The sequence below is a fragment of the Paenibacillus cucumis (ex Kampfer et al. 2016) genome (assembly GCF_019748695.1).
GTDB lineage: Bacteria > Bacillota > Bacilli > Paenibacillales > Paenibacillaceae > Paenibacillus > Paenibacillus polysaccharolyticus.
On record NZ_JACLIC010000016.1, the window covers coordinates 1 to 57671 of the forward strand.

General features: G+C 46.2%; 49 protein-coding genes and 1 riboswitch (1 of these 50 running past the window's edge). Of the genes, 34 read left to right on the plus strand and 15 right to left on the minus strand.

Going from position 1 to position 57671, the window contains the following annotated elements; translation table 11 throughout:
• Nucleotides 1–166: 166 nt before the first annotated feature.
• Nucleotides 167–898: a ZIP family metal transporter gene (locus tag H7T88_RS09870; RefSeq protein WP_221788294.1), complete on the minus strand. Its 732-nt coding sequence runs from the start codon at nucleotides 896–898 to the stop codon at nucleotides 167–169.
• A gap of 257 nt (nucleotides 899–1155) precedes the next feature.
• Between H7T88_RS09870 and trxB the strand changes: the two genes are divergently transcribed.
• Together trxB and H7T88_RS09880 are read left to right on the plus strand one after the other, a co-directional pair.
• A complete protein-coding gene (gene trxB / locus H7T88_RS09875) occupies nucleotides 1156–2097 on the plus strand; it encodes a thioredoxin-disulfide reductase (RefSeq protein ID WP_090924450.1) in 942 nt (313 codons plus the stop codon).
• 90 nt (nucleotides 2098–2187) lie between these two features.
• Entirely contained in the window at nucleotides 2188–2418 is a 231-nt protein-coding gene (locus H7T88_RS09880) for a glutaredoxin family protein (protein WP_221788295.1), read from the plus strand.
• Nucleotides 2419–2712: 294 nt separating this feature from the next.
• On the opposite strand, the gene H7T88_RS09885 is transcribed toward H7T88_RS09880, so the two are convergent.
• Both H7T88_RS09885 and H7T88_RS09890 read right to left on the minus strand, forming a co-directional pair.
• Entirely contained in the window at nucleotides 2713–2901 is a 189-nt protein-coding gene (locus H7T88_RS09885; protein WP_260510823.1) for a hypothetical protein, read from the minus strand.
• A gap of 161 nt (nucleotides 2902–3062) precedes the next feature.
• On the minus strand, nucleotides 3063–4226 hold the full coding sequence (locus tag H7T88_RS09890; RefSeq protein WP_154960168.1) for an ROK family transcriptional regulator: 1164 nt from the start codon (nucleotides 4224–4226) through the stop codon (nucleotides 3063–3065).
• 213 nt (nucleotides 4227–4439) lie between these two features.
• Between H7T88_RS09890 and xylA the strand changes: the two genes are divergently transcribed.
• From xylA to H7T88_RS09935, 9 genes are all read left to right on the plus strand, one after another.
• Nucleotides 4440–5756: a xylose isomerase gene (gene xylA / locus H7T88_RS09895; RefSeq protein WP_090924454.1), complete on the plus strand. Its 1317-nt coding sequence runs from the start codon at nucleotides 4440–4442 to the stop codon at nucleotides 5754–5756.
• Nucleotides 5757–6366: 610 nt separating this feature from the next.
• Nucleotides 6367–7860, plus strand: coding sequence for a xylulokinase (gene xylB / locus H7T88_RS09900; RefSeq protein WP_154891737.1), 1494 nt, complete (start codon nucleotides 6367–6369; stop codon nucleotides 7858–7860).
• A gap of 223 nt (nucleotides 7861–8083) precedes the next feature.
• The gene (locus H7T88_RS09905; protein WP_260510815.1) at nucleotides 8084–8833 is read left to right on the plus strand and encodes a glycosyltransferase; all 750 of its coding nucleotides are present in this window, start codon (nucleotides 8084–8086) and stop codon (nucleotides 8831–8833) included.
• A 22-nt stretch (nucleotides 8834–8855) separates the two neighbouring features.
• Nucleotides 8856–10958: a glycosyltransferase gene (locus H7T88_RS09910; protein WP_312027601.1), complete on the plus strand. Its 2103-nt coding sequence runs from the start codon at nucleotides 8856–8858 to the stop codon at nucleotides 10956–10958.
• Between the two features lie 940 nt (nucleotides 10959–11898).
• A complete protein-coding gene (locus H7T88_RS09915; RefSeq protein ID WP_221788296.1) occupies nucleotides 11899–12537 on the plus strand; it encodes a bifunctional 4-hydroxy-2-oxoglutarate aldolase/2-dehydro-3-deoxy-phosphogluconate aldolase in 639 nt (212 codons plus the stop codon).
• Between the two features lie 211 nt (nucleotides 12538–12748).
• The gene (locus H7T88_RS09920) at nucleotides 12749–13711 is read left to right on the plus strand and encodes an alpha/beta hydrolase (protein WP_253491369.1); all 963 of its coding nucleotides are present in this window, start codon (nucleotides 12749–12751) and stop codon (nucleotides 13709–13711) included.
• A gap of 192 nt (nucleotides 13712–13903) precedes the next feature.
• Nucleotides 13904–16306: a YcdB/YcdC domain-containing protein gene (locus H7T88_RS09925; protein ID WP_221788297.1), complete on the plus strand. Its 2403-nt coding sequence runs from the start codon at nucleotides 13904–13906 to the stop codon at nucleotides 16304–16306.
• A 320-nt stretch (nucleotides 16307–16626) separates the two neighbouring features.
• Nucleotides 16627–17754 carry a transglutaminase domain-containing protein gene (locus tag H7T88_RS09930; RefSeq protein ID WP_090924460.1) on the plus strand — a complete coding sequence of 376 codons (1128 nt, stop codon included), beginning with the start codon at nucleotides 16627–16629 and terminating at the stop codon, nucleotides 17752–17754.
• A gap of 210 nt (nucleotides 17755–17964) precedes the next feature.
• Complete coding sequence (locus H7T88_RS09935; protein WP_221788298.1) at nucleotides 17965–22509, plus strand: collagen binding domain-containing protein; 4545 nt, start codon at nucleotides 17965–17967, stop codon at nucleotides 22507–22509.
• 157 nt (nucleotides 22510–22666) lie between these two features.
• Here the strand turns inward: H7T88_RS09935 and H7T88_RS09940 are convergent, their stop codons facing one another.
• The 3 genes from H7T88_RS09940 to H7T88_RS09955 all read right to left on the minus strand — a co-directional run bounded on the left by H7T88_RS09940 (nucleotide 22667) and on the right by H7T88_RS09955 (nucleotide 26571).
• A complete protein-coding gene (locus H7T88_RS09940; protein WP_154891732.1) occupies nucleotides 22667–23296 on the minus strand; it encodes a class D sortase in 630 nt (209 codons plus the stop codon).
• A 138-nt stretch (nucleotides 23297–23434) separates the two neighbouring features.
• Nucleotides 23435–24925, minus strand: coding sequence for an amino acid permease (locus H7T88_RS09945; protein WP_154891731.1), 1491 nt, complete (start codon nucleotides 24923–24925; stop codon nucleotides 23435–23437).
• 112 nt (nucleotides 24926–25037) lie between these two features.
• A riboswitch (Lysine riboswitch) is annotated at nucleotides 25038–25256 on the minus strand.
• A 172-nt stretch (nucleotides 25257–25428) separates the two neighbouring features.
• Nucleotides 25429–26571, minus strand: a complete 1143-nt coding sequence (locus H7T88_RS09955) for a virulence factor (RefSeq protein WP_154985122.1) — start codon at nucleotides 26569–26571, stop codon at nucleotides 25429–25431.
• A gap of 253 nt (nucleotides 26572–26824) precedes the next feature.
• On the opposite strand from H7T88_RS09955, the gene H7T88_RS09960 reads away from it, so the two are divergent.
• On the plus strand, nucleotides 26825–27241 hold the full coding sequence (locus tag H7T88_RS09960; protein WP_154960162.1) for a hypothetical protein: 417 nt from the start codon (nucleotides 26825–26827) through the stop codon (nucleotides 27239–27241).
• An 82-nt stretch (nucleotides 27242–27323) separates the two neighbouring features.
• Here H7T88_RS09960 and H7T88_RS09965 read toward each other — a convergent pair whose 3' ends face one another.
• The gene (locus H7T88_RS09965; protein ID WP_154891727.1) at nucleotides 27324–28022 is read right to left on the minus strand and encodes a response regulator transcription factor; all 699 of its coding nucleotides are present in this window, start codon (nucleotides 28020–28022) and stop codon (nucleotides 27324–27326) included.
• A 339-nt stretch (nucleotides 28023–28361) separates the two neighbouring features.
• Here H7T88_RS09965 and H7T88_RS09970 point away from each other — a divergent pair, with 339 nt between their 5' ends.
• The 6 genes from H7T88_RS09970 (at nucleotide 28362) to H7T88_RS09995 (ending at nucleotide 37282) form a co-directional block, all read left to right on the plus strand.
• Complete coding sequence (locus H7T88_RS09970) at nucleotides 28362–31211, plus strand: PAS domain-containing sensor histidine kinase (RefSeq protein WP_221788299.1); 2850 nt, start codon at nucleotides 28362–28364, stop codon at nucleotides 31209–31211.
• Between the two features lie 382 nt (nucleotides 31212–31593).
• A complete protein-coding gene (locus tag H7T88_RS09975; RefSeq protein WP_090924468.1) occupies nucleotides 31594–32940 on the plus strand; it encodes a cytochrome ubiquinol oxidase subunit I in 1347 nt (448 codons plus the stop codon).
• The gene (locus H7T88_RS09980) at nucleotides 32937–33971 is read left to right on the plus strand and encodes a cytochrome d ubiquinol oxidase subunit II (RefSeq protein WP_090924469.1); all 1035 of its coding nucleotides are present in this window, start codon (nucleotides 32937–32939) and stop codon (nucleotides 33969–33971) included. Before H7T88_RS09975 ends, H7T88_RS09980 begins: the two co-directional genes overlap by 4 nt.
• 7 nt (nucleotides 33972–33978) lie before the next feature.
• A complete protein-coding gene (locus H7T88_RS09985; RefSeq protein ID WP_221788333.1) occupies nucleotides 33979–34251 on the plus strand; it encodes a hypothetical protein in 273 nt (90 codons plus the stop codon).
• A gap of 92 nt (nucleotides 34252–34343) precedes the next feature.
• Complete coding sequence (locus tag H7T88_RS09990) at nucleotides 34344–35399, plus strand: MBL fold metallo-hydrolase (RefSeq protein WP_221788300.1); 1056 nt, start codon at nucleotides 34344–34346, stop codon at nucleotides 35397–35399.
• A 257-nt stretch (nucleotides 35400–35656) separates the two neighbouring features.
• A complete protein-coding gene (locus H7T88_RS09995; RefSeq protein ID WP_090924472.1) occupies nucleotides 35657–37282 on the plus strand; it encodes an ABC-F family ATP-binding cassette domain-containing protein in 1626 nt (541 codons plus the stop codon).
• Nucleotides 37283–37389: 107 nt separating this feature from the next.
• On the opposite strand, the gene H7T88_RS10000 is transcribed toward H7T88_RS09995, so the two are convergent.
• Nucleotides 37390–37578, minus strand: coding sequence for a hypothetical protein (locus tag H7T88_RS10000; protein WP_090924473.1), 189 nt, complete (start codon nucleotides 37576–37578; stop codon nucleotides 37390–37392).
• 245 nt (nucleotides 37579–37823) lie between these two features.
• On the opposite strand from H7T88_RS10000, the gene H7T88_RS10005 reads away from it, so the two are divergent.
• On the plus strand, nucleotides 37824–38753 hold the full coding sequence (locus H7T88_RS10005) for a cation diffusion facilitator family transporter (RefSeq protein WP_312027602.1): 930 nt from the start codon (nucleotides 37824–37826) through the stop codon (nucleotides 38751–38753).
• A gap of 105 nt (nucleotides 38754–38858) precedes the next feature.
• On the opposite strand, the gene H7T88_RS10010 is transcribed toward H7T88_RS10005, so the two are convergent.
• Nucleotides 38859–39353 (minus strand): hypothetical protein, encoded by a 495-nt coding sequence (locus H7T88_RS10010; protein ID WP_090924475.1) that lies wholly within the window; start codon nucleotides 39351–39353, stop codon nucleotides 38859–38861.
• 375 nt (nucleotides 39354–39728) lie between these two features.
• Nucleotides 39729–39893 (minus strand): DUF1328 domain-containing protein, encoded by a 165-nt coding sequence (locus H7T88_RS10015; RefSeq protein ID WP_090924476.1) that lies wholly within the window; start codon nucleotides 39891–39893, stop codon nucleotides 39729–39731.
• A gap of 222 nt (nucleotides 39894–40115) precedes the next feature.
• Between H7T88_RS10015 and H7T88_RS10020 the strand changes: the two genes are divergently transcribed.
• The 11 genes from H7T88_RS10020 to H7T88_RS10070 all read left to right on the plus strand — a co-directional run bounded on the left by H7T88_RS10020 (nucleotide 40116) and on the right by H7T88_RS10070 (nucleotide 52383).
• Nucleotides 40116–40625 (plus strand): DUF948 domain-containing protein, encoded by a 510-nt coding sequence (locus H7T88_RS10020; RefSeq protein ID WP_090924477.1) that lies wholly within the window; start codon nucleotides 40116–40118, stop codon nucleotides 40623–40625.
• A gap of 68 nt (nucleotides 40626–40693) precedes the next feature.
• On the plus strand, nucleotides 40694–41230 hold the full coding sequence (locus H7T88_RS10025) for a hypothetical protein (protein ID WP_221788303.1): 537 nt from the start codon (nucleotides 40694–40696) through the stop codon (nucleotides 41228–41230).
• A 93-nt stretch (nucleotides 41231–41323) separates the two neighbouring features.
• On the plus strand, nucleotides 41324–41668 hold the full coding sequence (locus tag H7T88_RS10030; RefSeq protein ID WP_090924479.1) for a YflT domain-containing protein: 345 nt from the start codon (nucleotides 41324–41326) through the stop codon (nucleotides 41666–41668).
• 363 nt (nucleotides 41669–42031) lie between these two features.
• Nucleotides 42032–43201: a PP2C family protein-serine/threonine phosphatase gene (locus H7T88_RS10035; protein ID WP_221788305.1), complete on the plus strand. Its 1170-nt coding sequence runs from the start codon at nucleotides 42032–42034 to the stop codon at nucleotides 43199–43201.
• Nucleotides 43198–46923, plus strand: a complete 3726-nt coding sequence (locus tag H7T88_RS10040) for a response regulator (RefSeq protein WP_221788307.1) — start codon at nucleotides 43198–43200, stop codon at nucleotides 46921–46923. The genes H7T88_RS10035 and H7T88_RS10040 overlap by 4 nt, the downstream gene beginning before the upstream one ends.
• 69 nt (nucleotides 46924–46992) lie before the next feature.
• Entirely contained in the window at nucleotides 46993–47865 is an 873-nt protein-coding gene (locus tag H7T88_RS10045) for a CheR family methyltransferase (protein ID WP_090924482.1), read from the plus strand.
• Nucleotides 47866–47881: 16 nt separating this feature from the next.
• Nucleotides 47882–49558: a response regulator gene (locus H7T88_RS10050; RefSeq protein WP_221788308.1), complete on the plus strand. Its 1677-nt coding sequence runs from the start codon at nucleotides 47882–47884 to the stop codon at nucleotides 49556–49558.
• 87 nt (nucleotides 49559–49645) lie between these two features.
• Entirely contained in the window at nucleotides 49646–49984 is a 339-nt protein-coding gene (locus H7T88_RS10055) for an STAS domain-containing protein (RefSeq protein WP_090924484.1), read from the plus strand.
• An 18-nt stretch (nucleotides 49985–50002) separates the two neighbouring features.
• A complete protein-coding gene (rsbW, locus tag H7T88_RS10060; RefSeq protein ID WP_090924485.1) occupies nucleotides 50003–50455 on the plus strand; it encodes an anti-sigma B factor RsbW in 453 nt (150 codons plus the stop codon).
• Nucleotides 50452–51225: a sigma-70 family RNA polymerase sigma factor gene (locus H7T88_RS10065; protein WP_090924486.1), complete on the plus strand. Its 774-nt coding sequence runs from the start codon at nucleotides 50452–50454 to the stop codon at nucleotides 51223–51225. The genes rsbW and H7T88_RS10065 overlap by 4 nt, the downstream gene beginning before the upstream one ends.
• Nucleotides 51226–51363: 138 nt before the next feature.
• Nucleotides 51364–52383 (plus strand): magnesium transporter CorA family protein, encoded by a 1020-nt coding sequence (locus H7T88_RS10070; protein ID WP_244159470.1) that lies wholly within the window; start codon nucleotides 51364–51366, stop codon nucleotides 52381–52383.
• Nucleotides 52384–52406: 23 nt separating this feature from the next.
• Here H7T88_RS10070 and H7T88_RS10075 read toward each other — a convergent pair whose 3' ends face one another.
• The 4 genes from H7T88_RS10075 to H7T88_RS10090 form a co-directional block, all read right to left on the minus strand.
• Nucleotides 52407–52772 (minus strand): DUF5665 domain-containing protein, encoded by a 366-nt coding sequence (locus H7T88_RS10075; RefSeq protein WP_139168946.1) that lies wholly within the window; start codon nucleotides 52770–52772, stop codon nucleotides 52407–52409.
• A gap of 83 nt (nucleotides 52773–52855) precedes the next feature.
• Nucleotides 52856–53263: a YtxH domain-containing protein gene (locus H7T88_RS10080; RefSeq protein ID WP_090924487.1), complete on the minus strand. Its 408-nt coding sequence runs from the start codon at nucleotides 53261–53263 to the stop codon at nucleotides 52856–52858.
• A 64-nt stretch (nucleotides 53264–53327) separates the two neighbouring features.
• Entirely contained in the window at nucleotides 53328–53585 is a 258-nt protein-coding gene (locus tag H7T88_RS10085; RefSeq protein WP_090924488.1) for a GlsB/YeaQ/YmgE family stress response membrane protein, read from the minus strand.
• Nucleotides 53586–53716: 131 nt separating this feature from the next.
• Complete coding sequence (locus H7T88_RS10090; protein ID WP_221788309.1) at nucleotides 53717–54418, minus strand: phosphatase PAP2 family protein; 702 nt, start codon at nucleotides 54416–54418, stop codon at nucleotides 53717–53719.
• A gap of 179 nt (nucleotides 54419–54597) precedes the next feature.
• On the opposite strand from H7T88_RS10090, the gene H7T88_RS10095 reads away from it, so the two are divergent.
• Together H7T88_RS10095 and H7T88_RS10100 are read left to right on the plus strand one after the other, a co-directional pair.
• Complete coding sequence (locus H7T88_RS10095; protein ID WP_221788310.1) at nucleotides 54598–55602, plus strand: asparaginase; 1005 nt, start codon at nucleotides 54598–54600, stop codon at nucleotides 55600–55602.
• A gap of 150 nt (nucleotides 55603–55752) precedes the next feature.
• Complete coding sequence (locus H7T88_RS10100) at nucleotides 55753–56490, plus strand: pirin family protein (protein WP_221788311.1); 738 nt, start codon at nucleotides 55753–55755, stop codon at nucleotides 56488–56490.
• A 104-nt stretch (nucleotides 56491–56594) separates the two neighbouring features.
• Here the strand turns inward: H7T88_RS10100 and H7T88_RS10105 are convergent, their stop codons facing one another.
• Nucleotides 56595–56816, minus strand: a complete 222-nt coding sequence (locus tag H7T88_RS10105) for a DUF1128 domain-containing protein (protein ID WP_123065974.1) — start codon at nucleotides 56814–56816, stop codon at nucleotides 56595–56597.
• Between the two features lie 110 nt (nucleotides 56817–56926).
• On the opposite strand from H7T88_RS10105, the gene yyaC reads away from it, so the two are divergent.
• The gene (gene yyaC, locus H7T88_RS10110) at nucleotides 56927–57568 is read left to right on the plus strand and encodes a spore protease YyaC (RefSeq protein ID WP_260510817.1); all 642 of its coding nucleotides are present in this window, start codon (nucleotides 56927–56929) and stop codon (nucleotides 57566–57568) included.
• Nucleotides 57569–57646: 78 nt separating this feature from the next.
• Nucleotides 57647–57671: the start of an alpha/beta fold hydrolase gene (locus tag H7T88_RS10115; protein ID WP_090924492.1), read on the plus strand. It continues 767 nt past the right edge of the window; only the first 25 of its 792 coding nucleotides appear in the window; it begins with the start codon at nucleotides 57647–57649; the stop codon falls past the right edge of the window.

Genomic DNA, 57671 nt, shown 5'->3' on the forward strand with positions numbered 1-57671 from the left:
GGAACTGTCGCACTTGGCTTGACAATCCGTCATAAAAAGAAAATATAAATTGCCTTACAGATGATTTCAGCAATTTCAGTAATTTCATGGAATCTTCATTTGTGGCTAAAAAAAGAACCCGACTTCAGCATCCGCTGTGGTCCGGGTTCTTTTGCCTTTGACCCATCTAGAACAGTTCGGTTAGTCCAATCATCGTAATCAGACCAAACAGGAAGGAGATCGTAGCTGCGCGTGCATTGCCGTCACCATGACTCTCAGGGATGAGCTCTTTATAAACGATGAACATCATTGCACCTGCTGCGAACGCGAGACCGTAAGGCACCAGTCCGGCAACAAGACTACTGAGTGTATATCCGATCATGGCCGTTATAATCTCTACAGCCCCAGTTAATGTTGCAATGCCAAGTGCTTTAAAGCGGCCGATGTTCTGATTGACGAGAAAGAGAGCGACCAGAAAGCCTTCCGGTGCATTTTGCAAACCGATAGAAAAGGCAATCAGGTTCCCTAAGTTTTCATCCGTACTTGCATAACTTACACCGACAGACAAGCCTTCCGGCAAGTTATGCATTGTGATGGCTGCGATAATCATGAAAGCTTTGCCTTCAATTTTGAAAGGCATCTTTTCGGGGTTTTCCAGATCTACGTGCGGAATACGCATCTCCAGCACCAGTAGAACCAGACTGCCGAGCATAATGCCAAAAGCAAGAACAAATAAATTAGATTGTCCCAGTGCTTCGGGAATGAGATTGTACACCGAGGCTGAAGTCATAATACCCGCTGCGTAAGCGAGCAGAATGTCGCGCAGAAGATGTGATATTTTACGCATAAATAAGATCGGTACGGCCCCAAGTCCGGTAGACATGGCCGAAATAATACTGCCGAGTAGAGCGTCGTTCATGCTTCCATTTTCCCTCCTGATGAAGACTTCTTCATAATCGCTGCCGAGCATTGACACCGTACATAAAAGAGATCATAATGAACAACAGATTAGAATGATTATAAATTAGAATTCCGTTTCTGCATAGGTGAATCGTCATATTCGTAGGCAGCTCTTATGGACATGATGTGGGCTATCCGTTCTAGTGTATGCAAAGGCTCGTGCTTTTGATGCCGGAGAACCTGATCTTTTTGCAGAACCTGGGGGAGGAACTATACATGTATAAATCAATTATTATCGGAACAGGCCCAGCAGGGCTGACAGCAGCAATCTATCTTGCACGTGCCAACTTGAACCCACTCGTTATTGAAGGACCGCAACCGGGTGGACAGCTGACAACAACGACAGAAGTGGAAAACTTCCCGGGTTTCCCTGATGGCATTATGGGCCCTGAACTGATGGACAACATGCGTAAACAAGCGGAGCGTTTTGGCGCAGAATTCCGTACGGGCTGGGTAAACAACATCGACATGAGCGAGCGTCCTTTCAAAATTCAAGTCGAAGGTATGGGCGAACTCGTATCCGAGACGTTGATTCTGTCTACAGGCGCATCTGCTAAATATTTGGGTATCCCAGGAGAAGAAACAAACGTGGGCCGCGGTGTCAGCACATGTGCGACATGTGACGGATTCTTCTTCCGTAATAAAGAAATTATCGTTATTGGCGGTGGCGATTCCGCACTGGAAGAAGCAAGCTTCCTGTCCCGTTTCGGTTCCAAAGTAACACTGGTGCACCGTCGTGAAGAACTGCGTGGCTCCAAAATCATGCAAGATCGTGCACGCAGCAATGAGAAAGTAGAAATGGCACTGAACCGCACGCCACTTGAAGTGATTGCTGGCGACAACGGCGTAACTGGCCTCAAAGTGCTTAACAACGCAACTGGTGAAGAAGAAGTGATTCCGGCAAGCGGCGTATTTGTAGCGATCGGTCACACACCAAACACAGGTTTCTTGGGTGGTCAGATTACTACAGACGAGCATGGTTACATTTTGACAACTCCAGGTACTTCTGAGACAAACATTCCAGGCGTATTCGCATGTGGTGACGTTCAAGATACACGTTACAAACAAGCCATTACCGCTGCAGGTAGCGGATGTATGGCTGCAATGGACACCGAGAAATTCATTGAAAGCCTGGAGCACAGCGCAGTAGCGTTGTAATTCGGAAAGCCCGATGTTTAAACAGTGCTTCATTTAGCTTATAAATAATTAACCATATATAACAAATAATAATTCTGAGGTGAACTAAACATGGAAAACGTAATTGTATACACATCCACCAACTGCCCGAACTGCAAATCCGTCAAGGCTTTCCTGGCTGATAAAGGTATTGCTTACGAAGAGCGCAACATCGAAACAAGCGACGAGTTCGCACAACAAGTATGGGATATGGGCGTACGTGCAGTTCCTTTGACTGTAATCGGTGAACACCGCATTCTGGGTATGAATAAAACACAATTTGCTAAAGCATTGGACGCTTAATTCATGCTTGGCTAGCTATGGTTGCTGGCTATGTAGTTTAACAGAATTGAAGCTATTCCGGTTCGCGCGAGCCGTTTGAATATAGAAGTAAGATTGGGAAGGGACCGTACCGTATAAGGTACGGTCTTTTTTTTAATTTTTCTGATGTTGGAAGAAATGGGAGGAAAACAAAAAGAAGACGCGTAAGACAACGTCTGGACTTGAGGACATTGCGCATAAGCGTCTCCTTTTTAGTCGGAGCAACATCATTTGCCTTTGAGTATAGGAGTACATTCAAGCGTAAAGAATTCTCCGCTAGAAAAAAATACTCATGCATGTCTGAAATACGACATACACCAGTAAGCCTGACAGCATGTACATGAGACCAGCCTTCTTTTTGCTCTGAAAAAAACGAAGTATGCCCAGGCTGAACAGGGGCGCAAGCACAATCAGGAACAGGAGTACGGTGACAAATACTGGCGCCGAGATATCTGATGTATCCACGTAGGTCACGAGTTTCACTCCGTTTCATTATCGGATAACACGGCAACGAGAACGCTGCCATGACAAAAATCACATAATCTCATTATACCTCTGGATTTCTTTAACAAAAAGGGAGGAAATGGGGCGAAATCTTGTCAATTTTAATGATTTTTAGCTAAATATTAAACAGAGACCCTTACATTACCTAAAAATTGGGATATTGCAGAATAAGCAGCCCCTATTCGAGTTGAACGGCTACCAAGTGCAGCCCATTCCACTTGCAGACTTCGACGGTGATAAGGCAGGGTACGTTCCTCGACCACCTGTTTGAGGGCTGATTCAATCCAAGGTTTAGCTTCCGAAAGCGGCCCGCCAATAATAATACGCTCCGGGTTGAAGCTATTTACGATGTTGGTAATGCCAACGCCCAGCTTGCGTCCGATGATATTGTATAAGGCGATCACGTCCTGATGTCCGTTCTGGGCGTGTTCAATCAGTTCTTTGGTCGTATGTGCAGGCAGGTGCTGCTGATCCGGGTGTTCGTATACTTTTTCCGAAGCATATAACTCCCAGCATCCCCGATTACCGCAAGAACAAGGCAGACCCTCTGCTTCAATGGACATATGTCCAGTCTCACCCGCGTAACCCCACGCACCCTTATATAATTCACCATCAACCATAATGCCTGAACCAATCCCGATCCCTGCACTGATATAGATCAGATGACGCACACCAACACCTGCACCAAAGTTTAATTCGCCCCGTGCTCCCGCGTTGGCCTCATTATCAATGGTGACAGGCAGGTTGAAGCTTTCTTCCATCATGGATCGCAAGGGCACCATCTCCCACTTCAAGTTGGGCGCAAACAGTACGGTTCCTTGCTCATCCACCATCCCTGGAACACCGATGCCTATGCCAATTACTCCATGCGGAGAGGGGGGAGCCTGCTTTATCAGGTGACTAGCGGCCAGCTTTAATTGTTCAAATACAGACGTTGCATCGTGCTGCTCCAGGTCGATGGCATATTCAGCAACGATATGTCCTTCAAGGTCGGTGAGTACTCCCTTCAAACGCGTTACGCTCAGTTCCAGACCTACAGCATATCCAGCCGTACCTCTGAAAAGCAGCATTAGCGGTTTACGTCCACCGCTAGATTCTCCTGGCCCAATCTCCTGCACCAACTCATCGCTGATCAGATCCGCTACCAGATTGGAAACCGTTGCTTTGTTGAGACCGGTCACTTCGGACAATTTCGCCCGGGAAAGGGGGGCATGACGGCGAATCGTATCCAGTACGATCGACTTGTTTATTTTTTTGACCAGCATCTGGTCTCCGGTAATTTTCATATCGATAAGACACTCCTATTCTTTGTAACAAAGGATTTCATGTATATCCGCTAAGAAGCTATTCGACTATTATAGCGTAAACGAAGCGGGAAAAAACAATTTTATTTTTACTTTGTTTAACCAATAGACAAAGTAAAATGGATGTGTTAGGATAACGGTGTAAACGATTTCTTAAACAAACTCTTTTAAAACTTTTGAGGAGGCATTTATCACATGGCCTATTTTGAATCCGTTAATAAGATTGCATTCGAAGGTAAAGATTCCAAGAATCCATTTGCTTTTAAACATTATAATCCGCAAGAAGTTGTTGCTGGCAAGACGATGGAAGAACACTTCCGTTTCGGTATGGCTTACTGGCACACATTAACTGCAGGCGGTAGTGACCCGTTCGGCGCTGAAACAGCAGTACGTTCATGGGATAGCTACTCCGGTCTGGATAAAGCGAAAGTTCGTGTGGAAGCGGCTTTTGAATTTATGGAAAAAATGAATCTGCCATACTACTGTTTCCACGATGTAGACGTGGCTCCAGAAGGCGCATCACTGCGTGAATTCTACAGCAACATCGACACCATCGTTGATTTGCTGGAAGAGCACATGAAAGCAAGCGGCAAAAAGCTGCTGTGGAACACAGCTAACATGTTCTCCAACCCACGTTTCATGTTTGGTGCAGCATCCACTTGCAACGCAGACGTATATGCTCACGCAGCAGCGCAGATCAAAAAAGGTCTGGAAGTAGGTAAACGTCTCGGTGCAGAAAACTATGTTTTCTGGGGTGGCCGTGAAGGTTACGACACATTGCTGAACACGGACATGCAACTGGAGCAAGACAACATTGCTCGTATGTTCCATATGGCTGTTGACTATGCAAAAGAAATCGGCTTCGACGCTCAGTTCCTGATTGAGCCTAAACCTAAAGAGCCAACAAAACACCAATACGACTTCGACGCAGCAACTTCCATTGCGTTCTTGCAAAAATATGATCTCGACAAACAGTTCAAACTGAACCTTGAAGCGAACCATGCAACGCTGGCTGGTCACACATTTGATCATGAAATCCGCGTAGCGCGTATCAACGGCATGCTCGGTTCCCTGGATGCGAACCAAGGCGATCTGCTGATTGGCTGGGATACGGACGAGTTCCCGGTTGATATGTATGATGCTACTCTGACCATGTACGAAGTGTTGAAAAACGGCGGTTTGGGCAAAGGTGGCGTAAACTTCGACGCGAAAGTTCGTCGTGGCTCCTTCGAACCTGAGGATCTGTTCCTGGCTCACATCGCAGGTATGGATACGTATGCGAAAGGTCTGAAAGTCGCTTCCAAGCTGATCGAAGACCGTGTATTCGATGAATTCATCGAGCAACGTTACAGCAGCTTCAACGAAGGCATCGGTGCAGAGGTTGTTGCAGGTAAAGCAACACTTGCTTCCCTCGCGGAGTATGCTTTGAACAACGAAAACCCACGCAAAAACCAATCCGGACGTCAGGAATTACTGAGAGCAAAGCTTAACCAATACATCCTGGCTGACTAGGGTGGGTCTGAAAACGCTGAAGGAAGCAGATTTTGCCGAATTTTCGTTCCAAACCAGGAAAGTTTTCCGCAGGCGTGCCGGGGCACGTCAAGGGAAAGTGACGCAGTATGGAGCGAAAAGGGGTAAAAGATGCACTTCAGTGGGTTTCAAGACACGCCCCGATAACAGTCTTAGAGGAAGAGTAGATTCCTGCCCAAGCGTACTGCCTATGGCTAGATCATTGCCGTAGATAAAGCAGGAATCATACCTCTTCTTACTCGGTGCAAAAGTATGTTGCACCCTGGACGTTGAATAAGCGTGACATTCAAACCGTCCCCGCTTTCCTCTGGGAAGGCGGGGACGGTTTGTTGTCATTGTTGGCCCCCGAGTTGCCCCAAACGAGTACGTTTGTACCGTTTGAAAGCAACGTTACAAGGGGCATGCAGAAACGGAGTGAGCAGAAAGGACTCGGAGAAACGAAGTGTTCGCATTTACAACCGGATTTCACCCTTGAAAAGGGGAAGTGAAGAAATCCGGGGGTAAGGGGCGATCGGAGGGTTTTCTGCACACGGAGTGGCTCAGCATGCCGCACCTAAGGTTTCAATCCTGTATAAACGAAAGGAGTATACTTATGAGTTATGTAATTGGCGTCGATCTCGGAACGAGCGCGGTCAAGACCGTTTTGGTCAATCGTGAAGGTAAAGTGGCATTTGAAGCATCGGAGGCTTATCCGCTGTACCAGCCTAAAGCTGGATATAGTGAACAAAATCCAGAGGATTGGGTGGAGCAGACAATTGTGTCGCTTCGCAAATTGCTGGAAGTATCTGGCGTGCAGCCTTCCGAGATTGAAGGATTAAGCTTCTCCGGGCAGATGCACGGGCTGGTGCTGGTGGATGCAGAAGGTAAACCACTGCGCAATGCCATCCTGTGGAACGATACCCGAACGACAGCACAGTGCCGCCGGATTGAGAAGGTTCTTGATAGCAAGTTACTCAGCATTGCCCGGAACCGTGCATTGGAAGGATTTACGTTACCTAAAATCTTGTGGGTGCAGGAAAATGAACCTGAATTGCTGGAACAAGCGTCTTTGTTTCTGTTGCCAAAAGACTACGTCCGTTACCGCCTGACTGGCGATTACGCGATGGATTATTCCGATGCAGCGGGTACGTTGCTGCTGGATGTGGCAGGCAAACAATGGAGCACGGAGATCGCATCCGCATTTAATCTGCCGATGACGCTTTGCCCGCGCCTAGTTGAATCATTCGACGAAGTCGGCACCTTGTTGCCTGAGATTGCAGAGCAAACAGGCTTGGCGCCAGCAACCAAAGTATTTGCTGGCGGTGCCGATAATGCCTGCGGTGCAATTGGTGCAGGCATATTGAGTGAAGGACAGACGATGTGCAGCATCGGTACGTCCGGAGTTGTTCTCTCGTACGAAGAACGAAAGGATCTCGATTTCGAAGGGAAAGTGCACTTTTTTAACCATGGTGAGAAAGATGCCTTCTATATTATGGGTGTGACGCTGGCAGCAGGATACAGTCTCTCCTGGTTTAAAGACACCTTCGCAGCGGACAAATCATTTGATGCTCTTCTACAGGGAATTGACCAGATTCCGGCAGGAAGCAACGGATTGTTGTTCACGCCATATATCGTAGGGGAGCGCACACCTCACCCGGATGCCAACATTCGAGGCAGCTTTATCGGCATGGATGCCGGGCATAAACTGGAGCATTTTGGACGTGCTGTAATGGAAGGCATCACCTTCTCGTTACGTGAGTCGATTGATATTTTGCGTGGTGCAGGTAAGACGGTCAATGAGGTGATCTCCATTGGAGGCGGAGCGAAGAACGAAGCTTGGCTGCAGATGCAAGCGGACATTTTCAATGCAACGATTGTGAAGCTGGAGAGTGAGCAAGGTCCGGCGATGGGGGCAGCTATGCTGGCGGCTTATGGCAGTGGCTGGTTCCCGACAATGCAAGAGTGTGCGGCGGCGTTTATTCGTCCAGCGAAATCTTACGTACCAAACCCGGAGACGGTAGCGGTATATGACGGTTTGTTTGCCCTTTATCAAGAGGTGTACGGACAGACACGCGGCTTGAATGATCGTTTGGCGGCATATCGTTAAATCGAAGGTTTCATAAATAGTCCGTATTCAAAAATAAACTGAATAGAAATATCCTGTTCCAAAAGCATTCGCGCAAGCGAGTGCTTTTTTTGTGTTAGGTGTGAAGTAAATCCCGAGGTGGCTATGCCGGAACACTTTGCCCTGCATAACCGGATTCCAGCTTAGCATAGATTGGATATAGAGGGTTTGCGTCTAAAAGAACCGGAAGCATGGGGGTGTGGGGTTGGAAGAACAGGAGCAACACAAACGGGAACAGGGCAAGGAACAACCAGTTAGGAACAGGCCGCATATCACCTTATCCATGATTGTATGCAACGAGGAGAAGCGATATCTTAGGCGGGCACTTATGACACATCGTGCATGGATTGATCGGGCTGTCATTATTGATGATGGAAGCACGGATGGGACGGCTGCTATGTGTAGGGAGCTTTTACACGGTATCCCTCTAGTACTAGTGCAGAATCCGGTCTCGCGTTTTTCCGATGAGGTGAGTCTGCGAAAACAACAATGGGAGGAGACCCTTTCAACTAACCCGGAATGGATTCTTAATTTAGATGCAGACGAGGTTTTAACGCCGGATTTTGGTGTTTTGAGGGATGACCTCTTAAGTGGATTGGAAGAAGCGATTTACTTCCGTTTATATGATATGTGGAGTGAGACTGCGTACCGGGAAGATGTGTACTGGCAGGCTCATATGTATTATCGACCTTTTCTAGTCAAGTATCGTCCCGGGATGGTCTATGAATGGAAGGAAACACCGCAGCATTGCGGACGATTCCCGTTGAGCATTCAGCATCTGCCCTATGCCTGTCATCCCCCGCGAGTAAAGCATTATGGCTGGGCAAGAGAAGAAGACCGCGTTCGCAAATATGAGAGATACCAAACACTGGACCCCGAAGCAAGGTATGGCTGGAAAGAGCAATATGAATCGATATTGGATGCAGAGCCTCGGCTTATTCCATGGTCTGATTAAGGGAAGGGAGTGAGCTTCATTGGTGAAAGACCCGCTAGAACGTAAAAACAGTAACAAAAGTGTCCAAGGTGAAACACAAGCCGATACCATACCCTCCAAATCTCAGAAGGAGAACCAACATCAACAGCCACAGCCACAGGAAAAGGAAAAGGAAAAGGATGAGGATGAGGACATCTCGCAAAGTACCCGTGAGCGTATCCTGATTGCTAGCCCTGTACGGCAGACAGCTGCCATTCTGAATGAATTTCTGAATTCCCTGCAGAGCCTTGAGCGAAAGACGGTGCGTACAGACTATTTGTTTGTAGATGATAATGAGGAGGAAGCCTCCTCCCAAATGCTGAACGATTTTGTACTTCGACATAACGGTAAGGTGATCCATGCTCGCGATATGAATGGTACGGAGAGTGGGGACGCGGACGACCCAGGAAACTACAACAAAGATGAAGGTGGGCATTACTGGAGAAACGAACAGGTATGGCGAGTGGCCAGGCTGAAAAATAACATTTTACAGTACGCACGTGAACATCAATATGATGGCGTGTTTCTGATCGATTCTGATCTGGTGTTGCACCCTCGAACGCTGGAACAATTGGTATCGAACCAAAACGAGATTGTATCCAATATTTTTTGGACCAGCTGGCAACCGGGAACAAAGGAAATGCCGCAGGTATGGCTTCAGGATGAATATGCACTCTATCGGCGGGGGGGTTCAGTTCTCGAGGCAACAGAGGCGCAGGATGAGGACGCACAGGCGAGCGCCTTTCTAAACCAGCTACGTATTCCGGGTTGTTATGAGGTGGGCGGATTAGGCGCTTGTACTCTAATTCGGCGATCTGTACTTGAAGCGGGAGTGAATTTTGACCGTATCCCGAATGTTTCTTTTTGGGGAGAGGATCGTCATTTCTGCATTCGTGCTCAGGCGTATGGGTTTCAACTGTTTGTGGATACCCACTACCCAGCCTATCATATCTATCGTTTGTCCGATTTACCGGGGGCGGCGGCCTATAACCGCAGAATTAAACGAGGCGAAGAGGGAATTCGAATTAGCTTATGTATGATTGTAAAAAATGAAGAAACTTCCCTCGCCAGATGCCTGGATTCCGTAAAAGGAATTGTCGATGAGATCGTCATTGTGGACACAGGTTCCACGGATCGTACAAGGCAAATTGCGGCTCAGTACACCGACTGTATTTTCGATTTTGAGTGGGTGGATGACTTTGCGGCGGCACGTAATTTCGCCTTCGACCAAGCTTCCTGTGAATATATTATGTGGCTGGATGCGGATGATGTGTTTGAACCGCAGGATCGCGCCAAGCTGATCGCATTGAAACAGTCGCTTGATCCGGCTGTGGACAGTGTAACGATGGATTACAACCTCTCCTTCACGCCAGATGGAAAGGTCTCGTATAGTCTACGGCGAAATCGTCTGGTGCGGCGGGATCGCCAGTTTCGCTGGATTGGTGCAGTGCATGAATACCTTGCTGTAGCAGGCAATTTGCTGCATAGTGATGTGGCTGTGACCCATAAGAAAGATAAGGTGTATACAGATCGAAATTTGCGAATATATCGCAAACGTGAACAGGCCGGTGAAGACTTCTCACCGCGTGACCTCTATTATTTTAGCAATGAACTGAAAGACCATGCTTTTCATGAGGAAGCCATAACCTACTATGAGAAATTTCTGGACACCGGACTGGGATGGGTGGAGGATCGGATTGCCGCCTGCCAAAAAATTGCGGATTGCGAGGCCGTACTGAAACGTCCGGAACGGGAATCGGCGGCGTTGTTTCGTTCTTTTGCCTATGATTTGCCTAGAGCAGAGGTGTGTTGCCGACTGGGGGGATATTTTGCTGACAGAGAAGACTATCGCCAAGCTATATTCTGGTACGAACAGGCTGTGCAGGCGAACCGTCCAGGTGATCCGATGGTTGTACTGAATGAAGCCGCATGGACTTGGATGCCGCATCTGCAACTATGTGTATGTTATGATCGAATGGGCAACCGAGCGAAAGCGAAGGAGCACAACGATATTGCCCTAACTTATCATCCAACTCACCCAAGCATGTTGTACAATGATCGATATTTTAAGGATTTGGCGAAGGAAAGTGTAATGGAGAACGCATAGAGTTTAGTTTAATGGGTTTGAATAGCGATACATGATCAGCACGTTAGTTGCCATAATGCATGTAATGCACGGAAATGTTGCATGTGTAACTCCTCCTTTTCAAAAAAACTAGAATGAATCCCAAGGTTAAAAGAGTCCACCTCTTCGCGATGAAGAGGTTTTTTGTTTCTATTTTAAAAACCAAAATTAAGGTAGTGTGCTCACAGGGGAGAAAATCGGCAGTGTTATAAATGAAGAATTTAAGTAACAAGCGGTGAAATTTATCCAAAACATAAACGAAGGCGCTTGGGGATCTCGCGGAAGAACTTAATATCCCGAAGGATAAGTTTGTGGAAAACCCTCGCTCAGAGTTTTCTTTGGAGAATGTATCTCGGAGTGGATGTTAAAATGTCGGAGCGGTTATTACATTACGTTAATGGGATTCATGGTGCGTGGGTAACTGGCTCCGACTTTATTCTAACGATCACAGGAGAGCTTATTTCAAGACTTTTGGGGGTTTGAAAATTCTAATGATCACCACAGACGCTATTTCGCCAAAAATGGACAAAATCGGGTGAAATCATAACTAATTTGAGTAAATAAGCTCTCTGGAGATCGTTAGAAAATAAAAAGTGGCGAATCAGGCCAAATAAGCTCACTGGTGATCGTTAGAAGATTTAAATGCTATAATGCTATGCCTAAACCGAATCGGCTTTCATAAATTGCAACCACATAATGAAAATGTCTTGATGTCTTGATGTCTTGACACCACTGGTGGACTTATTGTTGCTTTGTTTAAATTCCCTAACTTCACATCACTACGTCCACAGTTCCCTAATATGGATTAATGTATTTCATCCAATGGAGCATATGCATTACAATAGTTTTTAACGGAAAAGCAGTGTACACCAAGACGGGTCCTCGGCTGCCGAATCTGAACGAAGTAAGGGAGTGAATGGATATGAATCTGACAAAAGTATTACTCGAATCCAGACTGGTCGCAATTGTACGTGGCATAAGCCGGGAAGCGGCGGTGACAGCCGGTCAGGGGATGACCGAAGGCGGCATTCGTCTAATGGAAGTCACGCTGAATACACCGAATGCGCATCAGATCATTGCTGACTGGCGCGAACGTCACGAAGGACAAGCCTATGTCGGCGCAGGCACGGTACTCAATGTGAGCATGGCGAAGGAGGCCGTGTCTGCAGGGGCACAATTTTTGGTCTCCCCCAATGTCGATCTGTCTGTCATTGAATATGCTGTAGAACACGGTGTTGAGATTTGGCCCGGGGCCATGACGCCTACGGAGATTGTTGCTGCGCATGAAGCAGGAGCACGGGCTGTTAAGCTGTTTCCTGTGGCTAGTCTGGGTATTCCATACCTGCGTGAAATCAAGGCACCTCTCGATCACATCCCACTGCTCGCAACGGGTGGTGCGACGCTGGAGAATATCGCTTCCTATTATGAGGCAGGTGCAGCCGCAGTAGGCTTGGGAAGTGCACTTTTGCCAAAAGAAGCTCTGAATTCAGGAGATAGTGCACAGATTGCAGAGCGAGCGAGAGCATTTGTGAAGGCGGCGACAACGAGAACAGACCGGTAGACTGAGGTTAGGTAACGGTAAGAGTAAAGGCACTGGAGCAGAGGTTTTAATTTAAGAAGAAATAAGTAAATTAGGCGTAATGGGGTATATATAAAAAGAGTTTACACGGTTAATCGTTATAACAAACAAAAAGTGGAGATCATTTAACGTGTAGTTGATCCTGTTATCGTATGATAAGCGTATGTCAGTAGCCAGAGAGGAGAGAGGCCTTGTGAAAGCGAGAACGATGATTGGCGGTATGTTGGCAGTGGCCGCTGTAACTGCGGGTGGTTTATGGAAGGCAGCGGTAAAAAGCCAGACACCCAAAAAAATTCCGATTACGTTGACACCGCCGATGCCTTTTGAGGATATTACCTTTGAAAGTGGAGGGGGACAGGTGCAAGGTTGGTTTATTCCAGCGAGACCCGATGTTCCTAAGCCCTGGCCGCTCGTAATCATCGCACATGGCTGGGGTTCCAATCGCTCTCGTGTATTACGCTATGCACGCCCCATCTGGGAGGCCGGGTATGCACTGTTTATGTATGATGTACGTAGTCATGGAGCCAGTGATCCTGTTCGTGCTGCATCGGCCTATCTGTTCAGGGACGATCTACTGGCTGCGTTGACCTATGTATCAGGCCGTTCCGAGATTGATCCCGAAGCGATTGGCGTGTTGGGGCATTCCTTAGGTGGACTGGGGACGATTCTAGCAATTACAGAAGGCATTCCAGTTTCCGCCGTGGTTACCGACTCCATGCCATCCCAATTTCAGGTGATCGTCAGTTCGGAACTGAGACGCCGGCGTTTGCCGCTGTTCCCACTGGCACAGTTGATCCCCCGAATCTGGTTTTGGCGGTTAGGTGAGTCTTTAAAGACTTATCAGCAGAATGATGCCGTAATGATGCTGAATGAGCGGAGAAGAAGCATGCAGTTGCCATTCCTGATGGTACACTCCAAGGGGGATAACTTTATTCCGCCGAGTGAACTGGAATATTTTATGTCCAAAGCCGATCCGCCGGTAGAGCATCTATGGGTTAACAGTGAAGGACACAGTTGCTCAGAGGAAGACCCGGCTTTTTGGGACACGGTGATTCCGTTCCTGAAAATGCATGTTCGTTCTGCTCCAGAGCGAGTTACGCATGATGAAGCTACAATAAATCAGGACGGAACAGATCTGCATCATAGTGCAGGTTGATAGAAGGAAACGCCAACTTGATTGGCGTTTTTTTGTTTTGTTTTTTCATTATACAGAAATTCACAATTGTAAAATTACCCGGAAAACAGCGATTAAAAAGGAAGCTTATGGTATCATAGATTAGAATGGCAAAATTCATGCGAGAGTATTTATGATGCATCCTGCATGAGATTGAAGGGAGAGGTAACCATTTTGAGTTGGGATTGGAACATGAATGGAAGGCTAAAAACGTTCACAGCCAAAGCCGCAGCAACAGCAATGGCAACTCTGCTGTTTACGACACAGGTACCGGGTTTGACGGGGAGCGCATCCGCTGCTCAGGCGGGAACTGGCTCAGTGAATGAAGCAGTGTCGGGGGAAAACGATCAACTAGACGTAACAAGCAATGACGTGCCGGAGGGTGCAAAAATTTCATCCAGGCAAGCCGCTGATAATATATTAAAGCTGTTTCCGTTATTAAAAAAAGCGACGATCTCGTCTGCTAATTTCGATGTATCCAATTCCTACCCACCGCCGGATTACAAGGTATGGGATATTGGATTTCAAATTGTACAAGGTAATCATTCCATGGGATTCAGCGCGAATGTGCATGCAGGTACGGGGGAAGTCCTAAGCGTACATTTGCCATCTGAATTTGTGGAGAGTCAGCTGTCATCCGGTTCAGATGTTCAACTTACCAAGGAAGAAGCTGAAAAAACAGCTTTGGAACTGCTACATCAGGCAATTCCTGAACTACAGGAAGGACAGTATGTGCCGCTAGGAGACACGGTTTCACCTGTGGAACAACAAGCGTTATTTGGCCGCAATGAATATCAGTTTGTCTATAACTTAAAACATGATGGCGTCGTGTCGGATGCAGAGACAGTCTACATAACTGTGGATGAGAGAGGTCAAGCCACATCGTATTCACGTTCGACCATCTCGGCGAAATATCCTTCCTCCAAGCCGAAGGCCTCGGAAGAGCAGGCCAGACAGGTATTTGAAGATGGATTTGATGTAGAGCTTGCCTATATCTCCAAAGAACAATGGTCATCCAGACAAGGGCAAAAATATGTTCTCGGTTATTTGCCCAAAGGTGATAGTATGGGGCCGATCAACGCTAACACGTTAGACCGAATTGACGTGATGACAGGAAAAGCCGTGGACAAGAGCAGTTCACAACAAAATAAAAAAGTAACAGGCAATGGGCCGGCATTTGTTGCAGCCAACGGTCAGCGCTTAAATGTGCAACAGGCAGTAGAGCGGGTTGCAGCCAATTTTGACATTCCCAAGGATTACAAACTCGAACACAGTCAATTAACCAAAGGTTACTATGGTAATGCGAACAGCCAGGTCTGGAGTCTAAGCTGGAGCAATCGCAATGCAAACATATCCTATATGTTCATGCGTGATATTTCGGCACAGGTCGATGCGGTTACCGGACAGGTCTACAGCTACAATTTGATGCAACGGGTTGGACCAGAGATGGGGCAGGAAAAACCTTCTCAAGAGAAGGAGAAAAAGACGGTTACTTCAACACAGGCCGAGAAACTTGCAATAAATACGATCATTGCCGCTGTACCACAAGCCAAAGAGCAGTATCAATTGGCCAGAATGATAGAAGCAGACGATGCTCGTACGTTTGTATTTCAGCGTTATTTGAACGGGATTCGGGTTCAGGATGACACGGCACAGGTGCAGGTAAGGAACAATGGGGATATTACTGAATTCTATACACGCCTTGCGGCATCTCCTGAGCAACTACCGGCAGATATTACACCTGCAATCTCTTACGAAAAAGCTAAAGAACTCTATCTGAAGAAATATACGTTAACGTTGAATTATGCTCGTTACGGTGGGTTCGGTTTGGGTACTAGTGAACCTGTACCTGTGGGGGTGAATTTGGCTTATGTACCTGTAAGCGGTAAGAAATCTCTATACAATTTGAATGAATTGCTGGATGCTAATACAGGTCAATGGTTCTTCATGTACGGTCTAGACCATGCGGCATCTCAGATCGAACCGACAGATATTGCGGGTCATATTGCTGAATCAGCTTTGCGTAACATGACCAAGCATAAGGTGTTGATTGCTGACGAGCAGGGACGTGTATTTCCGGATCGGGTCATTACCCGGGGGGATTGGTTCAACTATCTGGCAAGAGCAATTAATCCGAACATGGACATGTACTATAACAGTGAGAGCAATGAGAAGCTTTTTGCTGATGTAACGATAGAAAGTCCGTATTACAAGGCAGTGAAAGTCCTTATAGATCAACGATGGATCGGTGGAGCTGACCCTGAGAAGCAGCTAAAACCTGAGGAAGAAATGACACGTGAGGAATTGGCGGTCTTGCTGATGCGTATTCTGCGTTATGAGAAGCTCGCCGGATTCTATATGCAGCCGTCAGATTTGCCTAACATTGCCGACGCCAGTGCGATCAACAATAAGGGCGCTGTTTCTCTGAGCTTGAAGCTTGGCTTGTTACCTTCTATTGAGGGAAGATTCATGCCTGCTCGCAAAGTAACGGTATCTGAGGCATCTCAAGTTCTTGAACGACTTGCCAAGTTGCAAGGGAAGACGGACACGTTCATGACGGGTAGCCGCCTTTATTGATTCCAGGCAGGCTGACCTGCATTAATGTGTACGAATCTGTACGCATGCAAAGCCACTCATAAATTGCTCCAGAAAGACATAGGATGAAGTGAAGCGGCAAACATGATGACTGCAACTAAAGTTCAAGGGGCCTTCCGAGAAGGTCCCTTTTCCACTTGATTCCACTAAGATTGGAAAGATACAAGTCGAATTATTCTTTTACACGTTAACGAAGTGGACTGTGTGAAATTTTTAATTCAACTTATATACAACAATGAAAGCAAGACCTTTTATGATACAATAGGGCATGAGAATGCTACGAAGAAGGGTGGGGTCCTTTCATGGGTAAGAACGGTAAACGAGTGATCACCATGTTGCTGGCAGGCTGTCTTGTTGCCGCTTGGTTGCCGCGTACAGTTGACCTGGATCAATTGTATGCAGCGTCAGGCACGTCCGAACTATCTACAGCGACGGATTTGCGTCAGACACTGTTGAATGCGATGTCGCAGCGTACAGAGAAAGTGGTGTTTACCTACAAGGGGAATGTGAAGGGCCTCAAGAAACAGTTGCAGACCTCTATCGATGAAGCAATGAAGAGTGATCCTTATATTCAATATACAGTGAAAAGTTATGCGTTTAACTATAAAGGCTCCAATACATCGGCCGAGGTGGATGTGACCCTCTCTTACCGGGAAACGAAGGCGCAGACCGATTATGTGAATCGGAAAGTAGCTAGTGTGCTCAAAGAAATTATTAAACCCGGCATGACGAGTCATGAGAAGGTTAAAGTTATTCATGATTGGATTGTGCTGAATCTTGCTTATGATACTTCATTACAAAAATATACGGCTTATGACGGACTTGCGACAGGCAGTACCGTATGTCAAGGATACTCCTTGCTTACTTACCGCATGCTGGAGCGGGTAGGGATTGAAAATCGCATCGTTGAAGGTCAAGCAGGCGGGCAACTTCATGCCTGGAACCTGGTGAAGCTGGATGGAAAGTGGTACCATATGGACACGACGTGGGATGATCCAACACCTGATCGCAAAGGCGTTGTGAGTCATAGCTACTACTTGTTAAGTGATAAAGAGATGGCGCGTGACCATGTCTGGACAGGCAAAAACAAGTACCCTGCAGCCTATGCACCTTACCGTGATGCTCTGCTTAAACTGGCGAAGACGGACGGAAACAAGCAGGAGGTATACCAAAAGCTGTACCATGCACTGGAGTATTCTCTGTATAATGAACAGGATGCAGTCAAGGAACGCGCAGTGCTCAAAACCAAAGTTCAGGGTGTGCTAAATGAGGGCGGAACTTCGTTAACCTTCAGATATAAGGGCACAGAGAGCAGTTTGATCGAAGATTTGCAGGATCTGTACCAGCTGGGTATGAAGTCTATCTCTTATTTTGTCTCCAAGATGGAAGATACAACAGATCTGCGTGTCAAAATTAACTGGACCTTGTAATAGAGGGCAGGAGCATATAGTCTGGTTCAGGTTCAGTGGCGTCAAATATAGCTGTATCAACGTATCTTCGTACCAAGAGCACCGCATGACGGGTGCTCTTTTTGTTGTCCAGTCTGCCAGCATGTCCATTGTCTATTTTTTGTATAGGTTCCCCTGTTATTCTATTCCTCGGCGTCTGCCAACATTATGAGCGAGGAGGATATGCGGAACATGAAGAGACAAGTGGGCATCATGATGATTGCACTTTTGCTGGTTACGCAATTGCTACAAGGGATGGTGTTAACATCAACTGTGCATGCTCAGGATGACACGAACCTGATCTCGGCGGGTACAATGAATAATTTAGAACCACCTTCACCAGAAGAGGATGACACGGTTCCTGAGGAACAGGACAATACGGATACTACTACGGATGATGAATCAGTCCAGGGAGATGTGGATCAAACGGCATCTGTAGAGGAAGCGAACCATACAAACGTAAGCCTTATGGCTACCGCTGCTGCAGCTCCCGAGATTCAGGAGAATCTGATTACGAGTGTGCAGATGTACAACCAGAAGCCGGATTATGACGGCAACGGTCAGATCGAAGTCAAGGGAGACAAGATTGAGGATATTCGCCCACGGATATCGGATGAAGTTGCGGTTGTTTTTAAATGGGGATTTGGGGATGATACCCATTCTTACGGGGATGGATCGACCTTCACATTCCACCTGCCTGACAAGTTTATGATAGGCTCACAGCTGAGGGGCAGTTTGGACGGGGGCGTCGGAGAATACGTGGTGAACCCGGACGGCACCATTGTATTTACCTTTAATGAAATGCTCGAACATGCCAAGCTGGAAGGAAACTTCTATGTGTGGGTCAAATTTGACGAGAGCAAGATGCAAGATGGACTGAAACAGAAGATTGATTTTAGTGGTGCAGGTCAAGGCATTATTGATGTGAATTTTGCAAACACCGCGAAGGATGAACTTCAGAAGACAGGGAAAGCAAACAAAAATAATTTCAATTCGGATGAGATTGAATGGACCGTAGATTTTAATCAGGCCGAAAAGATCATGAACAATGTGGTTTTGGAGGATACATTACCGCTGGGGCTGTCACTTCAAGGGGATATTGAGATCCGCGAGCTGGAGGTCCAGTTAAATGGTTCCGTGAAGGAAGGTCCTGTTGTTAATACAGCAACCCAGTTCCCTGTAAACTTGGGCAATATCGACAAAGCATATCGTGTCACATACAAGACGAACATTCAGGCACCGACTAGTGCTCCCTATACAGGTGTAACTTATTCCAATGAAGTGACGCTGACAGCAGATCAGAGCGAGTATAATGAATCCGATCTTGGACGTGTTACGGTTAGTTTCAATGAACCGCTGAACAAGTCGGGACAAGAAAGTGCATACGATCCAGTTACTCAGACGATTACATGGAAGGTTCAGTACAACTATAATCAGCAAACCATTGCACAGGCAAGTGCATGGCTTGAAGACCGTTTCGATACGGCAAAACAGAGGCTGATTGCAAGTTCACTTCGCGTATATGAAGTACAGATTCAATCGGATGGTCGCCCTGGTACAAGAACAGAGGTTGATCCTGCAAACTACACGGTGACTGGTGTCGGCACCGGTTTTAATGAAGGTTTTAAGCTGCAGTTCAACAACGATATTGATAAAGCCTATGAGATTGAATATGACACCCAGGCCATACAGCGGATATACGAAAATGAGACTGTAGTTAATACAGTAAACACACAGGATGGCACGACCAAGGAAGGTCAAAAAAATATTGAGGAAGTTATTTTTGCGAAGAGTGTAAAAAATGAAAATTTCAATGCCAAGGAAATCGAGTGGCAGATTGTGCTGAACCGGGATCAAAAGGAGATGACGGACATCGTCATCACAGATGATTATACAGGCAGACATATGAAGCTTATTCCGGGCAGTCTGCAGATCAGTGGCGATCAGCAGGATCAGTTCGAGGCAGAACCTGTAGCAGACCCGGCGGATGTGAATTTTGAAAAAGGGTTTACGATTCGCCTGAAACCTGGCGGTATGATTAATAAAGAACATCTGATCACTTATAAAACAAGCTTTGATCCAACGGCTGGAATGCCAACAAACAATGAATATCGCAACACGGCAACGCTAAACTGGAATGAATCAGGCATTCCGCAGACCGCTATAACAAAGTTTGCTGTGGTCAGACCCCAGAATTACACAATTGAGAATGGTAACAAGAGGGGCGAATACAGCGCCAGGGACAAAGCGATTACCTGGACCATTGATGTGAATTACAATCTGTTCGATCTTCAGGAGGCCATTCTCAAGGATGCCTATATCGGGAATCAATCCTTTGTGGATGGATCATTGAAAGTGAATGAGCTTGAATTGAGGGGTGCCAACAATGTTACATCAGTTGGTGATGAGGTCACGTTGACATCGGGTCAATTCCAGCTTAACCCGGATGGCAAAGGTTTTACGCTGAATCTGGGTGACATCGGCAAAAAAGCTTATCGCGTGGTGTATCAAACGAGTCTGGACGGAGCGTATGCAGTGGAGGGTTCGTACAGCAATCATGTTGTTCTGACGGATGCTGAAGGCGGGCCTGTACGTTTTGACAAGAAGGCTGTAGTTACTCCAGCCCATGGCGGAGTATATGTGAACAAAACAGGCCGTCAGGTGGGGACATCAGATCTGGCCTCATGGGTTGTAAACATTAATCCAAGTCAGTCATTCATTGCCGCGGGTTCTGAATTAACGGACACGTTATCCGGCAACCAGATTTTGCTTGCCGATTCAATGAAGCTGTATGAAATTCAACTGCCTGCAAACAATTCAGGCGATGTTTCGGTGAAGGATCGGCTGGTTGATCCATCGGAATATGAATTGGCAGTGGACGGTAACACATTTACTCTCACATTTAAGCACGACTTAAACACGGCATATCTTCTGGAATATCAGTCCTTCATCAATGCTGATGATGGCGAGAGAATTCAAAATCAGGTTGATTTTGCAGGACAGTCCTCTTCCGTTGCGGGAGAAGGTAGCCAGGCTGGTATCAAGGTATCGATGGCTGGTGCAGGCGGAGGGGCATCCACCGGAGTGGGGAAAATCAAAGTGCATAAGGTGGATGACACCGGACAACCGCTGGAAGGAGCCATCTTCGCGATCTATAATGCATCTGGAACAATTCTTTTGGAAACATTGAAACCGACAGATGCGAACGGAATGGCCGAAAGCAGTCGGAATTATCGACTGCATCTCACGAGTGGTGTACCCTACCGTCTCAAGGAGGTTGCAGCACCCGCTGGATATCTAACAGACGCTGAGTATGGTTCTATTTCAGGCAAAACGATACAGTTCAAGGATGCGGATGCAGCCTTCGAGATTGTAAACGAAAAGATTCGTCAGGGCTTTGAACTGACCAAGGTAGATGCAGCAAATCCAGCCAAGACGCTGGAGGGGGCCGTTTTTGAGTTATATCACATTCAGGGCTCAACGCGTGAGAAGCTTAATGAACTCACGTCAGGAGTGAACGGCAGAATCACCAAAGGAGATTTGGAAGCAGGGGCGTATGAATTAATTGAAATTCAGGCGCCGGAATTTTATACAGTGGATAGTACACCTATTCCGTTCACGATTACTGCGAACCAGACACAAATTGTGACACTTACAAAAACGAACCACATCGGTACGGGAGGTAAACTGACCGTAACGAAAGTAAATGCCAAGGATCAAGCTCCATTGAGCGGAATTGAGTTCGAACTGCGTGATTCCTCCAACACGATTGTGGATACCGGGGTTACGAATCAACAGGGTATCATTGAATTTGGCAATCTGACTTATGATGTGTATACACTGGTGGAAACCAAAGCTGAAGGTTTCGTGATAGAAACCCCGGAGACTTCGGTATCCATTACCAAGCCAGACACTCAAGTGACGATCGAAAACAAGGAAAATGACCGTTCGGTAAAGCTGGTGAAATATAATGCAAGCCGAACGCAGCATCTGCAAGGTGCGGTCTTTGAATTACGTGCTCAATCAGCACTTATGGGGCCGGATGGAGAATGGCTGTTTAACGTGGTTACAGGCATCAACCCGACATTATTGACAACCGATCTCCACGGTGAGATTAAATTACAGCAGCTTGAACCCAATATGTATCAGTTGGTTGAAGTGAAGGCCCCTTCTGGTTATCAATTGGATCAGACGCCAGTTGTATTTGAAATTACCAATCGACAAACCGAGGCCGTTGTTGTAGAAAAGACAAACCGGGCTATTCCGGTATCAGGCGGGCCGAGTGAGCCGTATAATCCGGGTACGCCTAACATTGGCAACACTCCAGAACCAACGAAACCAAATACACCTGATGGGAAAACACCGGAAATATCCGTGCCTGGTACGATTGTAACGAAGCCTTCGGAACCCGCAGAAGGAAGCGCGGGTGGAAGCAAGCCGGATGATGATTCCGAGACATCGCCTCCAGCGCCTGAAACGGTCGATGGAAATGAGACGCAGCCTCAGGTGACAGAAGGCAATGATACGGGCGAAGATGGTGATCTTACACGTCCTACGGGTACAGATTCTGATCGTGAGGTTTCATCAGGGAACAGCAGCCATACGTCAGCTCAAGGCATGCTGCCCAAGACAGGTGAAGAGAGCTCCATCGTTTACACGGTCTCGGGATTAATGCTGATGGTTATGGGGAGTGCAGGGTACTTGTACTTCCGGCGCAGAGAGCAGTTCCAACGCTAAAGTGAGATGCTGGACACCCTGATCTGGACAAATACGAATAACGTATAATCAAACACCCTCCGGCCTATGCCACGAAGAATTGATCTTCGTGAGCAGGCGGGAGGGTGTTTTGACGTTTTTTTCTTGGTTAAGGCTGTATCACGGTGTAGCAGTCCATTTAAGTGTTTACTTTTACAGCGCGTATAATGAGCCGATGTGTTGCATCGATCAGCGGATCACAGGTGATCAACGTTAGAACTTCTCCAAGGCCCGGGTCTTCCAGAACAGATACATCGGAAGGCTCTACAACGGAAATCTGATCGATTTTGTAGTGTATGGTTGTTTGATTGGCAAGTATGATCTCTACAGAGTCGCCCATTTGAAGCTCACCCAGCCGGTTGAATAATCGACCTTTTCGATGAGCACGATGAGCAGCAATCGCCGCATTACCAGATTGTCCGATTGAAGCTGTCTCCATCAGATGGGCTGCAGCAAACTTCATATTTTCCTGAGTCGCACCTTCCAGAATAGGCAAGCGCACATCAATAACCGGAATAGAGATAATTCCAAGTGTTCCGGGTGCAAGGGAATTATTGGCGGCAATGTCCCCGGTAGTTCCCTCTTGGTCTGAATGACCGGTATCTATACTGCGTTCAAAGGTAAGATTCAGTTGAGACAGGCCGGACTGAAGATGTTTCAGTTCACTCAGGACTCGGCTCTGCTGCCAGTCATAATACATTCCTTGCAGCGTTGGAAAGCTGATCGTCAACAGGCCTAATAGCACAAGCAGGACAGACCACTTTTTCAAAGTACATCTCTCCTTCGGTTGAGAGTATAATAGGTGTTCCCTTATCTATTGTACGGATCAACCTATACAAAATATGGACAGAAAAATCCCCTGTTCCAAACAGATTGCTCTGTAGAACAGGGGATGAGGATTAGTCTTTTACTCCTTAATACCTGAAGATTCAGCAGGTGTGAAGTCGCATTCCTGTAGAGGGACAACTTTGGTCTTTTTGATCCATTTGTAACCGAGCCATAGTATCAGGAATAACGGTACACTCAGGTAAGCAACAAGGACTCCACTCCAGTCGATCTGGTCACCTGTGAATGCCTGATAGTTCTGTCCCAGAATAACGATGATACACAGCACAAAGGCAAAGATTGGACCAAACGGGAACCACCGCGCACGGTAAGGCAGATCTCTCAGATCCCGACCTTGTGCGACATAGGCTCTTCGGAATCGGTAATGACTGATCGCAATACCCAGCCACGTAATGAATCCACACATGCCGGATGCATTCAGCAACCAAGTATAGACGATACCGTCACCGAAGAGGGAAGCCAAGAATGCAAGCATGCCAACAGCGGTTGTGACAAGCAGCGCGTTCATCGGAATGCCTCGTTTATTCAGCTTGCCAAGAAAACGTGGAGCTTTGCCATCCCGGGCAAGTGCATAGAGCACACGGCTCGAAGCGTACATGCCGGAGTTACCGGCTGAGAGCACGGAAGTCAGGATGACGGCATTCATGACAGAAGCCGCAATCGCAAGTCCTGCTTTTTCGAAGACAAGCGTAAACGGGCTGACCCCGATGTTCTCCAGATCACCTTTGAGCAGATTCGGGTGAGTGTAAGGAATAATTAAACTGATTACAGTAATCGCCAAAATGTAAAAGATCAGAATACGCCAGAAGACCTGGCGAATGGCACGAGGTACGTTTTCGCGTGGATTCTCACTTTCACCTGCGGCGACACCGATCAATTCCGTTCCCTGGAAGGAGAAACCTGCGGCCATAAACACGCCGAGCACAGCGAAGAAGCCACCGTGGAATGGTGCATCACCGATTGTAAAGTTGCTGAAGCCAACAGCTTCACCGCCTAGAATACCAAAGATCATTAATACGCCGACACTCAGGAAGATAATAACTGTGGCCACTTTGATAATGGCAAACCAATACTCCGATTCCCCGTATCCTTTGACGGACAGGATATTCAAGGCAAAGATCAGTACCAGGAATAGCAGACTCCACAACATGGATGAGCTGTCCGGGAACCAATATTTAATCAGAACGGTAGCTGCAGCGAGTTCCGCGGCAATCGTTACCGCCCAGTTGTACCAGAAATTCCAGCCCATGGCGAAGCCGAGTGCGGGGTCAACGAAACGTGCCGCATACGTATTAAAAGAACCGGAGTCCGGCATAAAGGTTGCGAGTTCTCCCAAGCTGGTCATGAGGAAATAAACCATGATTCCAACAGCCGCGTAGGCAAGTAATGCACCCCCAGGGCCGGCAGTTGAGATGGCTGTACCACTTGCCAGAAAGAGTCCGGTACCAATGGAGCCGCCCAGGGCAATCATGGTCATGTGACGTGCACGCAATCCTTTTTTCAGTGTAGGTCCAGTTGTTGTTGTGTGTGATTGGTTGCTGCGGTCTTGCATGAAAACACTCCTTCAATTGTATTGCTGATGCAGATCATAGATCCATAAACAAAAAAAGACCACAGGCATGAGCCTGCGGTCTTAATATTTATATCCGCACCATGTCCCAGATGATTAAGATAGCTCAACACAGAAGAAGTCATACCTTTTTTAGAAAAAGATACGAATACTTCTGTGACAGTTCTGCACCTTTCGGCTGCAGCCCCAGCTCACCGGACCGATAAAGGAACGTCCAGTAAACTTCGGCGGGTACACCTTTCGGCTGATCTCAACAGCGGCTCCTAGCGCCTTCTTCAGCTTACTGATCGCACCCGCGACCTCTACCTCACCATGCAATGGATGAGGTGTATCTATTGTTTATGAAATTAGAAATCACGCTTTGAGCAGCGTGTAACCTGTTAATCAAACAGACAACAAGTATACCGCTCATCGATTTACAGTGCAATAACAAATGTTGGATTGTTCCCTGGAAGGTTCCTAAAGGACAAAACTAAAAGATAAATCTAATCCTGCTTTTTATTTCGTCCTGCCATCTGCTGCCACACCGTTCCGGCCGCCTGTTCACCAGACTCGATACGTTCTAGCGCCATTTTGGCCTGCAAGCTCACTTCAAATTCGGGATCTTCCGCGGCGAGACGTAAAGCCTGCTCCGCTTCTTCGGTTCCGACTTCATACAGAAAACGAGCCGCACGCCAGCGCACAAGTTTGCTCTTGTCCGTCAACGTTTCAATCATGGCCGGTGTGGCAACAGGGTCGCCGATGTCTGATAAAGTATCCCCGGCAGTACGCCGTACAGCGGGAGAACTGTCCCGAAGCGCTTCGTACAGAAGTTCCATCGCTTCAGGTGTACGAATATCCCCCAGATAGACAACGGCCAAGCGACGAATTTGCATTTTGCTGTCACGCAGTGCCTTTGCTACCAGATGCAGTCTTTCCTCTGTTGGTTCCATACCATCCAGTGCGGCATAGCGTACATTCCAGTCTTCATTCTGAAGAGCTTCTTCCAGTTCCGGTCCAGCCAGCGCACGCCGATGCTCGACGAATTCTTCTGTATTTGTACCATGCGCAATAGCTTGCTGAATAACCTGCTCCAATCGCTCCGGTGGATAAGCCGCTTCCAGTTCTTGTTCAACTTCACGCGCAATATCCGGTAGTTCACCGTACCGTACCCCGTAATCGCTCAGTTTACGTTCTTTGATCATTGTAGCGCTGGCAACTTCCGTAACGGCTTTGACAAAACGGTCTGATAGTGAAATCCGTTCCTCTTTCGTTCCGGCTTTGACGCGAATTTGCATCGGCACTCCGCGGAAAAACTGAACAAAAACTTGTGCTTCTCCAAAGTGTTCACCTGAAGCATCTTCTGATTCAATCCAGTCCAGATTTACGCTTTCCTGACCCAGACGGCTCTGTACTTCACCAAGAATCACAGACCAGTCTGCATTGCCTTTACGATCCAGAGCAACGAAGTCGGTCGTGTGGAATACACTTTTCACGCCTGGAATGTGTAACATCTGGCGAATAAACGCCGGGGCTGAACGTTCGTTGTCCAGTGTATAGGTTCTGCGAATCCCGTCTTCCAGACGTTCGTCGAGATGTAACATCATCGTATTTGGACTCGGTGTTGGTTCAATGGAAACTATATTCATGGGTGAAACCTCCTATAATAGCAGATTGATACATAAGCTCCCGTAAAATAAATCACACAGTACCTTTATTTTAACGGACACCTCTATTTTACATGAAATCAGGAAAACTGCGAAATTACATGCCGAGGAGAAGCATTAGCGCAGGTATGTGAAGAAGTGCGAAGATTGTTAACACTTCTTTCATGTTCGTGCACAAACATTTTTAAATGAAACCTGACACAATATAGGTAAGAAGCTATTGGAGGTTATATCTATGGAGCCTGTTACTGTGCTAACGGATGGAGAGCGTTGTATTAACTTTGAGAAAATCAAACCTTTGTTTGAGGATTGGATTGCTTCTGCGCCATCAGATTCAGTAAAGGGAACAGGAAGAGGGGATTGGGAGAATTCCCGTTTTTGCATTGTGGATTATAGGAACGCTGATCAGGCCATAGCCGCGGCGAAAGCCATCCGTGCTTTTGTACCGGATGTTCCTCTACTGGTCATTACCGATTTTACATCCTTGGTCCGTAAGCGTCATCTGCAACAGATTACAGGTATTGGTGTTATGAAGTTGATGCTCTGGAATGAACAAGACCCCGATCAATTGGTTAGCGGCATCGAGAAGTGGCTGCAAACTTTCGGGTACGAAACACCAATAACCATGCCTTCCGCTTTACACATCAGGTAAAACGAAAGAAGCATGGTGCTTGCAACTGTTTTTATACAGCTTTGTTATGTTTATGTTTTGTGATGGCTGTACCTACGACCAACTAGACCATATATTTATAGCCTGTACCCCATACCGTTTTAATAAAACGGGGATTTTTGGGGTCGGGCTCTATTTTTTTGCGAAGACTAGAGATATGTACGTCGATGGTTCGATCCAGATAGGCGCGTTCTGAGCCTTTGATGCGGTCCATCAGTTCATTACGGGTAAATACTTTGCCCGGATTGCGATACAATTCCTTCATAATCTCAAATTCGATATGGGTTACATCGATTTCAACACTATCTACAAATAGCGTTCTCCTGTATTCATTTACACTAATGTGACCTGTCATTTCAGATGGCTGATTCTCTTTAACGGGTTTATCCTGGTAAGTGATAATCGACCTGCGTAACAATGCTTTAATTCTGGCGTCCAACTCTTTCAGACTAAACGGCTTGCAGAGGAAATCGTCAGCACCGTTATGTAAGGCTCGAAGTCGATCATTTAACATCGTACTCGCAGATATCATCAGGACAGGAACGGTGGAATGTTGCCGAAAAGAATCAACAAGTTCGTTACCGTCAATTTCGGGCAACATCAAATCTGTCACCACAATATCAGGTTGAAACTGGGAAAATAAATGAAGTGCTTCACGGGGATGATGAACCCGCTCGGTTATGTATCCTTCCTCATCAAGAAAAAAAGCGATCATGTCCGCTAAATTCTTTTCATCTTCTATAAGAAGTACTTTGATTGACATAGCTTCACACTCCTTACGAACGAGGATTTGTTAAGAAATTACGATGAAATGATGAAAAATACCGCAAAAAATTTAATGGTTCTATTCCAGAATATAGGAAGTAGCACCAACTTGCAAAAAGACTTTACCTTGATAGTGTAGTTTATCATGAGATTACTTTTTTTGCCGAATCATAATTTTTGCCATACGTATTTTGAATGTTAATTAAAGTATAATGGATCAGAGTGCGTAAAGGGAAAAAAGGTTCGAAGTTATCACCAGCTATTAGGGGGAACAGATGTTGTTAGAGAGAACAAAGAGGGCAGAAGTACCTCGAATGCACGGTGAGGACAGATGTATATGTATGGGATAACGGAAGCAAGGAACCTGTTGGAACGGATTCTACTGCAACTGAGAAGACCCTGGATTGGAACATGTCTTCTGGTGTTCTTTGGCACACTAAGTTCCATTTTTCCGTTTACATTGTTCTATGGTGTTCAATTTGTACTCATTAGTGCCACAGCATTAGTTGCCCTTCGTTTGTATGGAGGGATATACGGTTTTGTATCACTTACGTTAGTTTATCTATCTAAAAGCCTGATCATTGGGCTGGATTCGCATAACCTTTATGTCATGGCTGGACATTTTATAGAGCTGATCTGGATGCTGGGGTGGCAGAGGTATTATAAAAAAGGCAGTCTGATCAAAGCTAACGCTGTGTTCTGGATTGTGATGTTACTTCCTGCAATTGGTTACGGATATTATGTTTTAGGCCTGACTGTGGAAGTGACCAAATATGAATATATGTACGTGGCTGTCGTGAGCATGGTCAACGCACTGATTGCAGGCATTGTGGTTGATTTTTGGATCACTCTGGGTGAACATCAGGCGAAACGTGCAGGCACGATCCCCCTAGCGAGAATTGCATTTAAATATGTGGTTGCTTTTGTTGTGTTTGTCTCTCTTGTCCTGTTGTCAGTGGATAGTCGCAGACAATTGAGCCAGATGAACGAATCCATCTTACGGGATATGAAACATGCAGCGAATGCTGTGGTTCAGGATTTAGATGAACAGTATGTAACGCCGGATAACCTTGCAGAAAATGTAGAGCGTTACCACCATTTGTTGGGTATGAATGTGATTTTACTAGATCAGCGTGGAACTGTCGTTGTTTCTGGAATCCCCGAGTATCTTCCGGGAGAATTCATAAACCTGGATAGTTTTCAGGTGCTGACATCCAGGAGCGGCCCAATTCTTTTAAATTCAGAGAAAGCTCATTACAGCGATATATTGGATCATTGGAGGCAAGCTTCTTTTATCTATGAGGCTGAGGAAACGGCTATTACCCCTTATCAGGTGTTTGTTGAAACCAATTCGTCCCAGTATTACACGCAAATTGAGAAGATCTATCTGACTACTTTTCAATCTTTATTCGTTATTATCGTTACATCCATGATTGTGGCAGCTCCTTTGAGTAGCAAAGTGGTTAGTCCCTTACTTCGTTTGACCCGGTTAACAGGTTCTCTTCCTCGTCTACTTTTTCGAAACGGAAATATGGATTGGCCGAGCAGTCATGTGACCGAAGTGCAGATCCTCATTGGAAACTTACGCAAGATGGCGGATGTGTTACTCGAACAATTCGAACAGATTCGACTCGATAAGTTAACACTGGAGGACAGGGTCATTGCTCGTACGAAGGAACTGAAGAACAGCGAAGGCATTAAACGTGCCATTATTGAATCTTCAATTGATGCCATTATCTCGGTTGATTGTCAAGGGGTGATCATTGAGTTTAACCCCGAGGCCGAAAGGATGTTTGGATTGGAGCGGGAAGAGGTTTTGTTGCAGAAGAAAGCCTCATCTCTTTTCCAGGGGATTAGTTTACAGGAAATTAAGTTGATGTTAGAGCAATATGAGTATGTCGAAGGCAAACGATATATCACGGTTGATGAAATATTAGGTGTTCGCAATGACGGCTCCGTTTTTCCGATTGAGTATCGAATTGTAGAGATTCAATTGGGGAAAAACGAGACGTTATACAATCTGTTCATCAAAGATATTACAGAACGTACTCGTGCAGAAGAAGACCGGGTGCGTCATGCCCTTGTATTGGAGCACCTTAACCTGGAGTTGTTCCAAGAGAAGGCAGCAATTCAGGAACAGCGCGATATCAGTGAACAATTCATTGAATCGGTTCGCGAAGGACTTGTCATGTCTGACCGTTCAGGCACGATTACAATTGTGAATCGCCGAATAGAAGAGATGTTTGGACTAGGTAATTTTCTAGGAGAATCCATCACTGACTTGGCTCAAGCCATCGATTCGATGGTACAGACGGATAACTTCAATCTGACAGAACAGACAAGAGCATTTCTGGATGGAGAACAAGCATTCATCGAGACCAATTTCTATTTTGATAACGTGGAGCAAAGCGTTTTTTCGTTGTACATGAAACAGATGGACGTGCCAGGGAAAAATCATGGATTCCTGCTCGTATTTCGTGACTTAACGGGTGAAGAGCGGCTGAACCGGATGAAAAACGAGTTGATTAGCGTTGTTTCTCATGAACTTCGTACACCTGTGGCTACCATCATGGGATATGTTGAACTGATGTTAATGTATGACCTCCCGGCATCCCAACGTAAGGAGTTTATGGAGACTATTGCGTCTGAAGGCAAACGTCTGAGCAGCTTGCTGGATGATGTGCTTGATATCCAACGACTCGATAATGAAGGCATGACTTATCATATGACCTACGTTCCTCTCGTGGACCTTGTTGAAGGTGTAGCAGAACAATGGAACATGAAGTCTTCTCAGCGGATCTATGTGCATGTCTTTAATGGTGATCTCTTTGCTTATGCGGATCAGAACCGGATGGTTCAAGTATTGCATAATCTGATAGGCAATGCGGTAAAGTACTCTCCAGGAGCAGAGCGAATCGACGTCACATTATGGGAAGAAGAGGGAGCATTGTGCATCGATGTAAGGGATTATGGCATAGGGATTGCCGAGAGTGAGAAGGATCTACTGTTTAACAAATTCTATCGTGTAGATAATTCGGATCATCGTCAGATTGGTGGCACGGGCCTCGGTCTGTATATTTCCCGCAAAATTGTGGAGGATCATCAAGGAAGTCTGACCTTCATGTCGGCGCCAGGGAAAGGCAGTACGTTCAAAGTCAGGTTGCCCAAACAGGACGTTGTTCTCTAGTTCTTAACATATCGTTATTATAATATCGTGAGCTTTTATCTTTTGGCACGTGACCGTGCGGAAAGGTAAAGGCTTTTTTTTATCGTTCTAACTTTGTTTTTCGTCATCTGGGATAAAAAAACGGGAACTTTTGCACACTGTATATAGAGCCATAATTTGCATTCTGTGCAAAAGGAGGGCACCACGTATATGTTTCGCAAACAAGAGAAAACGCTCATCATCGTTTGTTTGGTGGCGGCTGTAGTTGTACTGTACGCCGTAGTCAAAAGCATCATTCGTATTATGAGTTATTAAAAATCCGTTCAGGCATGTACATAACCCATAACGATTCAACGAAACAATCAAACAACGATAACGATTACGCTGAAAGAGGAGTGTACCCATGTCATCTCTGGACCCCGTACTGCTCAGCCGGATTCTAACCGGTCTGACCCTGTTTGTGCATATTATCTTTGCTTCCATTGGTGTAGGTGTTCCGCTCATGATTGCTTTGGCTGAATGGCGGGGGCTACGTACCAATGACATTCATTACACCTTGCTGGCTCGTCGATGGGCGAGAGGTTTTGTCATTACGGTGGCCGTAGGTGTAGTCACAGGCACATCCATCGGCTTACAGCTGAGCTTGCTGTGGCCCATGTTTATGCGTGTCGCTGGTCAAGCGATTGCGTTGCCGCTTTTTATGGAGACATTTGCTTTTTTCGTAGAAGCGATTTTTCTCGGGATTTACTTGTACACCTGGGATCGGTTCAAAAAGAAATACACGCACATGTTGTTGCTCATTCCGGTCGCTCTTGGCTCATCCGCTTCCGCGATTTTTATCACAACCGTGAACTCGTTCATGAACCAGCCACAAGGTTTCACCTTGATTAACGGCATCATGAAGGATATTGACCCGATTGCCGCGATGCTTAACCCGGCGACACCAACGAAAGTATCCCACGTGCTTGCTTCCTCTTATACCTTAAGTGCGGGTGTACTGGCGGGTATTGCGGCGTTCAGTCTGCTACGTGGACGAGATCATGTGTATTACAAAAAAGCGCTCAAGCTCACAACCGTTTCTGCGCTTGTATTTGCAATCAGCACCGTCATGATCGGTGATTCTTCAGGTAAATTTCTGGCGAAATATCAGCCGGAGAAGCTGGCCGCTGCCGAGTGGCACTTCAAAACGATGAAGGAAGCACCGCTGGTGTATGGCGGTATTCTCGATGAAAACAACGAGGTCAAATATGCCATCGAAATTCCTTATGCGCTGAGCATTTTGGCTGGTAATCGACCGGATACAGAAGTGAAGGGACTGGAAGAATATCCTGCCGATCTCAGGCCGCCGTTGTCCATTCATTATATGTTTGACCTGAAAGTAACAACAGGAGTCATTATCCTGCTGATCCCCGTGTTGTACGTGTTACGCCGCTGGCTGCCCGGACGCAAACCTTATCCGAAATGGCTACTGCTTGGCATTGTGCTTCTCGGCCCACTGGCGATGATTGCGATTGAGCTTGGCTGGATGTTTGCCGAGGTGGGCAGACAGCCCTGGATTTTGCGCGGATATATGAAGGTGTCCGAGGCGGCGACGACCTCGACTTCGGTGGGGTGGATGCTCGTGCTTTTTATCCTGCTGTATCTGGTGCTGTGTTTCTCGTGCATTCGTGTAATCAGCAAGTTGTTCCGTAACAAGGAAGCGGAGAAGGAACTGGATTCGCTTGGTCTGGAAGGAGGCATCGTGCATTGAGCTTTGAAATTGCGGGCATCGCGATATTGTGGACGTTTCTGTTCGGTTATCTGATCGTGGCGTCGATTGACTTCGGCGCGGGTTTCTTCAGTTTTTACAGCATATTGACCGGACATGAAAACAAAATTCATAACATTATTCAGCGCTACCTCTCACCAGTGTGGGAAGTGACGAATGTGTTTCTCATCTTCTTTGTCGTGGGGCTGGTCGGCTTCTATCCCGACAGTGCGTTCTATTACGGTACAGCCCTGCTTGTTCCGGGTTCGCTGGCGATTGTTCTACTGGCGATCCGGGGAGTGTATTACGCCTACAATACTTATGGTAACCACGGAAAAAATAGCAGAATCTATCTGGCATTGTACGGAGCAACGGGATTGCTGATCCCGGCAGTGTTCTCCACCATTTTGGCGATATCCGAAGGCGGGATTATCGAACAGGTGGGCGAAAAGGTGTTCTTTCGCTGGCGTGAATTTTTGACAAATCCCTATACATGGTCTGTTGTATTGCTCGCTTTGGTGAGTGTACTGTACATTTCGGCGATGTTCCTGTCCTATTACGCGAAGCGGGCCGGGGATGAACCGGCCTTTGGCGTACTTCGGGAGTATGCGCTGCTGTGGAGCTTGCCCACGATTTTTGCGAGTTTTCTTGCTTTTCTGCAAATCAATAAACAAAATCCGGCTCACTTTGAGCGTATGGTGGACATGTCATGGATGTTTATCGCATCCTTTATCTGTTTTGTTATCGCAGTGTCGCTTGTGTGGAAGGAGAAATACCTGGGCTGGTGTTTTATCGCGGTGATGCTCCAGTTTGCCTTTGCTTGGTACGGATATGGTCGTTCACATCTGCCCTATATTCTGTACCCGTACATCAATATCTACGATAGCTTTACGAACCGAACGATGGGGATTGCGCTGATCACAGCATTCAGTCTCGGGCTCCTGGTGCTCATCCCATCTCTGGTGCTGATTATGAAGCTGTTCCTGTTTGATGCCAATTATGTACGCGGTAACGCAGGGAAAAAGAAAGGATGACTTCGCCATGTTTGCGACGACGATTTCGAATATTCTCTATATGCTGTCTGCTATGCTACCCCTGCAACTTTCGGTGTTGAGATCTGCATGGCCCGCAGGTATTTATCCGGGATTGCACTTGCATCCGCTTTTGGAAGAAGGGGTGAAAGGCATACCGGGCATCACGGGGCTTAGCTTTTTTGAGACGTTTACGATTATGTATGCTCCACCTCTGATTATGGTGACCGCGATTGTCTTTCTGTTTATCTATATGGCGGTATGCAAAAATCCAAAGGACTGATTACATTGACGCTGTACTTATGTCAGGTGGTACGTCCACTGCCGATACGGGTAATCTGATGTTAAGAACTGAGGAAGGGAGGAGGCCCCTTCATGCCCAAAATTCGTTATAACAATATCGATAATGTCAGTACAGACAAAACGCTGAAGGAGTTCAAGCAGTGGAGAGAACAGCGGCGCCGCAAAGTAAAGGACTATTCCTACAAGGTGCCGAAGCACGAGCCTGAACTGGATTATTTACATGCCAACCGGGAAGAAACCACGATCACGTGGATCGGACACTCCACCTTTTTCATCCAATATTATGGACTGAATATCGTGACCGACCCGGTGTGGGCGGAAAAGATGGGATTCCAACGCAGGCTGGGTGACCCCGGTATTCCGATTCAGGATATTCCACCGCTCGACGTCATCCTTATCTCTCACTCACACTATGATCACTTGCATTTGGCTTCCCTGCGCAAATTGATTACATCGAAGACACTGCTGATTGTGCCGGACGGCTTGAAACGCAAGATGATCCGTAAGGGATTTCACCGTTGTCAGGAGATGAAATGGTGGGATCATATGGTGCTTGGTGGAGTGAAGATTACGTTTGTGCCTGCTCAGCACTGGACACGCCGAACGTTATTTGATACCAATACGTCCCACTGGGGCGGTTACGTATTGGAGCCAAATCATGTCGTACATGCATCAGAAGAGAGTGCGGCAGCAAGAGAAGTGCCGGAACAGTCCGCTTCAGCAATTTCTGAATCCCAGAAAGCTCACGATGACAAACAAGCAGGAGGTTATCCACCTGTCCTGTATTTTGTCGGGGATACCGGGTATTTCAAGGAGTTCAAAACGATTGGTGAACGCTTCGACATTGGCGTAACATTGATGCCGATTGGCGCGTATGATCCCGAATGGTTTATGACTTCCCAGCATGTGACACCAGAGGAAGCCTTGCAAGGATTCGTGGAGACAGGCTCACAGCTTATGGTGCCCATGCATTACGGAACCTTCAAGCTGGCGGACGACACACCCAAGGAAGCACTGGACCGGCTGGAGGTGGAGCGAGAACGGCTCGGTATTGCCAAGGAACGGATTCGGGTGCTGGGACATGGCGAGACTCTTCGCATTCGACATGAAGCTGATGAGACCGAGTGAGTATTCATTAAAATTCCATGAAAAGTACAACAACTGGGCTAACAAAAGCCAGCCAGATATGGTAATCTATAAACATACGTGCATGAACAGCATATTTACCAAAACTTTAATCCGTAAAAAGCGGCTGATTTTCGAATTTGCCGCTTTTTTGTGTTATAATATGGTGCCAGAATAGGCATCGGATATTGAATCCATGATTTTACGCAGGTTGCTATTCATGCAGTATGCAGATTAACGAATAAAGGATGGTATGCTTAATGATCAGTACAAGCGGCATCACGCTCCGCTACGGAAAACGTGCACTTTTTGAAGATGTGAATATCAAATTCACGCCAGGCAACTGTTACGGCCTGATCGGTGCGAACGGAGCCGGCAAATCAACGTTTTTGAAAATTTTGTCCGGTGAGATTGAAGCCAACTCGGGAGAGGTGCACATCACCCCGGGCGAACGTATGGCCGTTTTGAAGCAAAACCACTTTGAATATGATGAGTATCCGGTTCTCGAAACGGTTATTATGGGTCATGCTCGTCTGTATTCCATCATGAAAGAGAAGGATGCTTTGTATGCGAAGGCAGACTTCACAGAAGAAGACGGTTTGCGTGCAGGTGAACTTGAAGGGGAGTTCGCTGAGCAGAACGGCTGGGATGCTGAGCCGGATGCAGCGGCACTCCTGATCGGTCTGGGCATTGATCGTGACATGCATGACAAAAAAATGATAGAGCTGAGCGGGAACGAAAAAGTCCGCGTATTGCTGGCACAAGCGTTGTTTGGCCGTCCAAACAACCTGTTGCTCGATGAGCCTACCAACCACTTGGATCTCGAATCCATTCAATGGCTTGAGAACTTCTTGATGGATTATGAAGGCACCGTTATTGTTGTATCCCATGACCGTCACTTCCTGAACAAGGTATGTACGCATATCGCAGATATTGACTTTGGTAAAATTCAGATGTACGTAGGTAACTATGACTTCTGGTATGAGTCCAGCCAATTGGCTCTTGCGTTGCAACGGGATGCCAACAAGAAAAAAGAAGAGAAGATTAAAGAGCTGCAAGCCTTTATTCAACGTTTCTCCGCGAATGCTTCGAAGTCCAAACAGGCGACTTCCCGGAAGAAACAACTCGACAAAATCACATTGGATGACCTTCGTCCATCCAACCGTAAATATCCGTTTATTAACTTCAAACCTGAGCGTGAAGCAGGGAAACAATTGCTGACGGTGGATCGTATTCACAAATCCGTCGATGGTGTGGAAATGTTGAAAGATGTGAGCTTTGTGGTGAACAAAGGTGACAAAATTGCATTTGTTGGCCCGAACGGAAATGCCAAATCACTATTGTTTGATATTCTCATGGGTGAAACGGAAGCGGACAGCGGTGAATATACTTGGGGTGTGACGACAACTCAGGCTTATTTCCCGAAAGATAACTCCCAATTCTTTGACGGTGTGGATATGACACTCGTAGATTGGTTGCGTCAGTATTCCAAAGATCAGGATGAAACGTATCTGCGTGGCTTCCTGGGCCGTATGTTGTTCTCTGGTGAGGAGTCCCAGAAGAAGGCTAGCGTACTCTCCGGGGGAGAGAAAGTTCGCTGTATGCTGGCGAAAATGATGCAGACAGGTGCAAACGCATTGATTCTCGATGAGCCAACGAACCACTTGGATCTCGAATCCATTACTGCACTAAATAATGGTATGATTGACTTTGATGGAACGATGTTGTTTACTTCCCATGACCATCAGTTCATCCAAACGATCGCAAACCGGATTATCGAAATCACGCCTACAGGCCTGATTGATCGTCAAATGAGCTATGATGAATATCTGGAAAGCGACGAAATCAAAGAACTGCGCAACAAAATGTACCCGGTGGAAGCTTAATTCCACTTTAAATACGTGCAAGCGAAAAACCGCAAGTCCTCCTAGTGGAGGGCATGCGGTTTTTTGTCGTGCTCATGCTGATATACAGCTCTTATGCTGGCGCGAACCTAAGACCCGCCTGTACGGCGACGCTGGTTGTTCGGCTTTTTGTTGTTCTGGCTCTTCATGGCTTTAGGGCCGCCTTCAAAGTAAGCACCCGACTGGTTGCCGGAGTTTTGCTGTTCTTTCTTTTGTGCCAGCTTTTGACGGATCGCGTCTTGCAAGCTGACCTTTTTCGGTTCATTATTTTCGCTCATTATATATCCCTCCCGGTCTTGCAGTAAGCCGTCCAATTTGGACGGGATGTACTCATTTTATACGTTTTATAAAGGCCTCACAAGGGCAACCTGATAAAATGCCGCTTTCCACCAGTTTTACCTGAACCAACATTGTTTCTTCATCACTAAAGCCCTGCCTCTTGGAAACTTTGTTTCGGCTTGCCTACAGCCATGCTACCCGGCAACACTGTTTCTGTAGACCCACACGGCTTGCATTTGGTACCATGGAAAAACTAGTTATTGGAAACGTGAAAAGGAGTGTCGTCCCCTTGAACGCTTATGAAGAGATACGTAAAGGAGAGCGGGGAGCCTGGATCAGCATCGCGGCGTACCTCGTTTTGTCTGCATTTAAGCTGATTTGTGGATATTTGTTTGCTTCCAGCGCTCTGGTTGCAGACGGAATCAATAATGCTACGGACATTGTGGCTTCTGTCGCGGTATTAGTTGGCCTGCGCATATCGCAAAAACCGCCGGATTCGGATCATGCCTACGGTCATTTTCGGGCCGAAACGATTGCGGCATTACTTGCCTCATTTATTATGGCGGTTGTAGGACTTCAAGTATTGGTTGAGGCGGTACGATCCTGGTATGCTGGCGATTACACTGCTCCGAACCTATTGGCAGCCGGCGTAGCTTTGATCTGTGCTGTGGTTATGCTGGGGGTGTACCGCTACAACTCGCGTCTAGCCCAAAAAATTAATAGTCAGGCTTTGCACGCGGCGGCTAAAGATAACCGGTCCGATGCCTGGGTGAGTATCGGTGCTGCTGTTGGCATCGTTGGTTCACAATTCGGACTCCCTTGGCTGGATAAAGTCGCTGCTATCTTGGTAGGTCTGCTAATTTGTAAAACAGCCTGGGAAATTTTCCGTGATTCGACTCATCTGCTTACCGATGGCTTTGATCAAAAGCAATTAACGGATCTGAGATCTGCCGTTGCCCGGGTTCCTGGTGTAGAAATGATCAAGGATGTTAAGGCACGAGTACATGGCAGCCATGTTCTGGTAGATGTAGTCATTGAAGTGGACGGGGGATTAACACTGGTAGAAGGTCATGAAATCTGTAATCAGGTGGAGGCACGACTGAAACGTTCGCATAACATTATGCACGTTCATGTACATGTAGAGCCTCGATCTGAAGAAACACATCTGTCATAAATCGCTTGAAGCAGGAGTTTTCACAAAATAGATATATCAAAAAGAGGACAGACGCGAATGTGGCGTACTGTCCTCTTTACTTATGTTAGAAACGATTATACGATATTATTGAATCGCAACGTGAATCCAAGCTTTACCTTTCCAAGTGTATACTTGGACCCATTCTCCGCCGTCGAATCCGTCAACAATTTCACCTGTTGTATCAACGACTTGCGCGCTCAGAGCACCGATCGGTTTACCGTTTGGTGCATCATAGAACCATGTGCGCTCCAGCAAGTTGAGCAGCATTGTCGGCATCAGAACTTCGTCACCCGGTTTTACAATTGGCTCGTCAAACATTAAGTCAGATCCAGGCACAGGATTATTACCATTCTCACTGTAGGTACTACCTGTTACAGTTTCAACCTTGCCTTCAACAGTCTGAACAGCAGGTTTGTTTACTTCTACAGCCGGCGTTGTTGTTGCCGGTGAAGTTGTAGTTGCTTCAGTACCGGAAGTTGTTGGTGTTACCGTGCCGGTAACCGCTTCCTCAGCACCTGCAGCGGCAGCCATGGAACCCATCAATGTTAAAGCAGCGGCAAAACTTACGATTTTTTTCATTTGTTTTTCCTCCTCGGTTAAATATGTAGTTTTTGATGTCCTGTGTTAAAAGTAACCAAGCAAGCTGGTCTATGAATCACAAATTATAACAATTTTTTCTTGGTTCCTCCAGAGTCAACTGGCGCATATGTGGGTAAATAGAAAGCCTGTAAAAATCAGACTTACGAGGCATAAAATCGGGCTGGCTATATCATTAAAGTCCTGTTTTTCAGGACTCCTCGGCGGTGTATTTTGGAATAAAGCAGGAGGGAGTGTAATACATAAATATAGAAAAATAGGTAGGTGTACCTGTCTTGGAACGCACAAAAGCCGACGTGCCCGGAGGCATCATCGGCTTTCGTATGTAATGCAATCATCAGATTCAGACATCCGCTTTTATCGCATTCGGCTTCGTCCCGTAATGAGGGAAATAACGAAGAGTACTACAAAGATGAAGAACAATACTTTTGCAATCGAAGCAGCCGCTTCTACAATCCCGAAGAACCCGAAAATTCCGGCAACCAGTGCAATAATCAGAAATATGACAGACCATTTTAACATGAGAATTCATCCTTTCGTGTTAAAGTTTGTGGCGTGAATTGTGCTGTCTCACTGCCCTGTGTAGTCTAACCTTAACCGAGGTCCAATGACTTGAAACATGGTGTTTTTTTCTTCTTCTATACATCGCTGGAGGACCATTTTTCTTTTGTTTCGCCCGGGAAAGCCTCGGGTAACTATAGCAATAACAAAACCGAACGCAACCATGGAAAGAGAGGTTCTTTTATGATCTATCAACTGAGCGTGGCCCTTATTGCAGTGGCATTTGCTGTACTGGTTTTCTTTTTGATTCGCACGTTAAAATCTGCCCAGAGCTCACTGGACAATGTTTCTCAGACACTGCAGGAAGTACAAAAAACGATTGATGAACTCAGTTATGAAGTAAAACAGACAGTACGACATGCCAATGACATTACGGCTGATGTACAGCACAAAATGAAGAAGATTGACCCGGTAATGGAATCCGTTGAGAATTTGGGAGAAGTTCTGAGTGAAGTAACGGCAGCTGCCAAGCAGGTGTCCACTACACTGATGACCCGATTTCAGAATAGACCATCCAAAGCAGAAGCAGGCAAAACGTCCGAATCCAATCAGGTAACAGCTCCACCTGCGACGCCTGCGGAGCGCACCGTGCAATCCTACGAAGCTACATATCAGGATAAAACAAAGGGAGGGAAGAACTGGATGAATTATATTGATCTTGCCGCTAATGTGTGGCAACGGATGCGTAAATAACATGACTGCTCTCTGAAAATTGGTGAAGCCTTCAGGGCGGTGATGAACTTGATGAAAGGGTGAGAATCATGATGAAACTACTGCTAGTGACTATGTTTAGCGTAATTTCTCCCTTTTCCGTTCAACCGGCAGCAACACCAGCTGCTCACGACATGCAATGGACGGTAATGGAGGAACAGGAGCCAGAGATGACTCTGGCTATGGATCGTTCCGAGACGTTCGAGCAGTTTCGGACTCTGAATGGCGTTTCACTAGAGGATGGAAAGCATGAATTATTTGCCAAGTTAGGTCAGCCAGATGCCATCAAAGAAGATCCTTATATGGGATGTCCAGAATATCATTTTCGTCATGTGAATGTTGGGATATGTGAAGACACAGACATGATTCAGTTCATACGTGTGGATGGTTCGCATAACTACTTGAACTTGAATGGGGAGTCTGTCCCAATGCACATGGATGCTATTCATCAAATCTTGGGCGAGCCTTACGCTGTTGCTGAGGATGGCGAGGTGTTTCTTCGTGGTCATTACGCGATTAAAGTATATATGAAATCAGGCTCTAACCAGATTGACGCTGTTGACTTTTTCGACGATACGGTTTCCTGAGATTCTGATCCAGCTTCCGTTTCAACGTAAAATAGTATGGTTATATACTATAAGAGCGCGATAAAGAAGATTAATCAGAGGAGAGTGGAAACGATGAATTCAACCAATGCACAGGCGTATGCCAAAGTGGTAGAAAACGGAGTTCAAGCAGTAGAAGCGGTGAAAGAACTGCAGACTACTGGATACTTAGCTGATCATATCTTCGTTCTTGCCCATGAGAAGGATCGCACAGATCGCATTGCAGATACCGCAGATGCTAACGAGATTGGCATCAAGGAGGAAGGTTTATTTGATTCCATGGCGAATCTGTTCCGTTCACGCGGTGACGAACTTCGGGCCAAAATCGTATCGATGGGTTTTACCGAAGCCGAGGCTGATTTCTATGAAAGTGAATTGGATAAAGGCAAGGTACTGATCATTGCCAAAAAGAAAGACTAATATGTACATCCTGAGCGCAGGAGTGTTATATCAAATAGTGCCCTGCGGTGAACCGGGACAGACTTAATCAAAAACATAGATAAGGAATGGGGGAAACCCCATTCCTTATCTATGTTTTTGCAAGTTCTGCCTCAGTCATGGGCCAAACCCTTGGTATAAACCGGTGCAAAAACCATAAAATCAAGGGAAAGCTACCTCTAATGGTTTGATTTGCTGATAGTCATTTTCTGGATTTATCATTATAGTTAGACTATGAATTGTTATGTCTACTGCCCGCTCTAGATGCAAATTTTGTATAAATAAGGTTGTTCGTTGAATAGATAACTATCGACAAACCCGGACGCCAAAGATAAGGAGATAGAAATGAGAATACTTATTGTTGACGACAATCCGACGAATGTCATTATCATTCGAGAAATTTTGAAAAAAGAAAATTACCGCGATATTGTGACAGCAAGCTCAGCTATGGAGATGTTCGAAGTATTGGGAATTGGTGAAGATAACAGCGAACTACGTCCCAAGCCGTCGGATATTGATCTGATCTTGCTCGATATGATGATGCCTGAAATGGATGGCATCGAAGCATGCAGTATTGTACAAAAATATGAAAACCTGAAAGATATCCCGATTATTATGGTGACTGCGATTGGTGATTCCAAGAAGCTGGCCGAAGCGCTCGATGCAGGTGCATCGGACTATGTAACGAAGCCGATTAACAAAGTGGAATTGATGGCCCGAATCCGGCTGGCCTTACGTCTGAAACAGGAGAAAGACTGGCACAAGGAGCGTGACCAGCGGATTCAGGATGAGCTTAAACTGGCAGCAATGGTGCAAAGTGCCGTGCTGAGTCATGCCATCGAAGATCCGTTGTTTCAGGTACATGCCATCTATAAACCATCTTTTGAGCTCGCAGGTGATCTTTACTCCTGGTTCCCGCTTGGAGAGGGACGATACGGGGTTTTGCTTCTGGACATGATGGGACATGGCATATCTTCATCCCTGTTCACGATGTTTATCGCATCTGTGCTTAAGGATACAGTGACGACATATGTAGACCCGGAGAAGGTTATTCAGGAGTTAAATCGTCGCTTTAACCAGTTGCATCTGGGAAAACAATTGGTGCAGTACTACTTTACAGCGATCTATTTAGTCGTAGACACGCGTATGAAACGGATTGATTATGTGAATGCCGGGCATCCTCCAGCTCTGTTTTTCCGCAGTGACGGCAGTGTAACTTCATTTGACAGCGTATGCTACCCAGTGGGATTGTTCGACAAAATGGATATTGAACCGCAGACCATTCATTACGAAGGCGATGGACATATTGCGCTGTATACGGATGGCTTGCTTGAAGCCGTTCAGGGCGATCAGGAGCAACAGTTGGAATTTTTGAAAGAGCAATTAAGAGGCTCCCATGTATGGAATGAAGAGGCGATGCAGGCATTGTTCTTCGATGATGAATTGAATCCGGAACGGGATGATGATAAGTGTCTCGTATGGATTACGCTAGATAAAGGGGCGGTAACGGAATGAAAATCAGAAATAAACTGCTGATTGGTTTTACCGCCTTGATGGCCATTATGATTGCTCTTACTTTTGTAAGCTACGAGCGGCTTAACAGCAGTAATAAACAGATCGATCAGATGTATCAGGAACGTTATCTCAAGGTGCGATTTACTTCCGCGGCACGTGGAGAAGTCAATGATATTGCCAAAGTGCTAGCTAACTTGTTGTTAAACCCGAGCAATTCGGTCAGCGCGACAGAAGCAGATCTGAAGGAAATGAAGGACAGAGGTGTCCGTTATCTAGAACAGGTGAGAGACCGGGCAGATACCGCTTCTGAACATCAACTTGTAGACCGTGTGAATAATGCGTGGGATGCTTACACGAATTATGCAACAAGAATAACCAGCTTGATGTCCCAGAAACGGGTGGAGGACGCTAACAGTTATCGTAATTCCACTGGACTTGCGGTGCAGAAGGAAACGGTGGACAGCTTGAATGCATTGTCTCGTTATCAGGATCAGGAGATTGATGCCGAGATCAAAGATGCCAACGCTGCATATACCAGAGCGGTTCAGATTACGATCAGTATTATGGTCGCGGGATTACTGCTTGCCTTGGGAGTCATCCTGTGGGTGCTTCCTAGCATTACGCGTGGGCTGAATACAGTGTCGATGATGATTACGAGTTTTGGCAAAGGGCGATATAGAACCATCCGCCGGATTCAAATCAAGTCCACGGATGAGATCGGTCAGATTGCCAACGTGTTCAAAGAAGTCTCTAACGATCTGGAAGAGAAGCTTGAGATCGAGAAAGCCTATGTACAGGCTCAGCAGGATCAAAACTGGATGAGTTCCAACATTGCGAGAGTGCCCGAACTTCTGCGGGGAATCGGCTCCATTCGTCAAATTTCCCAGATGTTTATCAGTGAATTTACACCTGTGCTTGGTGCACAGCTTGGTGTGGTGTATTTGATTGACGAAGAGAAGCATCCGGATGAGCTGAGACGTTATGGTTCATATGCTTTTGAAGAAAATGGGGAGCTCGGTAAAGAGGTGTATCGGATCGGGGAAGGCATGATTGGTCAGGCTGCCCTGGATATGAGTCCAATTGTGCTGGATCATACACCTGACGAATATGTGAGCATTGGTTCTGCTTCGGGTTCTGCGCGAGCTGCAGGAATTATGATCTACCCGGTTGTGTTTGAAGACGAATTAATCGGTGTGGTGGAGCTGGCTTCGTTCGAAGGTTTTAATGAGATGCACAAGCAGTTGTTCGGTCAGTTGATTATGAATTTGGGTGTCATCCTCAATAATGTTCGGCGACGTCTTCGTGTGGAAGAGTTGCTGCGGGAGTCGCAGGCGCTTACGGAAGAGTTACAGGTGCAATCCGAGGAACTGCAGACACAACAGGAAGAATTGCGCCGTTCCAATGAGAATCTGGAAGAACAGACGGATGCGCTTAAACGTTCTGAGGAGTTGCTACAGCGTCAGCAGGAGGAATTGGAACATTTTAATACCGAACTGATTGCCAAAACGCGTGCGCTTGAAGAACAGGTACGTGAAGTGGAAGAGAAAAATGATGAAATAGAGAAAACGAAGACACAATTGGAACAACAGGCGATGCAATTGTCGATGACCAGTAAGTACAAATCAGAATTTTTGGCCAATATGTCGCATGAACTTCGTACTCCACTGAACAGTCTGCTCATATTGTCTCAGTTATTGTCGGAGAACAAGGATGGCAATCTCAGCAGCAAACAGCAGGAATATGCACAAACCATTTATATGTCAGGTGCAGATTTGCTGAAGATGATTGATGAGATTCTCGATCTGTCTAAAGTAGACGCAGGCAAGATGGACATCAACTACGAAACCGTCCGATTGGATGAATTAACGGGCTTTGTCACCCAGAACTTTGGTCCGATGGCTAACAAGAAGGAACTGGATCTAAATATTGATTTTGATAGTTCCCTACCGGAATGGATTTATACAGACAGTCATCGAGTGAAACAGATTTTAAGGAACTTGTTATCGAATGCATTCAAGTTTACAAATCGTGGTTCGGTAAGTCTGATTGCAAAGCGTATGAAGCCAGAGGAATTGCCTGGATATCTGAATACGAATCAGCAATATCTTGGATTCAGCATCAAAGATACCGGCATTGGCATTCCATCAGACAAGACGGATCTGATCTTCGAAGCGTTCCAGCAGGTAGACGGTACGACGAGTCGCAAATATGGCGGTACGGGTCTTGGTTTATCGATTAGCCGAGAATTGGCACGTCTGCTTGGTGGGGCAATACAGGTGAAATCTTCAGAAGGCGTGGGAAGCACCTTTACCCTGTTCCTGCCGGATAATCATGAAGAGGTTGAATGGGCGGAGGAAAAGGCAACAAGAGAAGCGGCAGTATCTTCAGAACAACAACAAACGCTGGTGCCGGATATTCAACCTGTCCGTATTCCGCAACAATCCATTTTGGCATCTGAACCGGAAGAAAGTCGTATGGCTGAATTATCGCCTGCTCGCAGTGCAGAGCTGTCACGAATAGAAGACGATGCTAACACCATCGTAGAAGGTGATAAAACGTTGCTGATCATCGAAGATGATGTGAAATTTGCTCATATTCTGATGGACATGGCGAGAGGCCGCGGCTTCAAGGCATTGGTTGCCCTTCAGGGAGATACTGGACTGGAGATGGCTCAGGAATACTTGCCTGATGCGATCATTCTGGATATACAGCTACCTGTGATGGATGGTTGGACGATCTTGGGTGAACTGAAGAGTAATTCCGTAACACGTCACATCCCGGTGCATGTTATTTCGGTTGTGGATGATATGAAACAGGGGTTGATGATGGGGGCCATCGCATATCTGAAAAAACCATCCAGCAAAGATTCGTTGGATAAAGCATTCTCCCATATCCAATCCTATACGGAAAATCAATTAAAACGACTGCTCATCGTTGAAGATGATGAAATTCAGCGCAAAGCAATCATTGAATTGATCGGTCATGATGATGTGGCTATCACGGCTGTTTCTACAGGGCAAGAGGCACTGAATGAATTACACAGCCAGCGTTACGATTGTATGGTACTGGATCTGATGCTAACGGATATGACAGGTTTCGAATTGCTTGATCAGATTCGGGATGATGAATATCTGAATGATTTGCCAATCATCATTTACACGGGTAAAGAGCTGGATTCCAAGGAAGAGATGAAACTTCGTAAATATGCGGAATCGATTATTATCAAAGACGTGAAGTCACCGGAGCGATTATTGGACGAAACGACATTGTTCCTGCATCGGGTAGAAGCCAACCTGCCAGAGGACAAACGCCGTATTTTGCAGAAGCTTCATAATAAAGAAACATTATTCGAAGGTAAAAAAATATTGCTTGTCGATGATGATATTCGAAATGTGTTTGCATTATCCAGTGTGCTTGAAGGGTACCGTATGGATGTTACATTTGCTGAGAACGGTCGTGAGGCGCTGGAGGCACTCGAGAAAAATCCGGAGTTTGATCTGGTGCTGATGGATATGATGATGCCAGAGATGGACGGATACGAGGCGATGACACGGATCAGACAGAACCCGAAATTTGATAAATTGCCGATTATTGCCCTCACAGCCAAGGCGATGAAAGAGGATCGAGGGAAATGTATTGAGGCTGGGGCATCCGATTATGTGAAAAAACCGATTCAAACCGATCAATTGTTATCGTTAATGCGGGTATGGCTGTATTCGTAAGCGTATGGTTTGGGTAATGAAGGAGAATAACGCATACGCAAGTAACCAAAGACGAAGTGGAGAGAAGTTATGACACCGTGGGAACCTAACGAGACGGGAGCAGATACGATCCGTATACCGCAAGATGAAGAACGGGAACTGATCGAGATTGAATTGCTGCTGGAAGGAATGCATCGTTTGTATGGGTATGACTTCAGAAATTATGCGTTGCCATCCCTAAGAAGAAGAATATGGCATTATGCGCATGCGGAAGGAGTGAAAAGCATATCCGGACTACAGGAAAAGGTACTGCACAATCGTTCATCGTTTGAACGGTTCGTACAGAATTTATCCATTCCGGTAACGGAAATGTTCCGAGACCCATCGCTTTTTCGCATGTTTCGGGAGAAGATCATTCCTATTCTGAGAACCTATCCTTATATTCGGATATGGCATGCAGGCTGCTCTACGGGTGAAGAAGTGTATTCCATGGCAATTATGCTGCATGAGGAAGGTCTGTATGACAAGGCACGAATCTATGCAACGGATATGAATGACCGCTCACTGCAACAGGCCAAGGAAGGCGTATACGGTATTGAGAAAATGAAGTTGTTTACAACAAATTATCTGGAGGCAGGGGGCACGAAAGCCTTCTCCGAATACTATACAGCGAAATATAATTCCGTTATATTTCACCCGTTTCTTCAGAAAAACATTATTTTTGCCGAACATAATCTGGCAACTGACAGGTCGTTTAATGAGTTTAACGTTATCTTTTGCCGCAATGTCATGATCTATTTCAACGATGAGCTGCGGAACCATGTGCACGGGCTGTTTCATGAGAGCTTGAGCCACTTTGGCATACTCGTTCTGGGATCGAAAGAATCCATTCATTTTACAGAATATAGTGATGCCTATGAGCCGTTAGACCGGACCGAAAAAATATACCGGAAAATCAAATAGGGGGTTAGGCTTAGTTATGGGGCTCAATGAACCAATCCACATATTATTGGTAGATGACCGCCCTGAGAACCTGCTTGCGCTCGAAGCGGTTCTGGAATCAGAGCAATACAAACTCGTCAAGGCAAATTCCGGAGAAGAGGCACTCCGGTGTCTGCTCAAAGACGAATTTGCGGTCATTGTACTTGATGTGCAGATGCCTGGGATGGACGGGATTGAGACAGCGAAATTAATCAAGGCACGAGACAAATCCAAAGATGTGCCCATCATCTTCATTTCCGCGAATAGCAGAGAGGCTGAGCATTTGTTTGCCGGATATTCAGCGGGAGCCATTGATTATATGGTCAAACCGTTTATTCCCCAGATTTTGAAGTCCAAAATCGAGGGTTTTGTAGAGATGTTTATCTCCAACAAAAGACTAAAGACACAGACAATGTTGCTTCACCAGAAGACGCAGGAGCTGGAGAAAATGAATCAGCAGCTTGTACAGGCCAAAGAAGAAGCCGAGATTGCGGCTAATGCCAAAACGGAGTTTCTGGCCATGATGAGCCACGAGATTCGTACGCCCATGAACGGAGTCATTGGCATGGTTGACCTGTTGATGGAAACCGAGTTGAAGGAAGATCAGAAGGAATATGTGGATATCGTTCGCCGCAGTGCCGATGCACTCGTCACGGTAATCAATGATATTCTAGATTTCACCAAAATGGAGTCCGGCAAAATGGAGCTGGAGGAGCATCCATTTGAACTCGTTTCCTGCATACGTGAAGTGCTCGGTCTGTTCGCTGCAGAAGCAGGTAAGAAAAGTCTGGAACTGGATTTTTTCCTTGAAGATGCTGTGCCTGAATTAATCTATGGAGATATGGCACGCCTCCGCCAAGTGCTGCTGAATTTGATTGCCAACGCGGTGAAGTTTACGGAGCAGGGCGGTGTTTATCTCATTGTGTCTGTGAACGAAGAGAAGGACGGCAATATGTCATTGGAATTTGCTGTAAAAGATACAGGAATAGGCATCGCACCTGAGAAAGTGGATCGCTTGTTCCAGCCGTTTTCTCAGCTTGATACGTCCATGACTCGAAAATATGGTGGAACTGGCCTTGGCCTTGCCATCTGTAAAACACTGGTCGAAATGATGGGTGGGCAGATTTATCTTGATATCTCTGAAAAGCGGGGGGCTACCTTCGTGTTTACCATTCAGGCCAAGCGTTACATTGAAACGGAACTGGTCCAGGGTAGCGGCGAAGAGAAGCTGACAGACGTTAATCATGAAGATAAACATGCAACGGTATTAATCGTGGATGACCATCCGATCAATCAGAAGTTGATGGCCATCATGTTGCACAAGCTTGGACTTCTCTCAGATATTGCGGAAGATGGGCAGAAGGCTCTCGACATGGTGCTCGAAAGCTCGTCGCCATATGACTTTATTTTTATGGATCTGCAGATGCCAGTGATGGATGGTCTGGAATGTACGAGAAAAATACGCGCAAGCGTGTCTCAGAAGCAACAACCTGTCATTATAGCCATGACAGCTAACGTAAAGGAAGGTATACAGCAACGCTGTACCGAGGCAGGAATGGACGATTATATCAGTAAGCCGGTGAAAATGGGCAGTGTCAAACAGAAACTTTCCCATTATCAGAAGAAACGCCAGGTTATTAATCCGGGTGGTTCGGCAATGAATCAGGCCAATTGAAGTTTTTACCAGTTATGTTTCCTGTTTCACTCGTGCGTAAGTTGGGTTATAAGGTAAGGAAACCATTGATCAGGAGAGAGATGTCTAATGAATACAAATAAAAATGAAAAATTCAACGCAAGAACCGAAACACATGACGGTGTATGCACAGTGTATTTGACTGGCGAACTGGATTTGTCGGTTGCTCCTGACTTCCGTTTGGTAATGGAACCGCTCGTGGACAACAAGGAGCAGGATCTGATTATTAACATGAAAGATCTGAAGTACATTGATAGCACAGGGATTGGTATCCTGTTATCTGTTCTCAAGGCCAGACATGGAATGGAAGCTCGCTTTGAAGTACAGGAAGTTCCTGCGCAAATTCAGAAACTTTTTGATATGACGGGTATAGCTAAATTCTTTGTTACACAGAAGAATTCCCAATAGGAAAGGATCGAAAAAGGAATGAATGCAGAAGTCCAAAGAATTACGCTGAATTTACCGGCGACAGCTGAATATGTGGATATTGTAAGACTTAATCTATATGGTGTTGCGTCCAAAATGGGATTCTCTTATGAAGACATTGAGGATATGAAGGTTGCTGTATCCGAAGCCTGTAACAATTCCGTATTGTATGCCTACTCTCATGAAGGCGGTATGGTTGAAGTCGTTTTTGAAGTAGATGGTGAGATGCTCGCGATCACTGTCAAAGACGAGGGTTCCAGCTTCGAGAATGTGAACCCAGCCGCAACACGTTCCGGACTTCATGACAAAGAACTGACAGACGCTCAGATTGGCGGACTTGGGTTCTACCTGATGCAAGCCTTGATGGATGATGTCAGTGTTGAAAGTGAGACGGGCAAAGGTACGAAAGTAGTACTCGTAAAACGTCTTGCAAAAAGTGAGGAGAAAGTATGAATGAGAAAGTGACTCCCCCAGAGTCCATGTCTGAAGCGATTGGTTTGATCTGGGAATACCAACAAACACAGGACAACGAAATCGCTACGGTTCTGATCCGCAAGTATGAGCCGATGGTCAAAATGGCTGCGGGTAAAATTGCCCGGAATCGACCTGATTTATACGAGGATCTGTACCAGACAGGGCAAATGGCATTGATCCGATTGTTGAAGCAATATGATATCAATCTGGGGATTCCATTTGAACCGTATGCGATGAAAAGTATGATCGGTCATATGAAAAATTATCTACGGGATAAGTCATGGTACATTCAAGTACCGAGAAGAATCAAGGAAAAAGGGGCATTGGTGCAACATGCCATTGATGAGCTGACGGTAAAGCTGGAACGTTCACCCGGGGTTAATGAGATTGCTGAGTACCTGGATCTTACTCCGGAGGAAACGATTGAAGTTCTGGCTGGTCGGGAGTGTTACCACTATGTTTCTCTGGATTCTCCATTATCTCAGGATGACAGTGCTGCGACACTAGGAGAACTGATCAGCGCGGATGTGAATGACTTTGATTCGGTGGAAAAACGAATGGATTTGCAGCAGGCATTAGGCCAGCTTAAGGAACAAGAACAGAAAGTACTTATTTTAGCCTTTCAGGATGGACAGTCACAGCGGGCTATAGCCCAGAAACTGGGTGTCTCGCAGATGAGCGTCTCCCGGATTCAGAAAAGGGCTACGGAGAAACTGAAGCAGATTATGTCTAACGCTTCTCTGCTATGAACCATTATTCTAATTGTTGCCCCAATACGGCTTGACGAGGACACGGTATTGCACTGGAATGCATACGTGTCCTTTTTGAATTGATTGAGAGGAAAATTTAGTGGCAATAGAATAAAACATGTTCAGGAGGAATGTCAGGTGGACCAAATCAAACTGGAAGCTCGGCGTGATCAGTTATCCTGCTCCGAAGATTGGCAGTGGTGGGATTGGGTAGCTCCGGATTCTAGTAGTATGGAGAGCGCACTTCGTGATCTGGAACAGTCATTTCCAGAGATGCAATACTGGCTAAGCAAAATACCGGAAGCCGAATCGAACTACTTGTCCGTTCGTTATTTTAATGGCACAGATGCGGTTATTTTTGGCTCGTTTTTATATGCTGTAAAAAATGAGAGAGAAGATCAACGAAGAGATAATCAGATGTTTTTTTATGTCGACAAGCAGAATTTGGTCACGCTTAATTTGGACGACAATACGAGAGGCATTATGAAATCGGGCGAACGAATGCACATGTTGCACCAATGTACGCAGGCTAGAGAAGGTATGTTTGTGCTTTTTCGGGCCATTCTACATTATTACCATGTCGGTATGGATCATTTTGAGATGAATCTGCGTGACCTGGAACGGAGAATGGAATCACGGAATGCGCGGACATTAATGGATCAGATTCTGGCAGCACGCTTCGAATTGCTGTACTGGAGTAACCTGTTCATTCCTTATACCGAATTAATGGCCGCTTCCCGGGAAGCCTATCTTCAAGAAATTACAGAGAATCGCTTCTATCAGCAACTTCAATACCGCGTTGAACGAATGGAGTGTCTGTTCCAGCATTATGAAAAGGAGATTGATACCTTAATCTCGATCGACAACGCGATATCAGGCGTACGCGGCAACGAAATTATGAAGACACTGACGATTGTGACATCCGTATTCACACCTGCAACAGCCGCAGGTGCTATATGGGGGATGAATTTTGAGAATTTGCCCCTGATCGACAAAACATGGGGAGTCGTGCTTGTTATTGCACTCATCATCTGCAGCATGATCAGTATGTATATATGGATGATGATGAAAGGATGGACAGGGGATTTGTTAAAAGTAAAATCTGCACAGTCCTCCGCTCGGGGAAACCGTGACAGAGGAAAAAAGGAACCGCGATAGTCACAGACTGGGCGGTTCCTTTTTTATTTTTTGTAATCCTCAATGTAACCGAGCAAGTCGGCGATGTATTGACCCACGATAGGCATATTGACAAATTGGCTAAGAATGAAGGCAAGCAAACCGAGCACAACAAACGTCCCGACGGTCAATCCAAGTCCACGAGCCATACCTGCTGTAAAGTTGGTAATGATTCGTTTCTTGGGACTACTGTAATTTTCAATGATGTCTTTGATTTGAGCCCTCTCCAGACTGTCGGCAATCTGATCAAGCCGTGTGTTCAGGCGCTTGACCTCGTGACGCAATTCGAATGGATGTTCACTGGTATCATACTGCTGTGCAGGTGTTCCTCCCGGTACTGAGGTGTTGCCATTAATCGTGACTTTACTCATATCTGTCATTCCTCCGTTCGCTTTGGATAAAAAATAGCCAGCTGGAATGCAGCTGGCTATTCATTGCTCGATCTCATCAGGCCTTACAGGCTTGTCGAGTTCAATTGTTTACGCGCATCTTCCTTCGCTTCTACGGAAGCGGCAGCCACTTCTTCAGATGCACGTGTTGCTTCCTCAGCAACATCTGCTGAAGCTTTTCTTACGGAATCCATAACGTCATTGCGCCCTTGGTTTACTGTTCTTGCCAGATCGGACGTTTTGGAAGATACCGTTTTGGCAATTTCAGAAGCTTTGTCACCAACAACAGTGGCCACTTCCTTTGTACGGTCAGTCACCATACCTACCTTTTCAGAAAGATCACCACGCAATTCGCGTCCTGGTTTAGGGGCGAATAACAGGGCAGCTGCAGCGCCCAACAAACCTCCGATGAAAATCCCTTTGGCGAAAGTCGAACCACTTTGTACAGGATATTGCTCTTCTGCTTTATTCATGTCTAATCACTCCTTCATTAATTTAGGAAACAAATACGAAACAACGAACACCATCTAACCCGAATCAGGCAGCCTGTCTTAGCAGTCTGGACACAAGCCCCAGCAAGAAAACAAAGAGCGCTGTACCAATGATGGCGGGAATGACGGCAAAGTTACCGATAACCGGTCCCCAGTTACCAAGCAAAAGTGCTCCTAGCCAGGCTCCGGCGAATCCGGCAATCATCGCACCAATCACGCCGCCCGGCATGTTATGACCGGCAAGTGCATCTCCAATCAAACCGATAATGATTGCCATGACAATGCTGATAATAATGCCCCACATAACAACCGCCTCCTTTCAACTTGATGCAGGATGTTGTCTGTTCGCGTTTGCTTACTTCGTATATAAACGCCGTGCAACATGGTGAAACAACTAACTGTCCGATGAATAAGCTGGAAATTAGATACAGGGGATCAAATGTCAGGGTGTTTTATTCCCTGAATCATACAGCCAATCCAGACGAAGCCTGCGGCAAATCCGGCAAAAACATCGGTAGGATAATGAACCCCCAGCATAACCCGACTCACGCCGATCAACAGAACAAATAGAATACCGCAAATGACAGGAAGCCATCTTCTAAGTACATCCCGTTTCTTCCATTCGATGGCCCAGATGACAAAAAGCATACCGTAAAAACCCATCGAAATCATGGCATGACCACTGGGATAACTATATCCATGCACAACGAGAAGGTGATCCAGTTCGGGTCTGCTTCGTCTAAAGATTTCTTTTAAAAACGTGTTCAAAATCCACATCATTCCGAAACTTGCGCAGATGATATAACCATACATCATCGTTCTGGGATGACGCTGTAAGAAACATAATAGTGCGAACCCTGCTGCAGCAAGTGCTGATATTTTAAATGAACCCAGTGCCGTGATGAAGGAAGTGTAGGGTAGCAGAGACAGACGGGATTGCGAGTGGAGATAAAACATTTGCTGAACTTGACTGTCCAGTCGAATTAAACGTTCCAGACCCAGCCAGGCTCCAACACCAGCCAATAATAAAACAGTAGCTGAGCTTAGCAGTGAAGCAATCAGGGCGTATTTCAGCAGAGATTGCAAAGACATCACATGAGATGATTCAGATGATAGATGTTGAGAATTACGTAGCATGAAACGTATCCCCTTCTATAAAGAGTAGTCCTTCAGTAAGGCTGATAAAGCTTTACCCGAAACGACTGTCGAAAAAACTGTAAAACCGTCGTTTTTGTACTATACTAATGAGGATATCCCATGCGGCGCCGTGAAGCAAAGCAGAGATGAATTTGGGAGTATGAAGGAGAGAAACATGCATGGAGAGTGCTATGTTAGTTAAAGAATACCGTGCGGGCGTGATGGAATGCGCTCACTACGGACACATATGTATTACAGATGAGCATGGCCGGGTTGTATATTCGGCTGGTGATCCTCATTTCAGAGCGTTCACACGTTCATCGGCCAAACCTTTTCAAGCGATTCCAGGTATTCGGGCCGGAATTGATCGACATTATAGTCTTAAGCCACAAGAGATTGCGATCATGGCTTCATCACATCGCTCTGAGCCGGAGCATATTCAAGTGCTGGAGCATCTGGCTCATAAAATCGGACTTGGTGAGGAATGTCTGATCTGTGCACCAAGCTATCCGCTTAGTGAAGAAAGCCGCAATAACTGGTTGAGGGCGCAAGGAGAGAAACGCAGAATATTGCATAACTGTTCGGGGAAACATCTGGGCATTCTGGGCTATAGTCAGATGAGAAAACTTGATTTGGGCAGCTATGCCGAGCCGGATCATCCAGTGCAACGAGAAATCCTAGAAACACTGGCAGGTCTCGCAGGCATTGAAGAAAAAGAGATTCAACTAGGGACGGATGGCTGTGGTTTTCCGGTATTTTCGCTACCTTTGTCTGCACTGGCCAATGCATATCTCAAGCTCGCATGTCCTGACCTGATTGCAGATGAGCCTACACGCATGGCTGTAAAGACGATCACTTCGGCTATGAATCAGCACCCTCTGATGGTCGGTGGTCAGAATCGGGTGGATTCGGTGTTGCTGGAAGACGATAATATTGTTGCCAAAGGCGGATTCAAGGGTGTATTTGGTTTTGCACTGAAAAAAGAAAGATTGGGCATCACCTTCAAAGTGCTGGATGGCTCTGAGGAAGAATGGGCTTCCATTGCACAATCGATATTGAAGCAACTGAACTACTCCAATCCCAAAACCATTGCTCGTCTAGCAGAAGTATTTTCTGCAGACATTCGTAATGATGCAGGCACTATAGTGGGTCGGATGGATAGTGAATTTGTGCTCCACTCATGAAAAGATAGCGTGTAACCTTTAGAAGGAACGTGATTAGAATGACCGGACCCCGGGTAAAGATCACATACCAACTGGTATTGACCTATATCATTTTGAACACGCATGGATTATTGCCATACGGCAGTTCCAATCCTCTGGAGGTGGATGAATATGATTAAAGTAGTGACATCGGAAGAAAGACACACGTCGGATCGCGGTTGGATACACAGCGAATTCAGCTTTTCCTTTGCGGATTATGAGGACCCGAGCAATGCTCATTTTGGCTGTCTGTTAGCCCACAACGACAACATACTGATGCCGCAAGAAGGCTTTAAGAAACATCCACATCACGACCTTGAAATTGTCAGTTATGTGATATCAGGCACGCTTAAACATACAGACAGTATGGGCACAGAACAGTTGCTCGAAGCGGGGACAGTTCAGGTGATGAGTGCAGGCACAGGCGTAGAGCACTCCGAAACCAATCCAGCCACGGATGAACCGGTACGTTTCTTGCAAATGTGGTTTTTGCCCTCTCAGCGCATGCTGAAGCCATCTTATGTTTATCGGAAAATAGAAGAGTCCGCCCAGCTCAATCGGCTATGTCCAGTTGTGTCAGGTGCATCTGGCCAAACGGATGAATCGATAGAAGAAAACTCACTCCACATCGCTCAGGATGTTACCTGTTATCTGTCCAAGCTGGAGTCAGGAAAGAAATTAATGTTTCCGCAACATGAGGAGCGTCGTACACATTTGTTTCTCATTAACGGACATCTCGAAATGCAGTGTTCCGATGGAAACTTTAATCTCAAGCCCGGAGATGCGGCCCGTATCCGTAAAAGCTGTGATTTACAAATGACAAGTACGGGCAGCGAGCCTGCTGAATTCGTACTTGTGGATCTTCCTTAATACAACAAAAAGGACTTGTCCTGCATCAGTGTTCTGATGTAAGACAGGTCCTTTTTGTTGCTCATCTTGTGCCAGGTGTGAAGATCACATGTGGAGAGAGAAGTTTATTTACGGAGTTTACCGAGTTCAGAAGCAACCGCTTCTACTTCGGAGATGCTCAAATGTTCTTTGCTCATCACCATTTCGTACAAATCCTGCAAATCTTCATATTTCTCAAGCGGGAACGCTGAAGCTTGCATCGCGGCACCACTGGCCATCCGCAGCTTGGTTTTGATCGCTTCAATCATATATTCCATATTTTCTGCTGTTGCTTGTGTTAAATCCATCGTTAACTTCATCCTTTCCATCTCCGGAGATGGGTTGCTCATTTGTCCAAACGGAACTTCTGTTATTGTAGCATGAGTAGAAGGGGACAAGCCAATGATTTTGCGGGAGAATGGAGCATCGGTTACAATATGAGAATAGATCACAACGACTGGAAGTAAAGGTAGCACTAGGGTTGTCCAATATTCTCATGTGTAACAAGGAGGAATTCAGTTTGGCTTTATATAAACGGGAACTTGTCCGGCAACAGAGCCGAGGTGTACGCAAAGGCGTGCCTGGAGACGAGATGGCCCTTTTTTTCAAGGAGATCTCCGAGCTCCATAAACTGAACGAGATTACGTTTCTATGTATCGGCACAGATCGCTCGACCGGGGATGCTCTTGGACCGATGACGGGGGCTTTGCTGGAGGAGCGTGGCATACCTCATGTCATCGGTACACTGGCAATGCCTTGTGATGCAGATACTCTTGAAAAGAGACTGGCCCAGATTCCTTCACACCATAAGGTTATAGCAATAGATGCATGTTTGGGCCCAAAAGATGCTACCGGGACATACTATGTATCGGCAACATCCTTGCGCCCTGCCCAATCCGTTGGGGGTCATTTGCCACCTGTTGGAGAATACAGTGTAGCTGCAGTAGTAAATGCCAACGGACCAAGACCCTATTCGATTTTGCAGATGACTTCGCTGTACTTGGTCATGGGCATGTCACAAACGATTGCAGATGCGGTGACGGAAGCCTGGAATGTATGATAAACGTTTCATTTATGAGATGAATGCTTAATAATATACAACCTGAAATATTACATTCGCGCAGAGAGAGGGATTAATATGGAAAAAGTGATGTGTGATGGAA

What these genes read in the sequence shown, in the direction of transcription:
- H7T88_RS09870 (WP_221788294.1), bottom strand. Translation starts at nt 898, where the DNA reads ATGAACGACGCTCTACTCGGCAGTATTATTTCGGCCATGTCTACCGGA.
- trxB (WP_090924450.1), top strand. Translation starts at nt 1,156, where the DNA reads ATGTATAAATCAATTATTATCGGAACAGGCCCAGCAGGGCTGACAGCA.
- H7T88_RS09880 (WP_221788295.1), top strand. Translation starts at nt 2,188, where the DNA reads ATGGAAAACGTAATTGTATACACATCCACCAACTGCCCGAACTGCAAA.
- H7T88_RS09890 (WP_154960168.1), bottom strand. Translation starts at nt 4,226, where the DNA reads ATGAAAATTACCGGAGACCAGATGCTGGTCAAAAAAATAAACAAGTCG.
- xylA (WP_090924454.1), top strand. Translation starts at nt 4,440, where the DNA reads ATGGCCTATTTTGAATCCGTTAATAAGATTGCATTCGAAGGTAAAGAT.
- xylB (WP_154891737.1), top strand. Translation starts at nt 6,367, where the DNA reads ATGAGTTATGTAATTGGCGTCGATCTCGGAACGAGCGCGGTCAAGACC.
- H7T88_RS09915 (WP_221788296.1), top strand. Translation starts at nt 11,899, where the DNA reads ATGAATCTGACAAAAGTATTACTCGAATCCAGACTGGTCGCAATTGTA.
- H7T88_RS09930 (WP_090924460.1), top strand. Translation starts at nt 16,627, where the DNA reads ATGGGTAAGAACGGTAAACGAGTGATCACCATGTTGCTGGCAGGCTGT.
- H7T88_RS09935 (WP_221788298.1), top strand. Translation starts at nt 17,965, where the DNA reads ATGAAGAGACAAGTGGGCATCATGATGATTGCACTTTTGCTGGTTACG.
- H7T88_RS09945 (WP_154891731.1), bottom strand. Translation starts at nt 24,925, where the DNA reads ATGCAAGACCGCAGCAACCAATCACACACAACAACAACTGGACCTACA.
- H7T88_RS09955 (WP_154985122.1), bottom strand. Translation starts at nt 26,571, where the DNA reads ATGAATATAGTTTCCATTGAACCAACACCGAGTCCAAATACGATGATG.
- H7T88_RS09960 (WP_154960162.1), top strand. Translation starts at nt 26,825, where the DNA reads ATGGAGCCTGTTACTGTGCTAACGGATGGAGAGCGTTGTATTAACTTT.
- H7T88_RS09965 (WP_154891727.1), bottom strand. Translation starts at nt 28,022, where the DNA reads ATGTCAATCAAAGTACTTCTTATAGAAGATGAAAAGAATTTAGCGGAC.
- H7T88_RS09970 (WP_221788299.1), top strand. Translation starts at nt 28,362, where the DNA reads ATGTATGGGATAACGGAAGCAAGGAACCTGTTGGAACGGATTCTACTG.
- H7T88_RS09975 (WP_090924468.1), top strand. Translation starts at nt 31,594, where the DNA reads ATGTCATCTCTGGACCCCGTACTGCTCAGCCGGATTCTAACCGGTCTG.
- H7T88_RS09985 (WP_221788333.1), top strand. Translation starts at nt 33,979, where the DNA reads ATGTTTGCGACGACGATTTCGAATATTCTCTATATGCTGTCTGCTATG.
- H7T88_RS09990 (WP_221788300.1), top strand. Translation starts at nt 34,344, where the DNA reads ATGCCCAAAATTCGTTATAACAATATCGATAATGTCAGTACAGACAAA.
- H7T88_RS09995 (WP_090924472.1), top strand. Translation starts at nt 35,657, where the DNA reads ATGATCAGTACAAGCGGCATCACGCTCCGCTACGGAAAACGTGCACTT.
- H7T88_RS10000 (WP_090924473.1), bottom strand. Translation starts at nt 37,578, where the DNA reads ATGAGCGAAAATAATGAACCGAAAAAGGTCAGCTTGCAAGACGCGATC.
- H7T88_RS10005 (WP_312027602.1), top strand. Translation starts at nt 37,824, where the DNA reads ATGGAAAAACTAGTTATTGGAAACGTGAAAAGGAGTGTCGTCCCCTTG.
- H7T88_RS10010 (WP_090924475.1), bottom strand. Translation starts at nt 39,353, where the DNA reads ATGAAAAAAATCGTAAGTTTTGCCGCTGCTTTAACATTGATGGGTTCC.
- H7T88_RS10015 (WP_090924476.1), bottom strand. Translation starts at nt 39,893, where the DNA reads ATGTTAAAATGGTCTGTCATATTTCTGATTATTGCACTGGTTGCCGGA.
- H7T88_RS10020 (WP_090924477.1), top strand. Translation starts at nt 40,116, where the DNA reads ATGATCTATCAACTGAGCGTGGCCCTTATTGCAGTGGCATTTGCTGTA.
- H7T88_RS10025 (WP_221788303.1), top strand. Translation starts at nt 40,694, where the DNA reads ATGATGAAACTACTGCTAGTGACTATGTTTAGCGTAATTTCTCCCTTT.
- H7T88_RS10030 (WP_090924479.1), top strand. Translation starts at nt 41,324, where the DNA reads ATGAATTCAACCAATGCACAGGCGTATGCCAAAGTGGTAGAAAACGGA.
- H7T88_RS10035 (WP_221788305.1), top strand. Translation starts at nt 42,032, where the DNA reads ATGAGAATACTTATTGTTGACGACAATCCGACGAATGTCATTATCATT.
- H7T88_RS10040 (WP_221788307.1), top strand. Translation starts at nt 43,198, where the DNA reads ATGAAAATCAGAAATAAACTGCTGATTGGTTTTACCGCCTTGATGGCC.
- H7T88_RS10045 (WP_090924482.1), top strand. Translation starts at nt 46,993, where the DNA reads ATGACACCGTGGGAACCTAACGAGACGGGAGCAGATACGATCCGTATA.
- H7T88_RS10050 (WP_221788308.1), top strand. Translation starts at nt 47,882, where the DNA reads ATGGGGCTCAATGAACCAATCCACATATTATTGGTAGATGACCGCCCT.
- H7T88_RS10055 (WP_090924484.1), top strand. Translation starts at nt 49,646, where the DNA reads ATGAATACAAATAAAAATGAAAAATTCAACGCAAGAACCGAAACACAT.
- rsbW (WP_090924485.1), top strand. Translation starts at nt 50,003, where the DNA reads ATGAATGCAGAAGTCCAAAGAATTACGCTGAATTTACCGGCGACAGCT.
- H7T88_RS10065 (WP_090924486.1), top strand. Translation starts at nt 50,452, where the DNA reads ATGAATGAGAAAGTGACTCCCCCAGAGTCCATGTCTGAAGCGATTGGT.
- H7T88_RS10075 (WP_139168946.1), bottom strand. Translation starts at nt 52,772, where the DNA reads ATGAGTAAAGTCACGATTAATGGCAACACCTCAGTACCGGGAGGAACA.
- H7T88_RS10080 (WP_090924487.1), bottom strand. Translation starts at nt 53,263, where the DNA reads ATGAATAAAGCAGAAGAGCAATATCCTGTACAAAGTGGTTCGACTTTC.
- H7T88_RS10085 (WP_090924488.1), bottom strand. Translation starts at nt 53,585, where the DNA reads ATGTGGGGCATTATTATCAGCATTGTCATGGCAATCATTATCGGTTTG.
- H7T88_RS10090 (WP_221788309.1), bottom strand. Translation starts at nt 54,418, where the DNA reads ATGCTACGTAATTCTCAACATCTATCATCTGAATCATCTCATGTGATG.
- H7T88_RS10095 (WP_221788310.1), top strand. Translation starts at nt 54,598, where the DNA reads ATGGAGAGTGCTATGTTAGTTAAAGAATACCGTGCGGGCGTGATGGAA.
- H7T88_RS10100 (WP_221788311.1), top strand. Translation starts at nt 55,753, where the DNA reads ATGATTAAAGTAGTGACATCGGAAGAAAGACACACGTCGGATCGCGGT.
- H7T88_RS10105 (WP_123065974.1), bottom strand. Translation starts at nt 56,816, where the DNA reads ATGGATTTAACACAAGCAACAGCAGAAAATATGGAATATATGATTGAA.
- yyaC (WP_260510817.1), top strand. Translation starts at nt 56,927, where the DNA reads ATGGAGCATCGGTTACAATATGAGAATAGATCACAACGACTGGAAGTA.